Source organism: Klebsiella sp. 18074 (assembly GCF_902705905.1).
GTDB lineage: Bacteria > Pseudomonadota > Gammaproteobacteria > Enterobacterales > Enterobacteriaceae > Klebsiella > Klebsiella terrigena.
Genome location: NZ_CACSIS010000004.1, coordinates 1 through 52,923, shown reverse-complemented (window position 1 = coordinate 52,923; position 52,923 = coordinate 1). Strand labels below are relative to the sequence as shown.

The window sequence follows — 52,923 nt, the reverse complement described above, 5'->3', positions numbered from 1 at the left end:
GTCGGCGGCGGCCTGATCCTCAACGGCAAATCGATTACCGGACATAGCTATATCACCGGCGAATTTGGCCATATCCGCCTGCCGGTGGATGCGCTGGAGGTGGTGGGGCGTGATTTTCCGCTGACCCGCTGCGGCTGCGGCCAGCTGGGCTGCATCGAAAACTACCTTTCCGGCCGCGGCTTTGCCTGGCTATACCAGCACTTTTATCACCAATCCCTGACCTCACCCGAAATCGTCGCGCTGTGGCAGCAGGGCGATGAAAAAGCGCGCGCCCACGTCGAGCGCTATCTTGACCTGCTGGCGGTGTGTCTGGGTAATATTTTAACCATCGTTGACCCGGATCTGCTGGTAGTTGGCGGAGGATTGTCTAACTTTACTGCAATAACCGAAGGGCTGGCGCAGCGCCTGCCGCGTCACTTACTTCCCGTTGCCCGGGTGCCTCGGATTGAGCGGGCGCGCCACGGCGATGCGGGAGGAATGCGCGGTGCGGCCTTCCTTCATTTGACTGATTAATCACAGAGGTAGCTATGTTGTCGCGCCGCTTACATCGATTGAGCCGTTTTCGCCGCAATAAACGACGCCTGCGCGAGCGACTGCGTCAGCGAATTTTCTTTAAAGAGGATAAGGTGGCTCCGGAAACGATGGAAAAACCCAGGGTAGTGGTGCTCACCGGCGCAGGCATTTCCGCTGAGTCGGGGATTAAAACCTTCCGCGCGGCCGACGGCCTGTGGGAAGAACATCGGGTGGAAGACGTGGCGACGCCGGAAGGTTTTGCCCGCGATCCCGCGCTGGTGCAGGCGTTTTACAACGCCCGCCGTCGTCAGCTGCAGGGGCAGGATATCGCCCCTAACGCCGCGCATCTGGCGCTGGCGCGGCTGGAAGAGGCGCTGGGGGATCGTTTTGTGCTGGTGACGCAGAATATCGACAACCTGCACGAGCGTGCCGGCAACCGCCGGGTTATCCACATGCACGGCGAGCTGCTGAAAGTGCGCTGTTCGTGGAGCGGACAGGTGCTGGAGTGGACCGGGGACGTCACCGTGGACGACAAGTGCCACTGCTGTCAGTTCCCGGCGCCGCTGCGCCCGCACGTGGTCTGGTTTGGCGAGATGCCGCTGGGAATGGACGACATTTACAGCGCGCTGGCCGATGCCGATATTTTCATCGCCATCGGCACTTCCGGGCACGTCTATCCGGCGGCGGGCTTCGTTCATGAGGCCCGCCTGCAGGGGGCGCATACGGTTGAGCTCAACCTTGAGCCGAGCCAGGTGGGCAGCGAGTTTGCCGAAAAACGCTATGGCCTCGCAAGCCAGGTGGTACCGGAGTTTATCGACCAGCTGCTCAAAGATCTCTGATCGCGCGACGCGGATCTCAGGGCCGGAGGGCGTTATCGGATAGCGTCCTCCGGCGTATTGCCGGTCGGCGCTCCCGGCATTATCGTCTGAGGTTGTGGAATTGATGCGATGATGTGACAGGGAAAACAGTATTGCGTGCTCTTTTATGACATCTTCTTACATTCTTGCAACGGGAAGGGAGTGTAAGCATGCGCACAGAGTATTTTGACTACCTGATCCTCGGGGATGAGCATCACGGCGAGATCTACAGCGGCGTTAAAACCCACCGTCTTGAAGTTCGTTCGAAATACCCGCTGGCGAATCATGCCCATTCCCCTGCCGAAGAGGCCTCAGGCTCCCAGCCGCGCATGGTGAATTACAACGTCCACGAATATCCAGCCCAGGATGGCCGCTTCTATATGGTGGCGACGAACTATCCGCTGAGCGATTTTGACGTGGAAGATGCGCTGATTAAATCGCGGGCGCATCCCGTGCGCGCCTGATCTCTGGCCGCGAAACCGAATCCAGATAATTTGCATCATCCCCTAAGGCGCCCGTATCGGCGCTTTTTTTTGCCCGAAAAGCGCGCCGACGCCGCGGAGGACCTGCCATGCACCCATCGATGATGTATCAGGATTTAACCACCGGAACGTTAATCAATCACGCGGCGCGCTATCATGCCGATAGCGAAATCGTCTCCGTGTCCACGGGCGGGGAGACGGAGTACAGCAGCTGGGGAGCGGTGGCGGATAACGCGCGCCGCCTGGCGTTCGCCGTCGATCGGCTGGGCATCCCCGCCGGCGCCCGCTGCGCTACCCTGGCGTGGAATAATCGCCGTCATCTGGAGATCTATTTCGCCATCGGCTCGGGAGGTCGGGTTACCCATACCCTCAACCCGCGGCTGTCGATTGAGCACCTGACTTTTATCATCAACGACGCCGAGGACCAGGTGCTGTTTTTTGACGCCACCTTCCTGCCGCTGCTGCGCCAGCTGCGGCCCCATCTGCCCACCGTGCGCTACTTTGTGCTGATGGAAGCCCGCAGCGAAGAGGCGCTCAGCGAGCTCGATTCGCTGCTGTTTTACGATGAGCTGCTGGCCTCAGGGGATCCCGGCTATGACTGGCCGGCGCTGAGCGAAACCACCCCCGCATCGCTGTGCTACACCTCGGGCACCACGGGGAAACCCAAAGGGGTGCTCAATACCCATCGTTCGCTGGTGCTGCACGCGCTGAGCGGCAATCAGCCCGATGCCGCCGGGATCTCCGCCAGCGACTCCCTGCTGCCGGTGGTGCCGATGTTTCACGTCAACGCCTGGGGTACGCCGTTTATCGCCGCGATGGTCGGGGCGCGTCTGGTGCTGCCGGGGCCGCATCTCGACGGCGAGAGCCTGCTGCGGCTGCTGAGCGCTGAGCGGGTCAGCGTGGCCTTTGGCGTGCCGGTGATTTGGGCCGGTCTGCTGGCGGCGCTGCGCAAATCGGATATCCGCCTGCCCTGTTTTAAACGCTCGTTCGTCGGCGGTTCCGCGCTGCCTCCCTCGATGGCGGAGGCGTTTCGCCGCGACTACGGTATCGAGCTGATCCACGCCTGGGGGATGACCGAAACGTCGCCCATCGGCACCATCAATACGCCGCTGGGTAAACATCAGGCGCTGACCGAGGCGCAGCGCCAGCGGGTGGCCGAGGGGCAGGGAAGGGCTATCTTTGGCATCGATCTGCGGGTGGTGGACATCGACGGAGAGCCGCTGCCCGACGATGGTGAAAGCCGCGGATATCTGCAGGTCCGCGGGCACTGGGTGGTGGCCAGCTACTTTGGCCGCAGCGAAACGGCGCTTACCGACGACGGCTGGTTTGATACCGGCGATATCGGCACCGTCGATGAGAACGGCTATCTGGTCGTTCAGGATCGGGCTAAAGATATCATCAAGTCCGGCGGGGAGTGGATCTCAACGGTGGAGCTGGAAAATATTGCGCTTGCCCACCCGGCCATTCGCAGCGCGGCGGCGATTGCCGCGCAGCATCCGCGCTGGGATGAGCGTCCGGTGCTGCTGTGCGTCAGGGCGGAAGGGGGAGAGGTCGAGGAGCAGGCGCTGCTGGCGTGGTACCAGCAGCGGGTGCCGAAATGGCAGGTACCGGACCGCATCGTTTTCATAGATGCCCTGCCGGTGAGCGCCACCGGCAAGGTCCTGAAGAATCAGCTGCGGGCCGAATTCGGCCAGATACTGATGCGCGAGCCGCGGGATTAACGACCGGCCTTAAGCTTTTGATAATACTCTTCGTACAGGGTGCTGGCGCTGCCGACGTCGTTCTGCCATTCGCCTTTCTGGATCGTTTCCGCATCCGGGTAGAGTGACTTATCGTTGGCAACGCTCGGGCTGAGCATCCGGCGCGCGGCGAGGTTCGGCGTCGGATAGCCGATGGTCTCGGCAACCTGTTTGGCGACGTCCGGGCGCAGCAGGAAGTTGATAAGCTTCAGCGCGCCGTCGACGTTTTTGGCATTGGCCGGAATCGACAGGCTATCCATCCAGAAGATGCCGCCTTCTTTCGGCCATACCACCTCCAGCGGCGTCCCGGCCTGGCGAGCAACAAACGCCGAGCCGTTCCATACCATACCGAGATTCACTTCCCCTTCCATATACGGGTTCGCCGGGTTATCCGAATTGAACGCCGCAACGTTTGGCATCAGCTTTTTCAGTTCATTATACGCGGCGGCAATCTCTTTCGGATCGGTGGTGTTGCCGGAATAGCCCAGCTTGCGCAGCGCAATCTGGAACACCTCCCGGGCATCGTCGGTCAGCAGCAGGCTGCTTTTGTACTCGGGCTTCCACAGGTCGGCCCAGCTGGTCACGGTTTTAGGATCGATGGCGTCGCTGTTTACGCCGATCGCCGTTGCGCCCCAGATATAGGGAATGGAGTAGTCGTTATTCGGGTCGAACGGCTTATTCAGCATCTGCGGATCGAGGTTGCTTAAATTGGTCAGCTTGCTCTTATCGATCTTCTGCAGCATACCCTCTTTGCGCATCTTATCGACGAAATAGGTCGACGGCACCACCAGGTCGTAGGCGCCGTCTTTATAGGTTTTGAGCTTGGCGTACATGGTTTCATTCGACTCGTAGGTCGAATAGATAACCTTGATCCCGGTCTCTTTGGTGAACTGTTCCAGCAGCCCCGGCGGCACGTATTCGGTCCAGTTATAGAAATAGAGCGTTTTGCTATCGTCCGCGTGCGCGGCGCTCATCCCGACTGCCAGAGCACCCGCTGCGAGCAGGTGGCGTGACCATTTTTTCATTTAACGTCCCCTGGTTTAAGCCTGTTCAGCAGGCTATGGTAGTTGCCGGTCCGGGACGAGGCCCGAACCGGCTGCAGTAATCAGGCCCGTTTGGCTGAGCCTTTGGTGCCGTCGCGGGCAATGAGCTGGCTGGCGACAACCATCACCAGCGACAGAATCAGCAGGATGGTTGCCAGCGCGTTCACCTCCGGCGACACGCCCACTTTGACCATCGAGTAGATCTTCAGCGGCAGTATTTCGTAGCCCGGTCCGGTGACGAACGATGACACCACGACGTCATCCATCGATAGCGTAAAGCTCAGCAGCCATCCCGCCGCCACCGCCGGCAGCGCCAGCGGCAGGATTATCTTGCGCAAAATGGTTAACTCGCTGGCGCCGAGATCCTTCGCGGCTTCCAGCATCCGCACGTCGAACCCCTTGAGCCGCGAAAACACCGTCACCACCACGAAGGGCAGGCAGAAGGTGATATGCGAGAACAGCAGCGACCAGAAGCCCAGCTGAATGCCAATCAGCATAAACAGCACCAGCAGGGAGATTGCCATCACGATATCCGGCGACATCATCACCACAAACAGCATTCCGCTGACGAACGGCTTACCGCGAAAGCGGTAGCGGTAGAGCGCAACGGCGGTCAGCGAACCGATAAGGGTGGCAAAGGTCGCCGACAGCACCGCCATGGTGAGCGAGTGCTGCGCGGCCTGCAGCAGGCTGTCGTTGTTCATCAGCAGGCTATACCAATGGGTGGTAAACCCCTGCCAGCTGATGCCGAAGCGCGAACTGTTAAACGAGTTAACGATCAGAATAATAATGGGAATGTAGAGATACGCGTAAATGGCGGTCATAAAACCGCCGCGCAGCAGTCGACCGATCATTCCAGCTCCACCTTGTTGTTAAGCAGCCTTGCCGCGCGCCAGTAAATCAGCAGCATCAGGCCCATCACGAGGGTTAACGTAATGCTGGTGGCGGCGCCAAACGGCCAGTCGCGAATATTGAGGAATTGGCTCTTAATGACGTTGCCGATCAGCAGGTTCTTCGCGCCGCCCATCAGGTCGGAAACGTAGAACAGCCCCATCGCCGGCAGCATCACCAGCAGGCAGCCGGCGATAATCCCCGGCATGGTCAGCGGGATAATAATGCGGATAAAGGTTTGCAGCCGGCTGGCGCCGAGGTCCTTCGCCGCTTCCAGCAGCGGGCGATCCAGCTTCTCAATGCTGGAGTAGAGCGGCATCACCATAAACGGCAGCAGAATGTAGACCAGGCCGATAATCACCGCCGACGGGGTGTACATGATGCGCAGAGGCGTTTCAATAACCCCCAGCCACAGCAGAAACTCGTTGAGGTAGCCCTTGGTGCTGAGAAAGATTTTCAGCCCGTAGATGCGGATCAGCGAGTTGGTCCAGAACGGGACGATCAGCAGAAACAGCAGCAGCGGACGGACCTTTTCCGGCAGCCTGGCGAGAAACCAGGCAAAGGGGTAGCCGAGCAGCAGGCAGGCGAGCGTCGCCATCAGCGCCATATTCAGCGAGTGCAGCAGCACGGCGTAATAGAGCGGATCCAGCAGGCGCGCATAGTTATCCAGCGTAAAGACCAATTTGACGAAGTTAGCGTCGTCGCGGGTCAAAAAGCTGGTGCCGATAATCATCAGGTTGGGCAGGAAAACAAACAGCACCAGCCAGCCGACGATGGTGGCAATCACCACATTTTGGAATTTACTGGTGTTCTTCATTAGCCAGTACAACCTCCCAGCTCTCGACCCAGTTGATGGCCATTTTCTGGTCAAGCGGGTGGTCAAAGTCGGGATCGTCCTCGTTAAAGAATTCGCTGACCAGCACCATTTTGCCGTTTTCCAGTTCGACCACCGATTCCAGGGTCATGCCTTTGTAATTGCGCTCGCGGATGTAGCCTATCAGACCATCGGCTTCGCTGGCGTCGTGAACCTCATCGACGCGCAGATCCTCAGGACGCAGCATGACGTTCAGCGACTGCCCCTGCTCAACGGCAAAGTTAACGTAGATATTGCATTCGCGGCCTTCAACGCAGGCGCGGACGCGCTGCTCGTCGAGGCGTTCAATCACCGTTGCGCTAAAGATATTGATCTCGCCGATAAAGCTGGCAACAAACAGGTTCTTCGGCTCTTCGTAAATTTCGCGCGGGGTGCCGTCCTGCTCAATTTTGCCATCGCGCATCACCACGATGCGATCGGACATCGTCAGCGCCTCTTCCTGATCGTGGGTGACGAAGACGAAGGTGATGCCGAGCTTGCGCTGGAGCGCTTTGAGCTCGTTTTGCATCTGCTTGCGCAGCTTGTAGTCCAGCGCTGAGAGGGATTCATCGAGCAGCAGCAGGCGCGGCTTGTTGACCACCGCTCTGGCAATGGCTACGCGCTGCTGCTGGCCGCCGGAGAGCTGGTGCGGCTTGCGCTGGGCAAACTCCTCCAGCTGCACCATGCGCAGGGCGTCGACGACGCGGGGCGCTATCTGCGCCGCCGGCGTTTTTTGCATCCGCAGGCCGAAGGCGACGTTTTCGAACACCGTCATATGCGGGAACAGGGCGTAGCTTTGAAAGACGGTATTGACGTGACGGTGTTCCGCCGGAACGTGGGTGATATCGTGGTCTTCGAGATGAATGTGTCCGCTATCGACATTTTCCAGCCCGGCAATAAGACGGAGAACGGTTGTTTTACCGCAGCCAGAAGGGCCAAGCAGAGTGAGAAACTCACCGTTATTGATGGTCAGATTCAGATCGGCGATAACCGTTTTGCCATCAAAGCTTTTGCCAATTCCCGCCAGCTGAACCAGCGGAGAACGTGAACGCGGTTGTATATTCAATTTTTGACTCTGTCCCGTGTAGACGCAGCGGAAGGCTTACCGATGCGGGGTTTGTGGTTAACCACCTTTGGGGCTGCACATAATTAATAAGGGCAAGCATTCTACGGCAAAGGTTACCGATCGCCAATCCTTGTCGTCTGCAGATAGCTTACCTTTACAACATTACGCGAGTTAATGTATTAAATTCCTGTTTGCCGGGTTAAAAATGACCTGACGCAATATTTGTCTTTTCGGGCTTATCAATAATGTTGTCACAAAAGATGAGGGTGGCCACATGGATAAATTGCTTGAGCGTTTTTTACAGTACGTTTCTTTAGACACGCAGTCGAAGGCCGGCGTGCGTCAGGTTCCGAGCACGGAAGGGCAGTGGAAGTTGTTGCGCCTGCTGCAGGCGCAGCTGGAAGAAATGGGGCTGGTTAACGTGACGCTAAGCGAGAAAGGGACGGTGATGGGGACCCTGGCCGCGAACGTGGCGGGGGATATTCCGCCCATTGGCTTTATCTCCCACGTCGATACCGCGCCTGACTTCAGCGGCAAGCACGTCAGTCCGCAAATTGTCGAAAACTACCGCGGCGGTGATATTGCCCTCGGCATCGGCGACGAGGTGCTCTCGCCGGTGATGTTCCCCGTGCTGCATCAGCTGCTGGGGCAAACGCTGATCACCACCGATGGCAAAACGCTGCTCGGCGCGGACGATAAGGCCGGCATTGCCGAGATTATGACCGCGCTGGCGACGCTGAAGGCGAAAAATATTCCCCACGGCGATATCCGCGTGGCGTTTACCCCCGACGAAGAGGTGGGGAAAGGGGCGAAGCACTTCGACGTTGCCGCCTTCAACGCGCGCTGGGCCTACACCGTTGACGGCGGCGGCGTCGGCGAGCTGGAGTTTGAAAACTTCAACGCCGCCTCGGTGACCATTAAAATCGTCGGCAATAACGTTCACCCCGGCACCGCCAAAGGGGTGATGGTTAACGCCCTGTCGCTGGCGGCAAGAATTCATGCTGAAGTCCCGGCCGATGAGGCGCCGGAAACCACCGAAGGCTATGAAGGCTTTTACCACCTGTCGACTATCAAGGGCAGCGTTGACCGCGCCGAGATGCACTACATTATCCGCGATTTTGACCGCAAGCAGTTTGAAGCCCGCAAGCGCAGGATGATGGAGATCGCCAAAAAGGTCGGCAAAGGGCTGCATCCGGACTGCTATATCGAGCTGGTGATTGAAGACAGCTACTACAACATGCATGAAAAGGTGATCGCGCATCCGCACGTCGTGGAGATTGCCCGCCAGGCGATGGTCGATTGCCATATCGAACCGGAAATGAAGCCCATTCGCGGCGGCACCGACGGGGCGCAGCTCTCTTTTATGGGCTTGCCCTGCCCGAACCTGTTTACCGGCGGCTATAACTACCACGGCAAGCATGAGTTCGTGACGCTGGAAGGGATGGAGAAGGCGGTACAGGTTATCGTGCGTATAGCCGAGCTGACGGCAAAGCGGGGCGCGCAGTAGCGCCCGGCTGAACCGGGCTGCCGGCAGCGCGCTCGGAGCCCGTAGCCCGGCCCGCAGGCCGGGAAAGCTAGCTTAGTCTTCGAAGAACCAGTAGCCGCTGTTGACCAGCGCCGCCAGCATCGCGAGGAACGACGGATCTTCCAGCGCATCGCCGAAGTGCTCCGCGTTGAGCGCCAGGTGCATGGCCAGCGCGTCCAGCGCCGGACGATGCGGGGAGTTGATCCTCTCGCCGTTGACGAACACTTCGCCGTCAATGCGCACCACGCGCAGCCCGCCGAGCCTCACCAGCTTGTCGCCCTGCTGCAGCGCGTCGTAAATTTCATCCGGCTGATACGGCGGCTCCGCAGGGGCCACGTCCAGCTCGTGACGGGACTGGGTAATAAACTCGCCATACCACTGTTTGAAATGCTCCGGCTGGTTAATCAGCTCCAGCATCATCTCGCGCAGGCGATCCAGCTCGACGGGTAAAATATCCGCCGGATGGTCGCGCGACGGTACGTCAGGATCGGCGTAGCGCTGGCTGCCGAGCTCGCGCTGCAGGATATAGTCGGCAAAGCCGCTGAACAGCTCGCGGGCGTTCGGTGCGCGGTAGCCCACGGAATAGTTCAGCGAGTTTTCCAGCGAATAGCCCTCGTGCGGGAACCCCGGCGGAATATAAAGGATATCGCCCGGCTCCATCTCTTCATCGATAATCGCCTCGAACGGGTCAACCTGCAGCAGATCCGGATGCGGGCAGTGCTGCTTCATCGGCACCTTGTCGCCCACGCGCCAGCGGCGGCGTCCGGTCCCCTGAATAATAAACACGTCGTACTGATCGAGATGCGGGCCTACGCCGCCGCCGGGAACCGAGAAGGAGATCATCAGATCGTCGATACGCCAGTCCGGCAGAGCGCGGAAGGGGTGCATGAGCGCCGCCGTCGGCTCGTGCCAGTTGTTGACCGCCTGCACCAGCAGCGACCAGTTGTTCTCGCTCAGGTGATCGTAGCTTTCGAACGGGCCATGGCTGACCTGCCACTTTCCGTCCTGATGGCTGACCAGGCGGCTATCGACTTCGTTTTCCATCGCCAGTCCGGCCAGCTCATCCGGGCTAATGGGATCGACGAAATTGGCAAAGCCCCGCTTTAATACCACCGGGCGTTTTTGCCAGTAGCGTTCAATAAAGTCAGGCCAGTTAAGCGTTAATTGATAATCCATTTTTATATTCCACAGCAGGTGTCTGTTTGGGATTATACACGCCATCCCTCAAACTGCCTCTTTGTTGGCAGCGTTTGTTCGTCTGGTCACAGAGATCCGCGACGCCCGCAGGACGCAGGCGTCATTGGGGAAAAAGCGCGGTTAGCCTTCGTCCTCGTCGGGCAGCTGGCGGCCGAAAATCACCTCCATACAGGCGCCGCCGAGCAGGCTGTCGCCGGTAAGAATATCGCCATCGTACTGCTCGACGATATCGCGGGCGACGGCGAGGCCTACGCCCTGGCCGGGACGCAACGTATCGGCGCGCTGTCCGCGATCGAACACCATGCTTCGCTGGCCGTGGGGGATCCCCGGGCCGTCGTCTTCAACCAGAATATGCAGGTCGTTGTCGTTCGCCTGGCGGACGGAGACTTCAACAAACTCCAGGCAGTATTTACAGGCGTTATCCAGCACGTTACCCATCACCTCCATAAAGTCGTTCCGTTCGCCGACAAAGCTAATTTCGGGTGAGATATCGAGGGTGATGTTGACCCCTTTGCGCTGATAGACCTTATTCAGCGCCGAGGTGAGGCTGTCGAGCAGCGGGGCAATAGGATGCAGCTCACGGCTGAGCAGGGTTCCGCCGCTGCGCATGCTGGCGCGGTGCAGGTAGTAGCCAATCTGCTGCGAGATGCGGCTGATCTGCTCGAGCATGACCGGCTCGGCGGCGTTGACGTCGATCTTTTCGCTGCGCAGCGAGCGCAGGGTGCTCTGCATCACCGCCAGCGGCGTTTTCAGGCTATGGGTGAGATCGGTCAGCGTCGTGCGGTACTTGTCGTAGCGCTCGCGCTCGCTTTTCAGCAGGCGGTTCAGGTTGCTGACCAGCCGCGTCAGCTCCCGGGTGGTATTCGGGTTGAGCATTTCGCGGTGGTGCTCTTCCAGCTCGCGGACCTCTTTAGCCAGCGATTCGATGGGCCGCAGGCTCCACCACGCGGCGACCCACAGCAGCGGAATCACCAGCAGCAGGTTGGCGACCAGGACGTAGATAAACCAGCTCCACACCATATAGGAGCGTTTGAGCTCCACCGGGATGGTGTCGACCACCACGATGCTCAGCCGCGGCATTTTGTCGGTTGCCGGATAGATATTGATAGCCACCGAGTGGGTCATCTCGGAACCATCGTCCTGCTGGCGCAGCGCGTCCAGCTCCTCCTGCACCTCATGGTTATTGCGCAGCAGCATGCTGGTGCTGTCGACGTCGGATTCAATTTCGTGGAAGCCGTTGCTCTTCAGCCACTCCGGCTGAATGCGTTTGGTCAGCCACGGGACGTCGTGCTGGGTCCACAGCAGCTTGCCGTTAGCGTCGTAGATAAGGGTGACCGTCGGGCTTTGCATATTGAGGTTTTCGGGGATATCAACATCGATGCGGTTGTTTTCCCACTTCGCCAGCATATAGAACAAGTTGCTTTCGCCGCGCAGCAGGCGGAAGGTGGTTTTATCAAAGCTGACGCTATAGCCGACCAGCGCGACCATGCCGTAGGCCAGCGAGAGCACCAGCACCACGGCCGCCGTCGCCAGCAGAAAGCGGACGCGCAGGGAAAGCGGCAAAATATGCCGTAGCGGACCTTTCATCCGCGCAGTTCGAACAAATAGCCCTGGCCGCGCACCGTGGTAATCACGTCGTGCGGATGCTGAGCCTGGATTTTTTTGCGCAGACGCCCCATCAGCACGTCGATGGTGTGGCTTTCGCGCAGCTCGGCGTCAGGATAGAGCTGCAGCATCAGCGAATCTTTGCTGACCACTTTGCCGCGGTTGCGGATCAGCGTTTCCATAATGGTGTACTCAAACGCCGTCAGCTTAATCGGCTGCTCGTTGACCGACAGCTCGCGCCGCGACAGGTCGACCTGGAAAGGCGGCAGAGAAATAACCTGCGACGCCAGGCCGCTGTTGCGGCGCAGCAGGGCCTGCATGCGGGCGGCGACCTCTTCGATATGGAAGGGCTTGGTGACGTAGTCGTCCGCGCCGGCGCTCAGCACCTCGACCTTATCCTGCCAGCCTTCGCGGGCGGTGAGCACCAGCACCGGCACCGACACTTCGTGGCTGCGCCAGCGGCGGATCAGCGACAGGCCGTCTTCATCCGGCAGGCCGAGGTCGACAATGGCGATATCCGGCACGTGTTCGCCGAGATAGTAGTCGGCCTCTTTTGCATCTTCCGCCGCATCGACCTGGTGGCCTAACTCCTGAAGCTGAACTTTCAGGTGATGGCGCAGTAAAGCGTTATCTTCAACCACGAGTACGCGCATGCCGGTTCTCCATATTCATTATTTGATTTGAATAGTTTAGCGCTAATTATACACGTTGAATATAAACGGCTGTTAAATAACGAATTTCAATTATTTTTCGCGCGTTTTCTCGCTGGGCCGCTATTTTCGCAGCAGGTCATTGATAAGCGGGCGGAATATTTAAACGCGCGGCGCCGGCCGCTATCCGTCCGCCTGCACCTTGCGGACCTCGGTCGCCGAAGGCAACAGCGGGGCGCCGTCTTCGGCCGTCGGCGCCATGGGCGGAACCGCCTGCAGCGTACGTTTATCGATCAGGACGGAATGTGGCTCGCCGCTGGCGAAAAGATAGCGCTCTCCCCACTGACGCAGCGCGACCACGAGAGGAAACAGGCGCTCTCCCTTTTCCGTCAGGACATACTCCTGATACGCGGTGCCGTCCGAGGCAGGCTGGGTTCTGAGGATGCCGGCGGCAACCAGCTTTTGCAGGCGGTCGGAGAGAATATTGCGCGCCATTCCCAGGCTGCGCTGAAAGTCGCTAAACCGGCTCATGCCATCAAAGGCGTCGCGCACGATCAGCAGCGACCAGCGGTCGCCGATAATATCCACGCTGCGGGCGACGGGACAGGTTTCGTTTTTCATCATTTGTGCCGCGCGATGCGCGCTCCTCGGCGTGATGCGGTGTGGTTGCATTTTAAAACCACATGCTCTAGCCTTCAAGTGGTTTTATTTTAAAACCAGATTGCTGAGGCAGAGAATCATGAAAGCATCCATTGCATCCATTGCATCCCAGGCACCCGCCGACCCGGCCGCGGCTATGCCTGCAGGCCTGGTCTGGCTGTTCGCTATCGCCAGCGGCCTGAGCGTCGCAAACGTCTATTACGCCCAGCCGCTGCTCGATGCCCTGGGGCGGGAGTTTGCCATCAGCGACGCCTCCGTCGGCGGCGTGGTAACGGCGACCCAGATTGGCTGCGCGCTGGCGCTATTGCTGCTGGTGCCGCTTGGCGATCGGCTAAATCGCCGTCGGCTGATGGGCGCGCAGCTGATTCTGCTGATCGCCGCGCTGGCGGCGGTCAGCGCCGCAACGTCGGCGCTTATGCTGCTGGTCAGCATGCTGGCGGTGGGCCTGCTGGGCACCGCGATGACCCAGGGGCTGATTGCCTATGCCGCCAGCGCCGCCGGGACGCACGAGCAGGGGCGGGTGGTCGGCGCCGCCCAGAGTGGGGTGTTTATCGGCCTGCTGCTGGCGCGGGTATTCTCCGGCGGCATCAGCGACCTCGTCGGCTGGCGCGGGGTTTATCTCTTCGCCGCGCTGCTGATGCTGGGTATTGCTCTGCCGCTTTGGCGACGGCTGCCGGCGCTGGCGGCGGCAAAGAGTCCGCTGAGCTATCCCCAGCTGCTGGCATCGATGCTGACGCTGCTGCGTCAGGAGAAAATACTCCAGGTTCGCGGCGTGCTGGCGCTGCTGATGTTTGCTGCCTTCAATATCTTCTGGTGCGCGCTGGTGCTGCCGCTGAGCGCGCCGCCCTATAGCTATTCCCATACCGCTATCGGAGCCCTGGGGCTGGTGGGGGTTATCGGGGCGCTGGCCGCCGGACGTGCCGGGAAGTGGGCCGACAGGGGCTACGGGCAGCGCACCAGCGCCGCGGCGCTGGTGATCCTGCTGCTCGCCTGGTGGCCACTCGCGCTGATGGCCTGGTCGCCGGTGGCTCTGCTTCTTGGCATCGTGCTGCTGGATCTGGGCGGCCAGGCGCTGCACGTGACCAATCAGAGTATGATTTTTCGTACCCGGCCAGAAGCCCACGGCCGGCTGGTGGGCCTCTATATGCTGTTTTATGCTGCCGGCAGCGGCCTGGGCGCCGCCGCTACGACGGCGGTATACGCCACAGCCGGATGGCAGGGGGTGTGCCTGCTGGGGTCTGCCGTCAGCCTGTTGGCGCTCATGTTCTGGTTTGCGACCCGCCGCGCGGCGTCCGGCAAATAGACCGCCACGCGCGCCGTTTCCCGCGCGCTTAGCTTAGACGGTTGGGATGGTGCCGCCGTCAATAACGTACTCGGCGCCGGTGATGGCGCTGGCGCGCTCGGAGGCCAGGAAGGCGATCAGATTGGCTATCTCATCTGGCCGGCAGGGGCGGCCGAGCGGAATGCCGCCGAGGGCGTCCATGATGATTTTTTGTCCGCCGGCGTAGTCAGTACCCGCCTGCGCCGCCAGCCGGTTGGCTAAGCCGACGGCGGCTTCGGTTTCAATCCAGCCGGGGGATACGCTAAGCACGCGCACGCCTGCCGGCGAAACCTCTTTGGACAGGCTTTTGCTGTACACCGACAGCGCGGCCTTGGCGGCGGCGTAGGCGGTGGTCGCCTCCGGCAGCGGCAGGGTCCGCTGGATGGAGGAGACGTGAATAATCACCCCGGACCGCCTTTCGAGCATTTCAGGCAGCAGGAGCCGATCGAGGCGCACCGCCGGAAACAGATTAAGCGCCAGCTCCCGCTGCCACTGCGCGTCGTCGAGCGCGGCAAACCCGCCCGCCGGCGCGGAAGAGCCCCCCAGCATATGCACGATAATATCGACGCCGCCCAGCTGCTCCTGTAGGCGCTTTGCCAGCAGGGCGCAGCCCGCCTCGTCGCTCAGATCGGCTGTGACAAAGAGAGCCTCTGAGGGGACGGCGGGCGGATGGCGGGCGCAGGTGATCACCCGCGCGCCGAGCTGGCTGAACAGCGCGACGGTGGCGGCGCCGGCGCCTTTGGTTCCGGAGGTGATCAGCACGCGTTTGCCGCTGAAGGTCAGAAAGTCAGCCATTATTTAATCTCCAGGCGGGCGATGCGCGCATCCGCCAGCTGAAAGCGGTAGTCGAGCACCACCGGGCTGCCGGGGAAATTACCGCTCACCCTGGCGCGTACCGTAACGATATCGTCCTGGCTCAGGGCTTCGAAGGGCTCGGCAACGAACTGATATTGCGCTCTTGCTGCGATCCTCCATGCCTGAATGGCCTGACGCCCGCTGTAGGTATGACCCTCATCGCGGACCACGGCGTCGGCGGTGAACGCCTCGGCAATCGAATCTTCATCGTGGGCGGTAAAAAAAAGCTGGACGGCTGCGGGTATATTCATCGGTAAACTCCGGCAATTAAATGACCTGCTTACTGTAAGAACTCTTTATAATTTAAACAATTGGCTCCACCGGGATGCCACAATGAAGGAATCGGGATAATGTCGCGAATTGCGCTCACTGATTTAGATGCTGTGATGGCGATTGCTCGCCGGGGAACGTTTCGGGCGGCGGCCATTGAACTCGGGGTGTCCACGACCGCGCTGAGCCATGCCGTTGCCAAATTTGAGTCCAGCCTCGGCGTGCGGCTATTTAATCGCACCTCGCGCAGCGTGGCGTTAACCGATGCCGGGCAGCTGTTTATCGCGCGCATGGGCCCTTCGCTGCAGGGCGTTCACGACGCGCTGACGGAGGTGCGTTCGCGGCGGGAGACCCCGTCGGGCGTGCTGCGGATAAACGCGCCGCCGTTTGCCGGGCGCGCGATTCTGACGCCGCTGGTGCTGGAGTTCCTGCGGCGCTATCCGGAGATGCATGTCGATCTGGTGACGGAGGGGCGGCTGATAGATATCGTCGCCGAGGGTTTTGATATCGGGGTTCGCGTTGCTCATTTGATACCTAATGACATGATCGCGCTCTCCCTCGGGCAGCCGCAGCGCTATGCGGTGGTCGCCTCCCCGGGCTATCTGGCCAACCGCGAGGCGCCGCGCGAGCCGGCGGATCTGCAAAATCATCCGTGCATTCGCGTGCGGCTGCCGGACGGCTCTCTCTATCACTGGCATCTGGAAAAGCAGGGGGAAGTGGTCCATCCGCAGATCGATGGCCCGCTGACGCTGGATGAGGCCTCGCTGGCCCGCGCTGCGGTGCTTGAAAACGTCGGGATCGGTTTTTTTCTGGAGCAAAACGTGATGGATGACATTGCCGCCGGGCGGCTGGTTCGGCTGCTGTCGGACTGGACGCCGCCGTTTCCGGGGCTGTGTCTTTACTATCCCGGTCGGCGCAATCCGTCTGCCGGGCTGGCCGCTTTTCTGGCGCTGGCGCGCGAGGTGGCAAAACCCTCTTCCCCTGCGGGAAGAGGGTAGTGGGGCTTACTTCAGCTCGTCAACCATGGTAGTCGCGCGGCCGATATAGTTGGCCGGCGTCATGGCCTTGAGGCGCACTTTTTCGTCTTCCGGCAGCGGCAGGCTGTCGATGAACTGCTGCATGCCTTCGGCGTCCACGCGCTTGCCGCGGGTCAGCTCTTTCAGCTTTTCGTACGGCTTCTCGATCCCGTAGCGGCGCATCACGGTCTGAATCGGCTCGGCCAGCACTTCCCAGTTGTGATCCAGCTCGTCGAGCAGGCGATCGCCGTTGAGCTCCAGCTTGCTGATGCCTTTCAGAGTTGACTGATAGGCGATCAGGGAGTAGCCGATGCCGACGCCGAGGTTGCGCAGGACGGTGGAGTCGGTCAGGTCGCGCTGCCAGCGGGAGACCGGCAGCTTGCTTGCCAGGTGCTGCATCATGGCGTTAGCCAGGCCCAGGTTGCCTTCGGAGTTTTCGAAGTCGATAGGGTTGACCTTGTGCGGCATGGTGGAAGAGCCGATTTCACCGGCGATGGTTTTCTGCTTGAAGTGGTTGAGCGCGATGTAGCCCCACACGTCGCGATCGAAATCGATCAGGATGGTGTTGAAGCGCGCCATGCAGTCGAACAGCTCGGCGATATAGTCGTGCGGCTCGATCTGCGTGGTGTACGGGTTCCACTGAATACCCAGGGAGGTGACAAACTCTTCGCTGAACTGGTGCCAGTCAACTTCCGGATAGGCGACGATGTGGGCGTTATAGTTGCCGACCGCGCCGTTAATTTTGCCGAGGATCTCGACCTGGTTCAGCTGACGGTACTGACGCTCCATGCGGTAAGCGACGTTAGCCATCTCTTTACCCATGGTGGACGGCGTTGCCGGCTGGCCGTGAGTACGGGAGAGCAGCGGCACGTCGCGGTACTGCGTGGCGAGATTTTTTACCGCGTCAATCATCTGGCGCCAGTAGGGCAGGATAACTTCGTCGCGAGCGGTTTTCAGCATCAGCGCGTGGGACAGGTTGTTGATGTCCTCGGAGGTGCAGGCGAAGTGAATAAATTCGGAAACCGCGTGCAGCTCGGCAACGTCGGCCACTTTTTCCTTGAGGAAATACTCTACCGCTTTCACGTCGTGGTTAGTGGTGCGCTCGATGGTTTTGATACGCTGCGCATCTTCTACGCTGAAATCAGCAACGATTTTATCAAGGAAACCGATTGCGTCAGCGGCAAAAGCAGGAACTTCCTTGATCGCTGCGTGCGCGGCTAGTTTTTGCAGCCAGCGTACTTCTACCTGAACACGGAACTTCAGCAAACCGAATTCGCTGAAGATACCGCGCAGCGCGCTGACTTTATCGCCGTAGCGTCCATCGACAGGGGAAACGGCGGTCAGTGAGGATAATTCCATAGATCATAACTCCGGGGTTAAATGAGCAAGAATTTGTTTTGCCTGGTTAACCAGACGATTACGAGAAAACATGAGCTGCAGACGTCCGCCGCCAACCTGGTTCCACAGCACCGCCGCGCGGATGCCGGCCAGCAGCGAGGCGCGAACCTTCGCCTGCACCTGCGGGCTTTGCAGCACGGCGGGAGAACCGGTGACCTGGATGCGCGGCCCCAGCGGGCTGATAACGTCTACGTAGATGCCGGCCATGGCGCTGAGCAGGGTTTCAGACTGCAGATCGAAATGTTCCAGCTGGCGGTGCAGGCCGGCGATGCGGTTGCCGAGGGTATCCATGGCGCCTTTGCCTGCCGCAAGCTTACGTTCAAGCACCATCATGCTTAAGGTGTAGCGGGTCAGTTCGGCGTTCAGCCCCTGACGGCTGCCGGTGTTGAGGACGCCGAGCAGGGTTTCAAGCCCGAGGCGAAGATTGGCTTCACTGCCACCGAACACCGCCAGGGTTGAATCCGGGTTGCGGTCAATGATGCTGTTCAGCGAGACGTGCAGGGCGTCGCTATCGCAATGCCCCTGGTGCGCCAGTTGCTGAACCAGACGGGCTGCCTGGCAAACGCCAGCCAGCGCCAGCGTGATGTCATAGTAATTCTTCGCCACACGTGCTCCTTGTAAGCCACCGGTAGCGGATTTAGCTATCGGCGGTAAAAACTGTCTGTCAGGCCTGCAGCGGCAGGCGCTGTTCGATTACGCCGCCGCCGAGGCACACTTCACCGCAGTAGAAGACCGCTGACTGGCCCGGCGTCACCGCCGCAACCGGCTCATCAAAGATGACTTCGATGCGCTCGTCGTCCAGCGCCTTCACGGTGCAGGGGATATCGGTCTGGCGGTAGCGGGTTTTCACCGTACAGCGCAGGGTGCCTTGCACCGGCTGGCGATCGACCCAGTGCAGCTGCTGGGCAATCAGCCCTACCGACATCAGGCGCGGGTGATCGTGACCCTGAGCGACCACCAGAATATTATTCTCGACGTCTTTATCGACGACGTACCACGGATCTTCGCTGCCCTCTTTGGTGCCGCCGATGCCGAGGCCCTTACGCTGACCGAGGGTATGGTACATCAGCCCCTGATGCTCGCCGATCTCCTCGTCGTCGACGGTGAGGATTTTACCCGGCTGGGCGGGCAGGTAGCGGCCAAGGAATTCGCGGAACTTGCGTTCGCCGATAAAGCAGATGCCGGTGGAGTCTTTTTTCTTCGCGGTGATGAGGTCCAGCTCTTCGGCGATTTTACGTACCTGCGGCTTTTCCAGCTCGCCGACCGGGAACAGGCTCTGGGCGATCTGTTCGTGGCCGAGGGTGTAGAGGAAGTAGCTCTGGTCTTTGTTACCGTCGAGCCCGCGCAGCAGCTGGCTTTTGCCGTTAACGTCGGCGCGGCGCACGTAGTGGCCGGTGGCGATATAGTCGGCGCCAAGATCTTCTGCCGCGAACTCGAGGAAGGCTTTAAATTTGATCTCTTTGTTGCACAGAATATCCGGGTTCGGCGTGCGTCCGGCCTTATATTCAGCCAGAAACAGTTCAAACACGTTGTCCCAGTATTCGGCGGCAAAGTTGACAGTGTGAAGCTCAATGCCGAGCTTATCGCAGACGGCCTGCGCGTCAGCGAGATCGGCGGCTGCTGTACAGTATTCCTCACCATCGTCTTCTTCCCAGTTCTTCATGAACAGGCCTTCGACCTTGTAGCCTTGCTGGATCAGCAGCCAGGCGGAAACCGAGGAGTCGACGCCGCCGGACATGCCGACGATCACTTTTTTTGGATTTTCTGACATTGGAATACTCACCACATTGAACTTCAAGGCGGCATATTCTAGCACGCAGTCGCGGCTCAGGCACCCCCTCAAGGGGGCATACTTTGCGTGCCGCTGCGCTGACCGGCTTTATCTCTGCGGGGATAGCGCACGTGCGCGCCAAAAGTGCCGCCGCGTCCCGCCAGCGCCGGCTCCGGTTTTGCGTGTTAAAACGGCCAGTTAAAGGCGCCGATCAGCGACAGCGGGTGGCGCTGATCGCCCTGATAGCTGCGGATACTTTCCGCCACCAGCTGAGAGCGCAGGTTGGGCGCGTTGAGTATCTCCTCGGCGCTTAGCCACAGGCAGCGGTCGATATCGCTGTCGTGCGGTTCGGTCGTGCAGGGTTCGTCAAGCTCAATGGCGAACAGAAAGCGCAGAAACGGCGTGCGGTCCGGCGCGATCCACTGATGCATGCGGATAAAGTGCTGGGGCGTGGCGCGGATCCCGGTCTCTTCCCACAGCTCGCGTTCGGCCGCCTGCACCAGGGTTTCATCCGCCTCAAGATGACCGGCCGGCTGGTTCCACAGCGCTTTGCCGTTGATGGTCTCTTCGACCACTAAAAATTTATCTTTAGCGTGCACGATGCAGGCTACGGTGACGTGCGGTTTAAACATATTCCACTCCTGGGATGATTATTCGACCTGACGCCACTGGCCGTTGTCCAGACCGTCGAGAGTATAGCCGGCCATCGCGTAGCGAATCAGGCGCAGCGTGGGGTAGCCCACGTGCGCGGTCATGCGGCGTACCTGACGGTTGCGGCCTTCATAGAGGGTGATTTGCAGCCAGCTGGTGGGGATCGCCTTGCGTTCACGGATGGGGGGATTGCGCGGCCACAGCCATTCGGGCTGCGCGACGCGCTCAATTTCGGCGGGCAGGGTGGGGCCGTCGTTGAGCGTAATGCCGTTGCGCAGCGCCTCCAGCGCTTCTGGCGTCGGTTCGCCTTCCACCTGGACGTAGTAAATTTTACCGGTGCGCTTGCCCGGCTGGGTGAGCCGCGCCTGGAGCGCACCGTCGTTGGTTAACACCAGCAGCCCTTCGCTATCGCGGTCAAGACGGCCCGCCGCGTAGACGCCGGCGTGCGGAATAAAATCTTTTAGCGTGCTGCGTCCGGCTTCGTCGGTAAATTGCGGCAACACATCATAGGGTTTATTGAACAAGATCACGCTGGTTGGTTGGCGTTCTTTACGTTGTCTGGTGACTTGTTGTGAGCTGAATCGCTCAACGCGATGTTTTCTAAATGAAGTTTTCTGCATGGTATTTTCAGGCCCCGTCAATTGCCGCATTATAGCCTAATTACGAATGCCTTTCATGGACGCAAACATTCAGGTAGTATTGACATGCTCATCACAATTTTTTAACAAAAATATTGCTCAAACTGATTCGCGCTACTAGAAGGCGGCACGGACGCGAATCTCCGGTTAGCGGGATCACCCGGTAGCGGAGTGGGCGGATAAAGCCAACGCTCGGTTAGTGTGAAAAGGAAGAGCAGAACCAGAAGCGCTCGAAGGAGAGGTTAATGGAAAGCAAAGTAGTAGTTCCGGCGGAAGGTCAAAAAATCACCCTGAAAGATGGCAAACTGAACGTCCCTAATAACCCGATTATCCCGTTTATCGAGGGTGATGGTATCGGTGTTGATGTGACCCCAGCGATGCTGAAAGTGGTGGATGCCGCCGTGGAGAAAGCCTATAAAGGCGAGCGTAAAATTTCCTGGATGGAAGTTTACACCGGCGAAAAATCGACCCAGGTTTATGGCCAGGACGTCTGGCTGCCTACCGAAACTCTTGATCTGATTCGTGACTATCGTGTTGCTATCAAAGGCCCTCTGACGACGCCAGTTGGCGGCGGTATTCGTTCTCTGAACGTTGCCCTGCGCCAGGAGCTGGATCTGTACGTCTGCCTGCGCCCGGTACGCTACTACCAGGGTACGCCGAGCCCAGTTAAACATCCTGAACTGACCGATATGGTTATCTTCCGTGAAAACTCAGAAGATATCTATGCGGGCATCGAATGGAAAGCAGACTCTGCTGAAGCCGAAAAAGTCATCAAATTCCTGCGTGATGAGATGGGCGTGAAGAAAATTCGCTTCCCGGAACATTGCGGTATCGGCATCAAGCCGTGCTCCGAAGAAGGCACCAAACGCCTGGTTCGTGCTGCTATCGAATATGTCATCACCAACGACCGTGATTCGCTGACGCTGGTACACAAAGGCAACATCATGAAGTTCACCGAAGGCGCCTTTAAAGACTGGGGCTACGAGCTGATTCGCGAAGAATTCGGCGGCGAACTGATTGACGGCGGCCCGTGGCAGAAGGTTAAAAACCCGAACACCGGTAAAGAGATCATCATCAAAGACGTTATCGCTGACGCCTTCCTGCAGCAGATCCTGCTGCGTCCGGCCGAGTATGACGTTATTGCCTGTATGAACCTGAACGGCGACTACATCTCTGACGCCCTGGCGGCGCAGGTTGGCGGTATCGGTATTGCACCGGGCGCGAACATCGGTGATGAGTGTGCGCTGTTCGAAGCGACCCACGGTACTGCACCGAAATACGCCGGCCAGGACAAAGTGAACCCAGGTTCCATTATCCTCTCCGCTGAGATGATGCTGCGCCACCTGCAGTGGTTCGAAGCCGCAGACCTGATCGTTAAAGGCACCGAAGGCGCAATCGCCGCTAAGACCGTGACCTATGACTTTGAACGTCTGATGGAAGGCGCTAAGCTGCTGAAATGTAGCGAGTTTGGCGACGCGATTATCGCGAACATGTAATCAGCGATCGCTGATTAAAGACAGAAGGGAGCCTGGTGGCTCCCTTTTTTACGATCGTTCAAAATCTTTCCCCAAAACTTTCCCCAAAATTATTCCCCAAAACTGGCTTAAAATCATACTGCTTTTTGACCTACAACGAGCCAGTCTTTACCCCGGTCATCGTTGTATTTATCCGTCATTTTTTTCGATTTGTGGCCCAATAACTTCTGAGTATCTAAGCCTTGCTCCCGGTATAGCCGTTCTGAAAGAGATCTCTGTTCGTGGAAGGTTGGGGCGCTTCCTTCATCCCATGCAAGACAACTTTTGTCCCGAGCTTTTTTAAATGTAGAAGTCAGAGTTTTCGTGGATACCTGATCACCTCGGTTAGCCTGAGAGGTGGTATGTCTGAAATGGACCAGATATTTACTAACCACTGCATCTCTACATTTTGAAACAACATCGCGTAGTGAAATATCTAGTACTTCATTTCTTAGAGAGAGCGGAATGGCAAGCCGAGTACCTGTTTTTTCCTGCACAATATGTAACATGTCATCCCAGATATCTGAGAATTTCATATTACAAATATCACCTATGCGCTGGCCGGTTACTATTGCGAGTAACATTCCGCACTGCAAATATGGCTGTTGATGCTCCGCGAATTCATAAATAGTCTTCCATTCCTCCAGTGATAAACGTTGCCTAGTAATTTTGTTTCGAGGTTGTTTAGTGGCCTGGGCAGGGTTATAACCTGGCGGGACATGCCCAGCATGCTGCGCCTCTTTAAAAACATCAATTAATACCATACGAACAATTTGAGCCATTCTATTATGACCCTCAGCCTTAACAGCATCTGTTATTTCTGAAATATCTAGTGCAGAAATGTCTTTCAGGTATTGCATGCCGCAATGCTCACGAAACAGACGGATAGGTTTTTCTTTCTGCCGAAAAGAGTTTGGTCGAAGTTCGTTGTGTTTCAACCTTTCTTCCTGCACGGATTTATATTTATCAAGCCATGCTGAAACTGTTATGTCTGCGCGGTTTCCTTTCATACGTGCCAGACGTTCGTTAATACCAAGGATCTGCCTTGTACGCTGCTCTGCAATGATAGTATTAGCTTCGCTTGCCACCTGCTTTGCCTCAGCTTCATCCGTGCCGAGGCTATGAAAACGCCCCGAAATAGGGTGTTTGTATTGCCAGTAAACCTTTCCGGTGCGTTTATCAAGCTTGCAGTATAGGTTCGGGATAGAGATTTTATGAGTGCGTGGTCTAGCTGCCATCGTTAATTATCCGTCTCAATTTTGGGTTAACATTTTTTGGAAGTTGAGGTTCAGCAACTACACCTATAAAACGAGCTTCTCTGTCAACCATCCAGCGCCGACCGACTCGCATCGGTGGAGGCGCTATCATTTGACCTTTAGCGTATTTTTTTAATACTCGCTCGCTAGGGGCTTCACTACCGAATTCATCTTTCGCCCATTCGAGTAAAGAGACCATACGTGACATTTTTTCTCCATACACCGGCTGCACCCGGCTATCGAATATTATAAGCACATGACGAACAACCACCGCGCAGTCCGTCATTACAGGTTTTACATAACGGGTGATCTTTATGTTTACCTGCATTTAGCTGGTGGACAATCTCCACAGGAATAAGCACTGGTAACGGAATATGAAGCGAATGTCTGCGAAGGACTGACAGTTCGTTTGCATGTTCAAGGGCTATGGCTTTCCAGTCATTTGCTTCTGCTTTATACCAGGCTAAATCCTCACGTATACGGCGCCAACGCCGGCGTTTAAGTTTGCTGGGCATCAGTCTTCATCCCCAGTAGCGGATTCATTCGCCGCCCGACCTGGCTGGCGTAACCTTGCCGGCCGAGATTGTGCAGCACGCCGTAGATTTCGAACAATTCAGTGCGCTCATCGCCGATATCAAGCTCACAGGCCAGCGCGTGGCATTCAGTAGCGAGCGCCGATATCTTCTGAAGCAATTCGACCTTATTCACCTTTCACCTCCTGCGGGGCTGCTGCGAAATGCTCAACGCCTTTAGCCCAGATTTTTTTGATGGTTGTCCAATCAATCGGGATAGTGTTTGTCCATGTCCCCTCGCCGCTGCAGTCGTCGCACCCTTCACCAAAAAATTCATGGCAGGTCAGCGAGTATTCAAGGTTGAACTCCCCGAGAAGCGCTGCTTTCGCACCGTTCTCAGCGGTTAACCTCATAGGCACCATCACGTACCCCTCTGGAATTACCGGATAGTTGCCAACTTTGCGGCGTTCGCGATCCAGGTCAGTTTGCAGCTGAATCACCCAGCGAGCGAGTTCACCTTTTTCCCCAGATTCAAGCCGCAAATCATCCAAACGATATTTATCAATCATCGCTGTTATCCTCACAGCAGTAGTGCCGCCCCTCTGGGTCAGTGGATACATGTCCACAGATATCGCACTCTATTTCATCTGGTGGAAACCCATCGGGCGCTGGTTGCCCTTTGATGTGCAACCGCGGCTCACCGTCTTTTGGCGCCGGCCACTCGCGCTGTTTATTCACCGCCAGCTTCTCGATCATCGCCTGGGTAATCTGCTCGTCAGTGATACCGGCACGGCGTTGCGCATCCCATAGCAGGAATTGCATATCAGCCCATTCAATCAGATCTTGCGGCTTAGCGATGGCTTCCAGCGCTTCTTTTCTGAGGTGCTTCAGCGGGCCAATCGGGCCAACGTTGCCGAATGTGGCCTGCGACCACTCGGCGTGCTCGCGGCGTACCTGGTCACGGTCCGGAGCTGGCTGCGGTGAGGTGTATGGTTCTTCATCGAGATGAATTTGTGTGTCGCATTTTGGACAGCGCCCATCGCAATCACCAATGGCAGAAATCTCAACCTCATTTCGGCAAGACCAGCACGTCACCCTTGGCACTACCGGCTGCTGCGCGTGGCGATAGAGGTAATAAATGTCATCAGGCAATTTATGCGCCGCAGACGAATAGGCCAGCGCGAACTTATTGCCGTCAGGCCGCCCGCTTTGCACATCCAGCGTAGCCACCGGATCGCTGTCCATTGCGGCCAGCGCCATGCGGGCCATCTGACGAACTTCATACATGAACACACCGCCACCCTCGTCAAATGGCTGTGATGGAAGGGATGCGTAATGCTCAAGGCGTTCTCTGGTTAATTTGCTGGTCATTGGTTGGCTCCCCGCTTCAAATCGTTTAGTTGGCACTGTAAATCGGTGATCGCTGCAAGCGCGTGCTTAATCGTCTCGCTCGTTACCCTGCATGGGTAGGCGTGGTTCATCCCTTCTTTCATCAGCACCGCTTTGCCATCAGTCCTGTAGTGGTAGAGATTCGCGCCCAGCCAAATTTCGAAAGTGTCGCCAGATGGCCCAATGGCGATTCGTTCAGCTATAGCCATCTACTCAGCCTCCCGCTTGATGCCCATCTCATGCAGATATTCATCCGCATCCTTCACAAACTGACCGCCGGCGCCGTAGTAGCGGTTAGTTACTATGTCGATGGTTGCTAACGGGTCAGCCTTCAGAATCTGAAGGAGATAATCCTCAAGCTGACCCACCGGGTGCTTGATAACTGGCACCTTGCCAGGGTGACGGACCACTAAAAATTGGTTGCCTTCCTCCCGAACTCCATCAGCATCTTCAGGCTTCACGGTGACGGTGCGGGACTCCAGATGCTCGATATACGCCTTCAGGACATCAGCCATATGTTTCCCCAGCGGCCTCACAACGTCGAATCGCCTGTCCGTTCGCACCCAATCAGTTTTATCGCTCCATTCCATGTATGCGGTGCGGAAGGAATCCAGCTCGGCGATGCGCTGGCGAAGTGCTGCAATCTCCATTTCTGCCGCGTCGGCATAATGTACGTTCGCGTGCTCGGGTATATCGCATTTAGAGCAACGTCCAACGCCAGATGCATCCCAAAACATTGAATGCTCACATGATTTAGTAGGCTGCGTCTCCAGCAACGCCAGCAACTCCTGCAGGCACGACAGCTCGAATTGGTGGTTGATGCTCAGCGTAAAGCCACCGGGCATTGTGTTGATTGCGTGCCCGATCTGCTCGATGCGAGCACGTACCGTTTCAACGGTTACAGGTTTCATAAATCCGCCCCGCATCTTCCGCAGCGCTCACGGCCGCTCATGTCATAGTAGGTTGCCCCATCGTGCTTGCAGTCTGTCCATTCAGACAGATCAGACTCTAGCTCCTCGATGCGCTGCTGCGCCTTCTCCAGCGCCTCTACCAGCGCGAGGGCTTCACCCTCTTTCAGCACTACAGTGTCAAAGTTTTTGAGCTGCTTTTTGATTTTGGTAATCAGCGCCAGTTCGGTGATATCAGTCATTAGCCTTTCCCTCGCTGCGGTACATCATGATTGTCAGGTCGCCTTTAGTGGCCAAGCGAACGGTTGAACCAGGCTCCAGGCTGTTAAGTTCAAAGGCGTCATAAAACTCATTCACAGCCTTCTGCTGACGAGTCTGTTTGCGTCGCTTGTCCCACTGGCTGAGTACGTTTTTGATAATCCATTGGCCTGTTTTTAACATGATGTAAATCCAGCCCAGAAGCGCTAAACCCGTGTTGAGATAAGTGGCGATGCTCATTTGGCCCCCTCGCGCAGCAGCTTGATGAACACCGGACCGTATACAGTCTGTGTTGTCTCGATTGCCGCTTTGACTCCGTCGGCATACGTATCGACTTCGGTATCGCCATACGACGGCAGTGATGCAATGAACTCGCTTACCCCGTCAGCCTTAATCCCGGCATAGATGCGATCGGTGGCTGGCATGTTCCCTGTCGCACTCATGGCTGCCAGAATCGCTCTGACACCTTCGGGACCAACCTCTTCGCAAATGGCGTCAGTGTTTGCCCCAACCACATCGCAGAAAACCTGCACCGCATTGCGAGCGGTCACATTCTCCGCAGCCAGCTGCCGCAGATGGTCCTGCAGGTCTACGCCTTCGGGGCAACCTACAATCTCCCGGCACTTCTTGATAGTCGCCAGTGCAGCCGTTAGCTCGCCTTTCAATCCGCTTGCAACATTGAGTTTCCTCACCAGGTATTCAGCGTTTGATTCATTTACTTTGAGATCACCTGGTAAGCATTTACCACGGAGAAACCCTTCCATTTCGTATACGTTCATGCTGTCCACCACTCAATAATCATGCAGATGCCGCAGGTCGCTACGGCAATCAGCACCCAGTAGAACGCATCAAAAAGGGCGGCAAACCGACGTAGCGTATATTTGCTGTAATGGTCCGGATCAAATTTCATACCGCCTCCCCGAGGACCCAGCGCAGAGCCGCGGCATATTCACCACTGGCGTCGTCGAGGGCTTTGGTTATTTCTTTGCGGGTTTTAATGCGTGGTTTCTTATCGCCGAGCACCTGACGCTGCCGGCGCGCTTTTTCGTGGCCGGTAGTGCCGGCGGTTGCCGCTTCGATTTCTGCCACTTTCTTTCGCTGCTCTTCCGGCTTCAGCGATGCCAACTGGCGCGCCTGGGTGACAGTGACTGATCCGGCCTCTACGGCATCTTTCACGGCCTGGGTAGCATCGAGCAGGGACAGCGTTGCACGGACAGTTTGAACGCTACAGCCAAACAACACAGCAATGTCGTCCTCATCGAGACCGCGATCCAACGCGTCTGACATTTTTTTAGCCCGGCCCAGCGGTGTATCAGGTCGGCGAATTTCGTTTTCGCTGACCATGTATTTAGCCATCTGATTTGCTGACCCCCGCTTAACGACTCCAGGAACAAGCAGTGGGTCTTTGCCTTCTTTCAGAAGGAGTTTATTGGCCACCAATGTATGGCGAACGCGCTGACGGCCTACAACCACGCAGGTGAGCCCAGTTTCAGGGTCTTTCCAGACGATAATCGGCTCCAGCACACCCAACTCCTTGATGTTCAGCACCATCCCTTCGTCGATCGGCAGGTGTATACGCTCATCGTAGAGAAGATGGGTCTTATCGGTGACCAGGTGCAGATTTTCGGGCTCGAACATAAGCACATTGGTTTTTCCGCTGGCGCCGTATGCATCGATTGAGTTCTTAGCCATTCGCGTTAACCCCACTCTGGTTTGCGATTACCGCGGCCAAAGCAGTGTTCTGGTCCATAGCCTCGGTAAGGGCGACGAAAGTCACATCCAGCCTTGACGCTATATCGCGCATCAATTTGGCCGCTGCTGGTGGCAAGTCAGGTGCCGCAGCATTCGCCGCAGCAACTAGATCTTTTACTTTTAGATGAGCCATCAGCGCCGCTCCATCAACTGGTTAAAGCGGTTCATGAACATGCCGTAAGACTGGCCCGGGCGGACCGGGTTAATCACAAACTGGTCGGTAGGAATAACGCCGTCGAGCATCGGCCAGTGGGTGCCGTCGTCGATCTCAAAGTCGCGACGTTCGCTGGCCAGCATCACCAGGTCGGCATATTTAACGGTCGGGTGCTGTTCAGCCGGCAGGCCAAATTTTTGGCGAATAGCTGCATCAACCTGATCTTCAATGGCGCGGTAGTCAGGGAGCAGGCGTTTCAGTGGGGCAGGGATATCCTGCAGATAAGCCTCTGCGGCGTCATGCAACAATGCTTCAAGCGCAAATTCCTGGGGTACCAGTTGGCTCGTTAATACGCTGTGCTGTCCGACGCTATAGAACTCAGGCAGGTGACCGGCAAAGCGGCAGATATTCGATAGGGCATTCGCAATATCTTCAATATCGATAGCGTGTTGCTGAATATCGAGATAATTAAAATTCTTGCCTGAAAAGGTTTGAATAAAGCTCATTTTTTTCTCCATACTTTACGCCTGCACAGCGCTGATTTTTGGGTATAAAAATCCCTCGCCAGTTGGCGATAAATAAAGGGATTACGCTTCAATAAATCCCCGCCGCAGCGGAGATTTAAGGCTGAGTAATTCAGTTTTAAAATTAGGCTTTAAAATTACCGATAAAGGTATCTACCGGTTTTTTATCGAACTGAGCGACCAACAAATCGCGGAATTCGTTAGCCATTTCTTCTTCCTGCGCTTCGAGTTGAACGATCCGCAGCACAAATACTGGTTCGCCACTTTTAAGTAGGCTGTTACGAAGACTAAAGCGGCGTTCGCCCAGGCCTTCGTAAGGGATGCACTTAAATTCGAACGCGACCGGCATTACATCTTTGCTGCTCGCTTCAACACTTTGCATCAGAGATTTTCTACCTGCGAAATCACTATCTTCGTGGTCGGCCTGATTAGTCTGCTGGATAGTCACCCGACGAACAGCCTGTGCAGCTTTGGAGATATCCATAGTTGCCCCTTCGGCATCGAAAGCGAGCAAGAAATCGCTCCAGTCTTCGAGCCATTCGGCAATTTGTTTCTGGCTCAGGCGATCGCCATTGATAGCGAGCAACGCCCGGAAAGGTGCTGTTTTTTTGAGGCGGATAGACGCTACGTTGTCTGCATGTCCAGGTTCGTCCAGGGAACCGATGTTAAACACAGCACGGGCTGACATACTTTCTGCGTCGATGAAACAGCGGGCTGGGGTATCAGTAACTGCATAGCCAACTGAATAACGAACGAAATCGGCAATGCTGGTTGTTTCCAGGGCACCACGGAAGCGGAAGCGGTTGAGGTTAAAGCGCTCAAGGCTTTCGATACCGTACCCGGACGGCAACATAACCGTAGGGCATTGGGTAACTTGCAGCTCCTGGGTGTGGACAGCAGCAAGAGTTAGCTCCTGAATTTTCTCGATAGCGTCGCCGTTTAATTGTGACATAGGTTTTCCTTAAAGATTTACGGTTAAAGAACTGGTCGGTTGCGGCTTACTTAGCCGCCCGTAGCTTTCCATCAGGATCGCCAGCGAGGTTAAACAGGTTGCCCTGATCTTCCTGCAGGATCGTGAGCTTCCCGCCTTTGTTGACCCACATTGGTGTTTCGGTGGTGTCCTCTTCGGACGCTTTGCCGCGTGGGGTAGGGGTGCTGTAATTCAGGCGATGCTTAATCTTGACGCGCTTCTCTTCAACGGAGTTGCCCATACGCTCAAAATCAAAGGTGAGGACTACTTTGCCTTTATTGCCGTTGTTCAGAACGCCGAGCGCGGTGGTATTGAGCGCCGCCGCAATCTTATTCATGAACACGCCGGCATCGAGCTCGCCCAGGAAATCGGGCACGACTGTCATGCGATCATTACTCATGGTTTTTTACCCTCATGAAAGGCGGCTGCAACCGCCGGAATTTTCTCCATACACAACACAGAAGAGCATCTGCGGTTAGCAGCCGCCCGGGTGGATTGGGTTATGAGCCCGTCGCCCGGTGATGCTCTTTTGTCTTGTGTAAAAAGGGCGGTTACCCATCAGAACGTTATCCTCTTCCTCCTTTGGGTAGTGGAAAACTGGATAACCGCCAAGACTACACACAGCACAGTTAACTAGGTTGTGGCGGTGGTGCCTCCACCTGCCGGGTTAAGCCATAACCGGCGACGTACACTGCCCGGAAACGTACTCAAAGAACGGGTTGGCTCGTCACGTGCGCATAGCCGCAGTTACCACAACGAAGAGGACACTCTATGTGCAACAGGATCCGAAATTAGGAAGCGCTTAGTGAGATACGGTTCCCCAATCTCACGAACGGCGTCGGCCTTAAGTTGCCTTTCGTAGCCTTATTCTGTGCGGTTTTCGCGACCGACGCGGAGTGCCCTCATCGTTGTGCGCTATGGCGACGGGATTCGAACCCGCACATTTGAGCTACGCCACAACGGTAAGAGCACTGCCGCCACCCCTTGCGGGATAACCCGTCTGTCTGCCTGGCGGTAGGGCGTTTCCTGGCATCTTCAGTGCTCTTTCCTGTTGTGTCCCCGTCTCTTCCGGGGTGTCACACCGTATCGCCACGATGGTGGATCGCTGTCGTGCATACCGACACTGACTTGCACATTCCGGTTGTCCTGAGAGCGCATGGATCAAGGGACTCTCAGGCCGCTGACGCTGCATGTGCCATACAACGGTTGCGAATATTGCCGTTCACAACTGGAAGCGCACTCCTTCAGTAACAAACCAGTCCCCACGACCGATGGAAGATGGAGTGCGCTTTCATGTTGGGCCCTGAAAAAAACTGGCGGTTACCGCGGACAATAGGGAAAACACGGGCCGCCAGAACAGGGTTTACTACAGGCTTAGTTATCAACTACAGGTGGTTTCGGGCGGGGTGCTGGTGATGAGTCAGCAACCCTACGGTTTCCTTCCCCGGCACTGGGGGTTAGCCAGTTCCGCTTAGCCGGTGTGAGCTTTGGTTCTGGGCATCACCCCAGACTTAACCCCTCCCGAAACAACCTGTCAGCGAATCATCCGGTTATTCATACGCCACCGGCGGCTACTTCGTGGGCGTCCTGCCTGTTCGCTGTTGATGAATAAAATCTAACTTAACTTAGTATTATGGTCAAGAGAAAACACCAAACATTTCTTAGCTTGGTGTTGGGTGGGGTTAATTATGATTAGAGTTCGTACTGAACGCCTTTCACTACACCTATGATGATGCAGTTGCCATTAATAGCGATATTGGGGTAGCGAGGATTTAGTGGGACGAGGAATTTTTGTGAACCATCGATAACCAGTTTTTTTACTGTTGCTTCATTGGTGCCATCGATACGGGCAACAACAATCTTACCATGCCGGGGTTCGATGTCAGGGTCAACTATCACTGTCGCGCCCTCAGGTATGGTTGGTAAGCCATTGGGGTTAGTCATTGAGTCACCCTTAACTTCGAGCGCGAAGGAGTTATCACCTATCCGCAATGAGGTTTCGACCCATTTATCTGCATCATGAAGTACATCTTCAGCTTTAGATTCTGTAAATAATCCAGCCTGTACCCATGAAATTACAGGTACTCTTCGCATTTTAGTAATCAGATTACCTTCAAATTCTGTACCGTAGAGAATGTAATCTATTGATGTATTGAAAAATTTAGCAAGTTTCGATAATGACTCGCCGCCTGGAACGTTGACATCTTTTTCCCAATACCCCACCGCAACATCACTAACACCACAAAATTTACCGAGTTCCTTTTGTGAGGTTTTGGTGATCCGCCTTAGTGATTTTATTCGTTGTCCGACTGTTTCCATTAGCACACCAGTAGTCAATTAAGCTAAGCAATCTTAGTTTTTATTGACCTAAGATGGATTGGTAATTATTATCTAATTTAACTTAGTGAAAGGAGCCGTTATGACCACCGATGATGTTGAAAAGTACTTTGGAAACGCTGAGAAGGTAGCCGAGTTCTTCGGCATATCTAGCGAAGCTGTTTATCAGTGGCGGAACAGACCTGGACGCTTGATCCCAAAAGGGAGGGCTGCTGAAGCCGCTTACCGCACCGCTGGGAAACTAGTTTTCCAGCCAGAGCTATATCGCAAGCCTAAAGAACAAAGCGTTTGAAAGAAACCACAGAGATAGGGGGTAAGCCGTGGGTATAGAACCTGAATGGAAAGTTGATAAGCAGCCTGCCTGGCTGGTGGCTGCGATCAAAAAAACGATCACTGATTTGGACGGAGGCTATGTAGAAGCAGCTGAATGGCTTGGTGTTACTGAAAACGCATTGTTTAACCGCTTACGGACCGATGGTGATCAGATTTTCCCTCTCGGCTGGGCAATGGTCCTGCAGCGGGCTGGTGGGTCAAATCATATTGCCAATGCGATAGCGCGCCACTCGAGCGGGGTCTTTGTACCACTGGCAGATATTGATGATGTGGACAACGCCGATATTAACCAGCGCCTGATGGAGTCTATCGAGTGGATCGGAAAGCACTCGCAGTATCTCCGTAAAGCTACAGCTGACGGTGTTATTGACCAGGCCGAACGCGAGCAGATTGAGGAGAACAGCTATCAGGTGATGGCGAAATGGCAGGAACATCTGACGTTGCTTTTCCGCGTCTTCTGTCAGCCAGAAAAGAGTGACGCCCGCGAGTGTGCAGCTCCGGGCGTCGTGGCAGATAAATCAACGTGTATGGAGAAATGATCCGCATGAGCAATTTAATCGTAAATCTTCACTTACCGCAACTACGGATGTACCCGGTCCCGGGTGTTTCGTCGTTTCGGTATGAGCGCATGGTAGGCGGAAAGTGGGTCGAATGTAACCACAGTAGGGCGCGTGGAGTTGTGGGGGTCTTTAACCGGAGGGCTAGGGCGTTATGCGAGAAGTTAACCGGAAGTTCAAAGACCACTACGGTAAGCCCGTCAAGGTCATCCGCTGGGAGCCAGAAACGCAGCGTGTCATCTTCCTGCGAGAAGGGTATCCCCATGAGTGCTTTAGCCCACTCGATCAGTTCAAACGCAAGTTCAGGGAAGTAGAGGGCAGCCATGAGCAGTAAATTGCACGGTCTGGTCTGGGAAGCATGTGCTTTCAAGGGCCTGATCATATCCGAAATAGCGGTCATGGCCCGCCTGGCTGACTTCAGTAACGATGAAGGCGTGTCCTGGCCAGCGGTAACGACAATTCAGCGCCAGATCGGTGCTAAGAGTGAGAACACCGTACGCAGTGCTATTAAAAAACTGGAAGCAAAAGGGTGGCTGAAGAAACAAGAGCGCCGGGTTGGTGGGAAGAATAACTCGAACGTCTACAAACTCAACGTAGACATGCTGGAGCGTGCAGCTGCAGAGGCAAAAATTTTCTATTCGCCTCCTAAGGAACAATCAAAATTTGAGGCCTCAGAAATTGAGGGTTCAAAATTTGAAGGGTCAAAATCTGAGGCCTCAAATAATGGGTCTGCACCCCCTCAAATATTGCGGGGGGACCCCTCAATGGTTGAAGGCGATCCGTCATTAGATCCGTCATTAGATCCGTCATCTAAAAAACCTTCTTGTCGGGTTCCTGCGGATCCCGACGATAAGTCGGATCCTGAAGTGGTTATTACCGATCATGCGATCGAAGTTCTGGCCCACCTGAACCTAGTCAGCGGTTCCCGTTTCCAGAAATCAAAATCCTCCCTGGAAAACATCCGTGCCCGTCTACGCGATGGACATGCCGTCAGCGACCTGAAACTGGTAATCGACCTGAAGCATGAGCACTGGCATGAAAACGACGAGCAATACCAGTACATGCGACCTGAGACGCTCTTTGGCCCAAAAAAATTCGAAGGCTATCTGCAAAGCGCTATCCGCTGGGATGCTAAAGGCCGGCCGCCAAGAGAGGCATGGGACAAAAACAAGCCACGAGATATCAATTCAGTTAGTCCGGTACAAAACACAATTCCAGCGGGGTTCCGGGGATGATTATTGCGAAATCGGCATTTGAGTTTATCGAGAAAAACCCAGGGGTGATGATGCGGGATATCATTGCAGCATTCCCTCAGTGCAACCCCATGTCTGTGAAGAACGCGGTACACCGCCTGTATTACGAGGGCCGTCTGGCGAGCGCCCAAACGTCGAGTGTATTTCGTTATCGTGTCGCCGGTAACCCTGACGGAAATGATCAAAATCAGCCAGAGGATACCTCAGAAGCAATGCGCAATCTGGAACTGGTGGCGAGGAGCCTGGAAAGCCGGCGCTACTTCCGCCGGGCGGCAACGGTCTGGCAGCAGCTGTGCGATTCAAACTGCAGCGTTAAATCCAGAGAGCGTTATATGCGGATGAAAAATCAGTGTGTACGCAATGCCAAAAGTGGGATGAATTCCAGCGGAATTTCTATGCCGGCAGGTAATTACTGCGGAGGTGACCTGTGCTCCGATTGATTCGTGCTTTCCGGCGCTGGCACTGCCTGCACAATTGGCGCTGTTGGTGGCAAGACGATGCATTATTCCGGCGTAAACATGCACTTCTGACAGCTGATTTGTTCAATTTTGAGCAGCGTTATCATTTTTTACGGCTAATGGTCTCAGCCGAACAGCAGAGGGGGAAACTGTGAATCTTGATACTGAAGAAATGGTGACGACAGAAGAGCCATCAATCTCCCTATACTGCCAGGCGCTTAATGATCTGCGCAAAATGCCTTTCCACAAACTGAAATGGGTCGGTGACCAGTGGCGCTCGCCGGAGGAGCTGTACTTGGGTATAAACGCGCTGTTTGGGCCGTTTGTCCTGGATCTGTTTGCCGAGGATGACAACGCCAAGTGCCCGGCATGGTACACCTCTGAAATTAATGCGCTGACACAGGACTGGTCAGAGCGCCTGAAAGAACTCGGCGGCGCGGCCTTTGCAAATCCTCCCTATAGCCGATCTCAATACCATGAAAACCAGGCTGTTACCGGAATGAGAAACATCATGGCCCACACGTTAGCAATGCGTGAATTGGGCGGTCGGTATGTTTTCCTGATCAAGGCGGCGACTGGTGAAGTTTGGTGGCCCGAAGGCGCAGATCATATCGCGTTTATCCGTGGCCGGATCAGCTTCGATCTGCCTGACTGGTACAGGCCGGAAAAAGGTCAGCCGTCTGAATCATCTGCTGGGTTTGGGGCGGCGATCGCCGTGTTTGATAAAAACTGGAGCGGCAAGAAATTTAGTTATGTCAGTCGCTCAGATCTAGAGGCTAAGGGCCGGGCATTTATGGCGCTGGCTGAGTTTGCTTACGGGAAAAAACGTGTAGTGGCAGAAGCGCCAGTCGTTAAGACGGAGATCTGCGTTTTTCCGGAAACCGAATCCAGGACCTGGCCGCTGGAGGTGAATTTGATATTTCAACGAATTGCAGGGGCTGACGAGCTGACAGAGTCGCAGCAGAACAAACTGAAATCCCACGTCAACATCCTCTGGCTGGAACGAACTCCTGCAGACGAAATTATAGCTACTGCCGGCACCCTGATGGAAAGCATGCAGGGGGGTGAGCCATGCGTGAGCTGATTGTTGATAATTTTGCTGGCGGCGGCGGGGCATCAACCGGGATCGAAATGGCGATCGGGCGCAGCGTTGATATTGCCATTAACCACGACGAGAACGCCGTGGCCATGCACCGCACTAACCATCCTGACACATTGCACTATTGCGAAAGCGTGTTTGATGTTTCTCCTGCTGCTGCCACCACCGGTAAACCTGTAGGTCTCGCCTGGTTTTCGCCAGATTGCCGCCATTTCTCGAAGGCTAAAGGGGCTAAGCCTGTAGAAAAAGCCATCCGTGGGCTGGCGTGGATTGTCATTCGTTGGGCCATGGATGTTGGCCCGCGGGTTATGATGTTGGAGAACGTGGAGGAGTTCAAAACGTGGGGCCCGCTGCTGGCGGCGGAAATGCGCCCTGACCCTGCGCGCGTTGGCGAAACATTAAAGGCATTCGTCGGCATGCTGACAACCGGCATTCCTGCAGATCATCCCGCGCTGGTGGAGTGCTGCGAATTTCTGGAACTCTCGCCGGAAAGCAAACAGGCCCAGCGGCTGGTTGCCGGGCTTGGCTACGATCTGGATTGCCGTGAACTGCGCGCATCTGACCTCGGAACCCCAACTATCCGGAAACGATTCTTCATGGTGATGCGTCGTGATGACCAGCCTATTGTCTGGCCGGAGGCTACACACGGGGATCCGAAATCGCCGGCGGTGCAGGCAGGCAAGCTGGCGCCGTTTCGTACCGCGGCGGAATGCATCGACTGGACTATTTCCGCGCGGTCGATATTCGACCGCAAAAAGCCGTTGGCAGAGAATACGCTCAAACGCATAGCCCGCGGCATTCAGCGCTTCGTTATCGACAGCGCGGATCCATTCATTGTGAAATGCAACCACACAACCACCCGTGGCAAATACGACTGTTTTCGGGGGCAGGCACTGGCCGATCCTCTACAGACGATTACCAAAACTCATGGGTACGCAATCGCGGTACCTCACCTGACAAAATTCCGCACCGGTGCCACCGGGCAGCCAGTTACCGACCCGGTACCTACGGTGACCGCCGGCACGTCAAAACGCCCGGGTGGGAATGGTCATGCACTGGGTGTCGTTGAAGCTGAACTGGCGCCGTTCCTGGCCGGAAATGGTGGCAGCGAGTACCAGGCTAAGCCACGGCCACTGGATAAACCTGCTCACACCATCCTGAAAGAGTCCCGCGCCTGTATCGTTGCGCCGGTCATTGCGCGCCAGTTTGGCGCAAGCATCGGTCATCGCGCCGACGAGCCCAGTGCAACAATCACCGCCGGCGGCGGCGGTAAATCGCAACTGGTTGTGCCGACGTTGATTCAGATGGGATACGGAGAACGACCAGGGCAGGCACCTCGCGTGCCAGGGCTGGACAAACCGCTGGGTACCGTTGTTGCTGGTGGCGGAAAGCATGCTGTTGTCGGGGCGTTCCTGGCTAAACACTACGGCGGGAATTATCAGGGCGCCGGCGTAGGACTGGGTGAGCCCGCCCACTCGGTGACGACGATTGATCATCATGCACTGGTTACAGCCCAGGTTGTTGGCGTTGGTGGGCGAGCAGGGCAGAGCCGCCCGCGTGATGTTAGCGAGCCGCTGCAGACAATGACCACTAAAGCCGATGCCGCAATAGTCTCATCCCACCTGGTCAAACTGCGTGGGACCTGTCGTGATGGTCAGCGCGCTGACGAGCCGATGCCGACAATTACCGCCGGGGGCCAGCATGTTGGAGAGGTTAAAACGACACTGGCGGTCGAGGACTACGACGAAGAGCGCGCTCAGCAGGTGCTGGCATTTCTGCGGGAATACTGCGGGGAGGACAGCACCGGGCTGGTGGATATTGACGGCGTTACGTTCCGAATTGTTGATATCGGGATGCGCATGCTGCAACCGCATGAGCTCTATCGCGCGCAGGGCTTCCCTGAGTGGTACATCATCGACCGGGACTACCGCGGCGTGAAGTATTCGAAGGACAAGCAGGTTGCGCGCTGCGGAAACGCCGTGCCGCCGCCGTTCGCTGAGGCGCTGGTTAGGACCAATCTGCCAGAAATGTGCGTTAACAAACAGGAGCGGGCAGCATGATGAAGTTAACTCTCAGGCAACAGGAGGTTCTGAACCTCCTGATCGAGTACCAACGTAAGCATGGTTTCCCGCCTACCACCTACGAACTGACCGGCATGTTGGGGTGCCGGTCCCCCAATGCGGCGGCAACCCACCTCAAGGCACTGGAGAGAAAAGGGGCCATCAAGATTACCCGCGGGGTTTCCCGCGGTATCAGCATCACTACTTCGCTTTTAACCAGGGAGGTTTCAGTTAACCTCAACAGCATCGTAAAGGTGAAGTTGAATGATATCGCCCTGAGATTTATGCAAGTCCAACACGATGAAAATCGTGCTCGTGCGCCAGGAATATTTGGTGAATTTGAGCCGCCGGCGACTGACGAAAATGGCTATTCGTCAATGACCCTATGGAGCCTCATGTCAGACCTGGGGCAACTCTGCTATTGCGGTGGCGATGTGCCTTTCGAACTTAAAATGGTTCTGGAGGAACGATGAAATTTTTTCTTCCTTTTCCGCCCAGCGTCAATACCTACTGGAGATCCCCAAATAAGGGGGCTGCAAAAGGTAAGCATCTGGTCAGCGCCGCCGGGCGTAAATTCAAACATGCTGTACGTTCAGCGGTCATTGAGCAACTGCGTGCAATACCTAAACCATCAACCGTGCCAGCAGCTGTAGAAATTATTCTTTACCCACCGGATTACCGCCGGCGTGACCTGGATAATTACAACAAGGCCCTGCTTGATGCTTTGACCTATGCCGGTATCTGGGAGGATGACAACCAGGTAAAACGGATGGTTATTGAGTGGGGTGAAAATGTTAAGGGAGGGCGGGTAGAAATCACCATATCAGCGTATAAAAAAACGCTGGATGTTTGTTCAGTGGTAGGTTGAAGTCTATGCAACTTAGCATTAATCTCAAGGTGTGCAAACGAAACGGGCGTGCAGGCCCTTCGTCACATAAAAAATGTATGGAGAAAGCTATGACTAACCACGTCATGGGTGCTGCTGCATCCAATAATCACTCTTTTTTTGTCATTGATGGTATTTCTGTTCGTCGTGATGTCCTTGGTCGTTATTGCCTAAATGATCTCCATCGAGCATCCGGCTCCCTTGATCGCCACAAGCCCGCATTTTGGCTCCGCAACGAACAAACAGCTCAATTGATAGGCGAGTTGCAAAATAGCAACTCGGATATATCAGAACCAGTAAGCGTTATCCGTGGCGGAAATGAGCAAGGTACATATGTTTGCCGTGAGTTGGTGTATGCCTACGCGATGTGGATCAGCGCTGTTTTTAATCTGAAGGTCATCAGAACGTTTGATGCGCTCCACACTGTCGGGGCAGCAACCGTCAATGCCGATCGCATCCAGGCTGGCGTAATCCTTCTTGAGTCTGCAGCCAAAATGCTCAATCTCTCCAACTCGTCAAAGCTCGGTGCATATCAGAAGCTTCAGCAGGTGGCCGGGTTGCCTGATTTAATGCCTTCATATGCCATTGATGCGCCAGCTGGTGCGCAAGACGGTTCAAGCAGGCCAACACTTTCTCTCAGCGCTTTGCTTAAAGCTAACAACATCAGAATGACCGCGAACCAGGCTTATCACCTTATGGCAGGCCACGGCATAGTCGAGCAGAAGGAGCGTCGTAGCCGAACGGGTATCAATGGCGTGAAAAGATTCTGGTCTGTTACGGCAAAAGGTTGCCTGTACGGGAAAAACATCACCAGTCCGGCGAATCCCAGGGAGACCCAGCCACATTTTTTTGAATCGAAATTCCCTGAGCTGTTGAAGCTGCTCGGTATTGTTACTCAGTAAGGGGGTGAAGATGAGAATGACACCCCCACACCTGCAACCAGTTCTCTCCCGGGTTAAGCGTTTTGTTGAAAGGCAACAAGAAGGCGCAACGTTAACTCACCTGACGCACAAAGTGGCGGCATACAGTGGGCTCAATCGCAAGGACAAAGAGACCCTGATCGAAATAATCCGGGAAAGTGGGATGCTTTGCGTGGTTGACGACGGAAGGTCTACTACTTTGCACCACCCGAAATATGGTCACAAATCTGTGGCACCTGTTATGGCGACTCCTCAGCCGACGATGGAATGCAAAATGAATAAACAGCTTGAAGTAACTCCAGAAGCATTACGTAAACAGGCTGACGCCTTGATCAAAGCGGCAGAGGAAGCGGAGAAAAAAGCCGGGGATCGTGCAGAAATTAAGAAGCAACTCGATCCCTTGAAGTTGGAAATTCTGCAGGCGTATGGGATGGCCAGCAGGAAGTTTGACGAGTTCGTTGATGCGATGGCTGAAGTTGGAAAAGCCGTGCAAAAGCTTAAAGATCTGACTGTTTAGGGGGTATTGTGCGAGCGTTACTTACTCCTGAAATTGTGCCACGCCTCGGCGTGGTTCTATTCAAGCCAGGGCGCGAGCTTATGCCTCTTTTTGCTGGCGGCCGCGTGTTGATTGAACGTCAGCCAGAAAACATGAAAGGCTTGCATACAGGCCGGATCCCTGATGCACGTCAGCCTCTTGCGCAGCTTGATATTCTTCGCTTTTTCATGAGGGATGAAAGGGTCATTAATGCTGCTGGTGGCATTAACGCGCTTGAGGCGTGGCTGATGCGTAATGTTAAACAATGCCAGTACCCGCATTCACATTATCATCACCATGAATTCGTCACTATGCGCCATCCTCCGGGCGCACTGGTTGTTTGCTGGCATTGCGATAATGAATTACGTGAACAAACGACGGAGACGCTGTCTGAGTTGGCCTACCAGAATGTAGTCCAGTGGGTAATAGATACCGTGCTGGTCGGTCTGGGATACAACAAAGAGCGCGAGTTATCTATGGCTGAGCTTTGCTGGTGGGCAGTCAAATCCGGTATTGCAGATGCGATTACAGAGACGATGGCTCAACATGCCTTAAGGCTACCCGTAGAGCCTTTTCTCCCGGTCTACAAAGAAAGCGACATCGTACCGTCATTTCCCGCGGCCGATATGCTCATGAGGCTTGTTGAACGCACCGGGTCTACAGACAACATCAGGTGCATCGATCCCCAGCTCCCGCAGGAGGTTCACAAGCCGATTCTTAGTCTTCGAATTGATCCCGAAAGCCCTGAGTCGTTTATGCTCCGCCCTAAGCGCCGGCGTTGGGAATGTCCGCAATATACCCGGTGGGTAAAAACTCAGCCATGTGAATGCTGCAGGCAACCCGCAGACGATCCACACCATATAATAGGGCATGGTCTGGGAGGTACCGCAACAAAGGCCCATGATCTCTTCGTGATACCGCTGTGCAGAGTGCATCACGATGAATTACATGCCGACGTCTCAGCATTCGAACAGAAATACGGCACTCAGTTAGAGCTGTGGGCTCGTTTTCTGGATCGGGTTATGGGTATCGGCGTCATTTTAAAAGCATGAGTGTATGGAGAATGTAAATGCGTGATATGCAACAGGTTTTAGATTTGTGGGGCGGATGGGCGGCAGCTGACAGCTCTGGTATTGATTATTCCCACATTGCAGCAGGTTTTAAGGGACTTCTTCCGCAGGGCGGCAAAACACGTTTATGCTGCACCGATGATGATGCACTAATCATAGAAGGCTGCTTGGCAAGACTTCGCGAAAAGAAACCATATGAACATAATTTGCTCGTAGCTCATTATCTGTACGGTATCTCGAAACGAAAAATAGCTAAGGCACAAAAGAAAGATGAGAAGTTGATTCGAATAGAGATACAGATGGCTGAAGGTTTTATCGATGGGTGCTTATCTATGTTAGATGTAAGACTAGATATGGACCAATAAATTAGGTAGAAAAATGAAAATCACGGCGAATTCGCCGTGATTTTATTATAATCATTCAGTTTGAAATTCAAGTCCAACAATGGATACGTTACACTTTGCTGCTAACTCATCAAATTTATCTGGATCAATTGACAATCGACTTTTTATTTTTATATTGGTTATGTCATCTATTAGGGGGTCGTTAGAAGATAATTCCATATAGTCAATGGGTAAAAAAGTGCTCAATGATTCATAAAATAATTTTATATTACTTGGATTGCCTTTTATTTTTATGCAATGGACGCCTACGATATGGTTTTTATTCCCCCTTGAATTAAGGGTATTGTTAAGGATTAGTCTTTTTTCAATATCGTCCAGTCTGTCCATTATGTACTTCTCAGCGCTCGGGGCATTAACAGATTCTTTTATTAATAATGAATCTGATACCCTATATATTGGATTGTCTGGTTCGTTATCTTCTATAGCTGAGTTGATTGCTTTGATAAATAATGGTTTGAACTCGTGTGCTCCCAGCATATCGTTTTTATAGAAAATCGTTCGTTCATCAGCAATATCAAATGGGAGGTTTGTCCCATCCTCGGCTATCGCAATAACAGGTAACCTGACCGCATGACGAACAGCAAGCTCATACATCACGTTGGGATTTAATTCTGTTAAATTAGCAATGACTAATTCATCTTTTAAAAGGTGTTCAATAACCTGTTTGGTTATTGAACCAAGAGAGGATATCTCATGGGCAACAAATACCTCGAATCCTTTCTCTTCCAGTACAGGTCTTATTACTGCATCGAGGATACCTTGGGCTTTTCTGCGTGTCGGAGAGTCCGAATTCCCTATAGGTGTAACAATAAAACATCTCGATCGGTTGAGCATGAAAATATTTTCCTTAGGATCAGCTACGTTTCAAGTATGTTATACCCCAACATAATAAAAAAAACATTACTGCGGTCCGCAATTTATGTTGTACTGTGTTAAGAGTGGTCACTTAGACACACAGCTTAATCATAAAAACCTCGCATCTGCGGGGTTTTGTCGTTTCAGGAGCCTGAAATGTGCCAGCAGATAACCGAAACATTGAGTTTCCGACCAGCAAGCGAAAAGCTAACCAAAGAACTTGATGGGCGCTGGGTCATTCTTCTGAACCCCTGTGATGGCTGGCATGTTGCCCATGTTATTGCGCTTGAGGAAGATGGCGAGGTCTATCATGTTGGCGCATATCAGTTTGCTGGGGATGAGTTTGAGCCTCACGAATTCTATATTGCATGGGCCTTATTACCGGATTCTCTGTCCCTGGCTAACAATTTTGAAGATCAGCGCCTGAGCCCTGAGATTAGGGAGGCGCGCTGGCGAGAATGGGTGGCGAAAATGAAGCAGTAAAGCGGCCAGACCGCAGCAGTCGATAGGCGGCAATAGCAGGGTAATGACTTGCTCCCGAGTCTCCGAGTAGAGAGCCAGCTTTGCATCTGGAGAGGGTTAATAAGAAAAGAAGCACCGGCGTCGCCGCGCGACAGCCAATCGCGCACTGGTTAGGGCCAACGGGGAACAGAGATGAACTGGGGTGACTGACTCAAGGGCATGAGCGCTGACCACTGCGAGAGTGTGGCAAGAATTTGCTGGTTTAGCTCAGCAGGTAGAGCGCCTGCCTTGTAAGCAGGATGTCGGCGGTTCAATTCCGTCAACCAGCACCATATACCAATGTGATGATTCTGCCGGTGTAATTCCGGCGGCGTCGGCTCCACGAAACGGAGCGCACAACAGGTAATGGCGCTTTCCCTTTTGGGGCCTGGCTTAAATGCACTGAGCGTCATTATCGTTGTGGCGAGCGAACATATCGGTTGATCCCGGCCCATAACGTAGCGATGTGCAAGCGTTGATTGACGTTAAGCAGGAGATGGGCGCCTGCCACCACAACCCAATCCCTTACCTTAGGGCTTAACCGGGCGAAAGCCGCCGGATAAACGTAACCGGCACATATAGGCAGCGGGGCCAGCGTCTGAAGCGAATCCCGATCGCGATGCGAAACCTACACGTCCCAGTTGACCGCAAAGCGACTCCAAAACAGGGCCACAATTTGAATCTGCGGCAGCTTAGGCTGGTCGCTCCGTATCAGTAAGCGGAACTAACAGGCTCGCGTTCGCGGGCCTTTTTCATATCTGCGTCCCGCCCGGCGCATAAACCTGCAGAGCTTTTCGGGGTGAGCCTTTGGAATGGTCGTGTGACTGTTCTGCAGGGCGGCCACTCCGGGCGAAGGCTCACCTCAAAAGGAAAGTCACATGAAAAAGTTAATCATGGCCGCCATCGCGGTCGCTTCGCTATGCCTGAGTAATGTTGTAGCAGCTGCGGATGTCGTTATCACCACCGGTCAACAGGGCTTAACCTACAACGCGGTTTACGGTGTAAATCTGGCCGGCGCCCTGACCGAATATGGCTACAGATCGACGGTGATCCCCAGCAAAGGCTCACTGGACAACCTCGATAAGGTCGCCAGTGGTACTGCTCAGATTGGTTTTACCCAGGCCGACGCTTACCAGTTCTGGCGCAGCCGTCACGGCAATGAAGCCCAGAAGGTGGACATTATCGGTGAGCTCGCTGATGAATGTGTTTTCGTAGCTGCTAAGAAGGGCGGCAAAGTCAGCGATGAGGGGGATTTAAAAGCTGGGGTGAAAATTGCGGTCGGCGAGCCCACCAGCGGATCGTATGCGTCCTGGCAATACCTGCAAAGCCTGGAAAAAAACTACGCGAAGGTCGAAACCTATGCGAAAGGCGGTGTGCGCTCGCTGGCGAAAGTGACTACCGGCGAATATGACGCTTTCCTCTGGGTATCCGCACCGGACAGATCGAATAAGTTTCTGGAAGCAGTTAACCAGGAGAGCAGTGGACTGATCATGATCGACATGAACGGTTGGCACGTCGACGATAAGCTGCCGAACGGTAAACCGGTCTATGAGCTCAAAAAAGCGGTAACTCAATCCGGCTGGTTGAGCGATTCGAAGGTGAAGGTACCCTGCACTAAAACGCTGGTAGTCGCCAACACAGACGCAGGTGATGAGCTGCTGGAAACCGCGTCAACCGTACTGCTAAAAAATCTCAGCCGTGTGCTGGGTGCTGATGGTAAGTGATCATGATGCGCCGGTTATGCTACTGGGCGCTGTTTGTCGTCCTATTGCTCGTTGCCTGGAGGCTGGCAGGCGTGCTGGTAGATATGGTGCTGCTAGTCATCATCATTGTGGCGCTGGTGGCCTGCCGACGCTGGCCTTTTAAAAGAAAAACCTGACAATTTGCAAAAGGCATCTGCGGGTGCCTTTGACAAAGTAAGTGTTTAACTTCCTTTGATATATAATCTCCAGAATCAAAAGAGGGGATTTTTCATGTCAAACTGGAACATTGCAGCAAAATCAAAAGAAGAGCAGGACAAAGTTAACGTCGACCTGGCCGCATCCGGCGTCGCCTACAAAGAGCGCCTGAATATGCCGGTTATAGCCGAACAGGTAGCGAGAGAGCAGCCTGAGCACCTCCGCGAGTATTTCATGGAGCGCGTGCGCTACTATCGTGAACAGAGCATTCAGCTCCCGCGGGCATCCGATCCGCGTTACATCGAGATGGCAGAGCAGAACACCAAAAAATAGGTAGTAGACCAGCCCTGCTTATTGGTTTTTCAAATCCCAGAGTTCCGTCGCTGCATATTCCTCAATTAATTTAGGGCCTGCCATTGTGCAGGCTTTTTTATTCCCCTCGCTTATGAGAGGACTCACAGCAATAAGAGGGGGCTAAATGTCCGATCCTTTAACTGGTACTGGCCTGATTTTTGGAGGTGGGTTAATTGGTTCCATCGTGTATGGCGTTATCACTCACACTGATTTTGGTGTGGTATTTGGTGCCTTCGGCGGCGCGGTGTTTTATGTGGCAACGACCGCAAACCTGACGCGAGGGAGGCAGATAGCCTACTTCATGACATCGTTTATTGTCGGTGTCCTGGCCGCTGGACTATTAGGCTCAAAATTTACTACCTGGACAGGCTATACAGACCGACCGCTAGATGCGCTCGGTGCGGTGGTGGCATCGGCTATCACCATTAAGGTCCTGACTTTCATCAACAGCCAAGACCTGAGCAGCCTGTTCGGATTACTTTCCCGATTAAGGGGAGGAGGTTCGAGTGGTAATAAATGACCCGGCTGCGCTGACCAATGCTGTGATATGTGCCGTTATTGTCTGTGCATTGATGTTTTATCAACGTCGCGGCGCCCGACATCGGCCTGGTATTTCCATTCTTGCTTACTTGCTGGTGTTGATCTACGCGAGCATCCCTTTCCAATTTATCTTCGGTCTTTACGTTCAGTCCCACTGGCTGGTGGTTCTGGCAAACATCCTTATTTGCGCCGCTGTGCTGTGGGCACGGGGTAACGTGGCGCGCCTGGTCGATACACTGAGGCACTAATGAATCAATCACAATTTCAGCAGGCGGCTGGTATCAGCGCCGGGTTAGCTGCGCGTTGGTATCCGCATATCACAGCCGCGATGAAAGAATTCGGCATTACGGCACCGGTCGACCAGGCGATGTTTATTGCTCAATGTGGGCACGAAAGCACTGGGTTCACCCAACTGGTAGAAAGCTTCAATTATAGCGTTGGTGGCCTGGCATATTTCGTAAAAGTAAAGCGGCTCACGCAAGACCAAGCCAATATGCTCGGGCGAAAATCTTACGAGAAGTCGCTACCGATCGAGCGTCAACGTGCTATCGCAAATCTCGTGTACAGCAAGCGGTTCGGCAATAAGACAGCTGGCGATGGATGGAAGTACCGGGGGCGCGGAATTATCGGGATCACCTTCCTGGATAACTACAGGAAATGCGGCACTGCGCTGAAACTGGATTTAGTCAGCAACCCTGAGCTGCTGGAGAAGGATATTAACGCAGCTCGCAGCGCAGCCTGGTTCTACGTGTCTGGCGGATGTCTCAAGTATCCCGGCGACCTGGTTCGCGTCACCCTGATTATCAACGGTGGGCAGAACGGCATTGATGACCGTAACGCCCGCTTCCTGAAAGCAAAATCGGTACTGGTGGTGTGATATGCAATTAATCGAAAACTGGCAGTCAGCCTGGAAGATGTGGTCCGTTCGCATTCTGGCTGTTCTGGCCATCGTCGCTACGTCGTGGGCCGCGGTACCGGATAGCGTAAAAGCGCTCATTCCCGATCAGTATCTGGGTTATGTCATTGGTTTCGTCTCTGTCTGCGCTGCTATCGCCCGCATCATTAAGCAGTTCAGCCTGACAGACAGTGGCACCAATACGGATCAGCAGCCATGACCACGATGGAAATCATTGTAGGTGCGATTGCTACGGTGCTGGCTCTGATATTCGGTGCATTCCATCTCGGTAAAAGCCAGGGTAAAGGTATCGCTACTGCTGAGGCCGAGAAACAGAGTGCAGAAAATATCGCCGCCGGTAATGCAGCCGTGGCAGAACGCCGGGTGGAGGCAACGAAAGGGGCCAGCGATGTACAGCAGACTGTTAATCACATGCCTGATGACGATGTTGATCGGGAGCTGCGCGAAAGCTTTACCCGCAAAACCTGAAGTCATCGACACCGCTTGTGACTGGGTGCGGATCATCTACCTGACCGACCACGATATCGATGTGCTGGATAAGCAGACCAAGCGCGACATTCTGGCGCACAACAAATCAGTGCTGGCGAACTGCCCATAACCAACCGAAAAGGCTAAGAAATGATTGCAACCATAGGAACCATTATCGTTTGGGCGCTCATTGTTGTGGGTGGCGCTGTAGGGTTGTTGTGCGCATTAATCGGGCTTATGTTCATCATCAACTTTCCCATGCGCTAACCCCACGAAGGGATAACCCAACAGCTATCCCCACCCGAGGATACAGCCATGAAGAATTAAAGCGGATAGACCGCAGTCGAAAGGCAGAGCAGCAGTAATGATGCTGCCCCGAGTCGCGTAATGGCGAGCAGGTATAGCAGACCGTTGTGAGGGTAAATAAGGGAACATGCTCCGGTAAAGAAGCGCGAATGCCAGACGCGCACTAGTTATAAGCGGCGATGATGTGGCAGCTACTCAAGGGCATGAGCGTGGCCACTCCGGGAAGTGGCAAAGCATTGCAGGAGCCATTCACCAGGTGGCGGCCCTAATATATTTTGTTAGAATAACCTCATAACTAATGTGAGGTGGATATGGATGCTAGTTATATAGCTTATGAAACGCTCGTGGCTAATCGCAATGCAGCTGAGTGGGCGTTTTGGTCAATGATTGCTGCATTTATTAGTGGCACTGCAAGCGTAGTCACTTTGATTTTTGCTTATAGAGCCCTGACAACCTGGCGAGAGCAAGAAAAAACAAAAGTAAAAATGGAGTTTAGATTTGCGATCAAACAATTAAGAGTCGCCTTGTTAAATATGCCACTAAACCTTGACCGAGATGAACTTGAGGAAGAGAGGGAGCAGGTTATTGTGAGGTGGCTTTTTAAAGATGTCGATCTCATAAGTCAGCAGATAGATGCTGGAGAGCAGAATGTGCAGAGATTTGATAACCTTCTTAGCATCTTTGACGCCTGCCAATCGTCTTGGCTTGCTACTGAGCACTTATTTGATGGGACTCAACTTGCTAGAGACTGGATAATACTCGAAGACGACTTTGAACATTATATCAATGGAGAAGGGACTAAGGCACCATTAGTGCAGTTGCTTAATAAAATAACATCTTCACGATTTGTCTTTGATTCAAAATAATCACTGCCCTGCAATTTATTTAGATATTAAAAAGGCCACCCACAGGTGGTTTTTTTAATGGCACTTCAGAAACCATTCCGAATAGTGATTTTGATAATGCTCCCCACATCGCATAGAGGTAAGACAGACATGGCAGACATCACACCAGCAGAACAAATACGCCTGAACTTGCTTTCAATCCTGAACTACGATACAGCAGCAGCTGCTAAGGCTATTGCATTCGTACAGGACAGTCAGTTGAAATATCAGATTTTCATCCAGCAGTACAACCGGGTTGTAACCGAATCGGAAGTGGTAGCTAAGACCATTAAAGCGATTCAGGAAGCAACTGAAGCGCTGGCGCTGTTTGATACCGCTGCTGAGCAGTCCAGCTAAGGCATTACAACAGGTATTCACTGAGTGCCTGTGATAATGTCAAATTGTGGTGAATGCGCAGGCTGATGCGCGCCCGCTGCGGGGTTCCCAAGAGGCCATTAAACGCAGACATAACTTGCAGCAATCCGAAAGGACTGAATGCCGGAGATCAGCACCGGTCACCACACCTAATTGAATTGTCAGTGGCTAGGGTCGCTCCCGAAAAGCGGAATCGTCACCGCCTGCCACTGATAACCTGACGAGCAACTTAGACGAGGTTGTCATGACAACGCAGCCATTCACTCACGTGAATGAAGTCCTTGCTTTTGCACCGTTGGAAGAAGGTGAACGAAGCCTCTTCTCTAAGCAAAACGTTTATCTAATTGGTAATGGTTTTGCTGAAAATAGCGAAATTCAGTGGGATTTCGTTTTGCCATGTGGAAAGGATTGGCACTTCCGACAGAAGGTTTGCCTACTCAGTGATGAATCAAGGCTAAGCGCATTTAAAGATTATATTCGGCGGATCCTGATGGATGCTTCTCGTGAAACCATGCTGGTCATGATAGATGGGAAAGCGGTTTCTGTACCTTTCCATTATGAAGCTGAAACAGGAGGAAGGATGATTAAGGTTCCTGAATTAGTGGGCGATTTTCACGATTCCACACAACTCGGTGAATCTATACCGTCATTTATCAGCGCCCGACGCTAAGTAAACATCCAAAAATCATCAAGGTCGCTAAGGCGGCCTTTTTTATTGCGCATCGCACGCGCACATCTAAGAAAGTCTTTCAGCTGTGAGCCTGGGTAAACCGTTAACTTTCGGCGGCTTTTCCGTGCGACAGGTTCACGCCTAAAAGGAAACGCACATGAAACGTGTAACGCTAAAAGAAGCCAACAAATCGCTTTGCATTGTTGTGAAAGAGACCGGATATGAACTCCATAGCGGAGCCGGATTCGCCGAATACGATGCATTTGGATGTCGTGGAAAGGTTAATGGAATCCCTGAATTCTTTCCGGATCGAATTGCAATTGATGGTGCTGCTAACCTGAGCTCTCCCGAATGCGATACAAGCGGACAAGAGTTGGTTATCAAGCTTTACCTCAATGCAACGCCTTGTCTTGAACAAATCGAAGCTATCAAAAAAGCTGTTACTGACGCTGCTGCTCGGAATTACCGAGAGGTGGCTAAGTCTGTTACCAAAAGGCCGATTTGAATTATGAGGGTCATTATCGATGGCGTTGAGTTTGTTCCAGCTTTTAATAGCTGCGCAAAAGTTGGAATTGCAATAACCACGCATCAGCGTCCCGAGGTACTGAAGAGAGCCATTGATCAGCACATGAAGCATCTACCAACTGGTGCGCTGGTGGTTGTGGTCGATGATGGTTCGAATCCTGCAGTTGATGTTCCATGCAACGTGCAACTGCTGCGGCAGAATACATCGCTCGGTATCGTTGCATCGAAGAACGCCAGCCTTAACGCGCTGATGGATGCCGGGTGCGAGCATCTTTTCCTGTGGGACGATGACGCCTGGCCCGTTGCTGATAACTGGCACATTCCGTATATCGAGTCAGCGGAGTCACATCTCGCTTATCAGTTTCTCGATCTTGCCGGCCGCAATAAGCTGAATGACCTTGCGGTGCTTTATTGTGACGATAAGCATATTGCGTATACCGGGCAGCGTGGTGTCATGTTGTATTACCACCGCAGTGCCATTGAGCGAGTGGGTGGTTTTGACCCGGTATACGGTCGTGGGATGTACGAGCATAGCGATCTGGCGCTGCGTATCCACAACGCAGGGATGACAACCTGGGCATTTGCCGATGTGGCCGGGTCAGAAAAGCTGATCCACTCTCTGGATGAACATGAAGCGGTAGAACGCTCTGTGCCAAAGCCAGAACGAGAGCAGCAGGTAAAACGAAACGTCACAATACACAATGCCCGCCGAGATGCCGGGTACACTGGATACGCTGAATATCGGCGGCAGCGTGATGCTGTAATTACCACGCTACTCACCAGCCAGCCAGACCCACAGCGCGGCACCAGAATGACTTCGACCCCTGACGTATTATCCGCTTGGGCGAACTCAATAACTGGCGCTGATGCTGTCGTGTTGGCGGACGAGTTAGCAATCCCGCCCGCTGGTGCAAAACTCGTCACCGTTCCTGACGTGCAAATGAATGTCTACTTCCGCCGCTGGCTGCACATTTACCAGCACCTGCGCGACCACCCTGAATATCGGTTTGTGTGGTGTACCGATGGAACTGATGTCGAAATGCTGCGTGCGCCGTGGGATGAAATGGAGCCGGGAAGGGTTTATGTCGGTTCAGAACCGAAGACATACGCCGACACCTGGGCAAAGCAGAATCATCCGGAGAGTATCTATCAGGAATTCATCGAACAGCACCGCAATGATGTGATGCTTAACGCTGGGCTACTGGGTGGTACCCGCGCCGATGTAATGGCGTTCGCGCATGGCATCATTCGGCTGTATTACCGCCTCGAAAGCTACCGGTTTTGGAAGAAAGAACAGGCGAATGCCGCTGTAGGGGACATGATTGCCTTTGGCGTCGTCGCTAAATCTTTTGGCGATCGGATAGTAACCGGCCCGCGCATCCACACGGTGTTTAAGTCGGATGGTGTCGGTAAGGAGTATGCCTTTTGGAAGCACAAATAAAATTTGCGGTGGTCGGGCATCACTCAAGAGAACCTCAGGCGCGAGCACTGGCCTACCAAATTGGACCGAGTGCCCACGCGATGATCGACCCTGGCAATCATGGGGCAGCATGGAATCACCGGCGTGCGCTGGAGTGGGCTGCTGAACAGGATTGCCGGGTGGTAATCATTGAGGATGACGCGATACCAGTACCGCGCTTTGTGGCCCTGATTGCTGGATGGTTAGAGCGTTTCCCTGACGCTTTATGCTCTTTCTATCTTGGCACTGGACGCCCGCCGCAGTACCAGTTGCAGATTGTTGAGCGGTTGATAGTGGCTGACAAGACCCGCGCCGATTACATCACGCTGCCGCGACTGATTCACGGCGTCTGTTATGCCGTGCCGCCGCAGCATATCGCTCGGGTGCTATCCCGCTGGGACAGCAGTAAGCCTGCTGATTATGCAGTGGGCGATGCATACGGAGGTAGCGTCCTCTATCCATGCTACTCGTTGGTTGACCATGCCGATGATGAACCGGTAGAGCGACACCCTGATGGTTCATCCCGGACTGAACGCCGTAGGGCCTGGAGGTTACATGGCTAGATTGAAGACATTACCGCCTAGGCTGAAAGCCATCGACACCCGCAGGATAAGGCCGGCATTTGGCGAGCAGAGACGTGTAAGCGGCAGCGCAAGGGTAAGCCTGAAGCGGCGCATTTATGCGCGTGACGGCGGACACTGCTGCATGTGTGTCCGTGTCGTTGACCTTCATGATAGCGAACTGGATCACCGGGTCGCCCTTCAGTTCGGCGGCGATAACGGAGAGCACAACCTCTGGACGCTCTGCATTGAATGTCATTCAGGTAAGTCAGCGCGTGAAGCCTCGACGGGCCAGCCAGATGGAGAGGCCCTGAACCATTCCATCAACGATGACGACCAGGAGCCTGGCATCGTGGTGATCTGACGTCAATTGATAATGGCTCTCAATATCATTCAAAATTGATTGAATTTGAAATCATTTCACTTGAAATGATATTGATTATCATTTGCATGGGGGGGGAG

General features: G+C 54.6%; 69 protein-coding genes, 1 tRNA gene and 1 pseudogene (1 of these 71 only partly in view). 38 read left to right on the top strand and 33 right to left on the bottom strand.

Annotation, left to right across the window (positions count from 1 at the left end; translation table 11 throughout):
• The 4 genes from nagK to GVK32_RS05170 form a co-directional block, all read left to right on the top strand.
• Positions 1–513, top strand: partial view of an N-acetylglucosamine kinase gene (gene nagK, locus GVK32_RS05185; RefSeq protein ID WP_159872803.1) — the 3' portion only. It extends 399 nt beyond the left edge of the window; the window shows 513 of its 912 coding nt (coding positions 400–912); the start codon falls outside the window, past its left edge; it ends in the stop codon at positions 511–513.
• Between the two features lie 14 nt (positions 514–527).
• Entirely contained in the window at positions 528–1,352 is an 825-nt protein-coding gene (cobB, locus tag GVK32_RS05180; RefSeq protein ID WP_041144992.1) for a Sir2 family NAD+-dependent deacetylase, read from the top strand.
• Positions 1,353–1,540: 188 nt separating this feature from the next.
• Positions 1,541–1,834 (top strand): hypothetical protein, encoded by a 294-nt coding sequence (locus tag GVK32_RS05175; RefSeq protein WP_123707445.1) that lies wholly within the window; start codon positions 1,541–1,543, stop codon positions 1,832–1,834.
• A 107-nt stretch (positions 1,835–1,941) separates the two neighbouring features.
• Entirely contained in the window at positions 1,942–3,573 is a 1,632-nt protein-coding gene (locus GVK32_RS05170) for a long-chain fatty acid--CoA ligase (protein WP_159872805.1), read from the top strand.
• Here the strand turns inward: GVK32_RS05170 and potD are convergent.
• From potD to potA, 4 genes are all read right to left on the bottom strand, one after another.
• Positions 3,570–4,616: a spermidine/putrescine ABC transporter substrate-binding protein PotD gene (potD, locus tag GVK32_RS05165; protein ID WP_159872807.1), complete on the bottom strand. Its 1,047-nt coding sequence runs from the start codon at positions 4,614–4,616 to the stop codon at positions 3,570–3,572. The genes GVK32_RS05170 and potD overlap by 4 nt on opposite strands.
• 80 nt (positions 4,617–4,696) lie before the next feature.
• Positions 4,697–5,488, bottom strand: coding sequence for a spermidine/putrescine ABC transporter permease PotC (potC, locus tag GVK32_RS05160; protein WP_159872809.1), 792 nt, complete (start codon positions 5,486–5,488; stop codon positions 4,697–4,699).
• Entirely contained in the window at positions 5,485–6,342 is an 858-nt protein-coding gene (gene potB / locus GVK32_RS05155) for a spermidine/putrescine ABC transporter permease PotB (RefSeq protein WP_123551227.1), read from the bottom strand. Before potB ends, potC begins: the two co-directional genes overlap by 4 nt.
• Positions 6,326–7,444 (bottom strand): spermidine/putrescine ABC transporter ATP-binding protein PotA, encoded by a 1,119-nt coding sequence (gene potA, locus GVK32_RS05150; RefSeq protein ID WP_132510963.1) that lies wholly within the window; start codon positions 7,442–7,444, stop codon positions 6,326–6,328. Before potA ends, potB begins: the two co-directional genes overlap by 17 nt.
• Before the next feature lie 274 nt (positions 7,445–7,718).
• On the opposite strand from potA, the gene pepT reads away from it, so the two are divergent.
• Positions 7,719–8,951, top strand: coding sequence for a peptidase T (pepT, locus tag GVK32_RS05145; RefSeq protein ID WP_159872811.1), 1,233 nt, complete (start codon positions 7,719–7,721; stop codon positions 8,949–8,951).
• Between the two features lie 72 nt (positions 8,952–9,023).
• Here pepT and GVK32_RS05140 read toward each other — a convergent pair whose 3' ends face one another.
• From GVK32_RS05140 to GVK32_RS05125, 4 genes are all read right to left on the bottom strand, one after another.
• Positions 9,024–10,145 (bottom strand): cupin domain-containing protein, encoded by a 1,122-nt coding sequence (locus GVK32_RS05140; protein WP_159872813.1) that lies wholly within the window; start codon positions 10,143–10,145, stop codon positions 9,024–9,026.
• A gap of 141 nt (positions 10,146–10,286) precedes the next feature.
• Positions 10,287–11,753 carry a two-component system sensor histidine kinase PhoQ gene (gene phoQ / locus GVK32_RS05135; protein WP_159872815.1) on the bottom strand — a complete coding sequence of 489 codons (1,467 nt, stop codon included), beginning with the start codon at positions 11,751–11,753 and terminating at the stop codon, positions 10,287–10,289.
• Positions 11,750–12,424, bottom strand: a complete 675-nt coding sequence (gene phoP, locus GVK32_RS05130) for a two-component system response regulator PhoP (RefSeq protein ID WP_041145006.1) — start codon at positions 12,422–12,424, stop codon at positions 11,750–11,752. The genes phoQ and phoP overlap by 4 nt, the downstream gene beginning before the upstream one ends.
• Before the next feature lie 180 nt (positions 12,425–12,604).
• A complete protein-coding gene (locus GVK32_RS05125) occupies positions 12,605–13,045 on the bottom strand; it encodes a helix-turn-helix domain-containing protein (protein WP_133597526.1) in 441 nt (146 codons plus the stop codon).
• A 172-nt stretch (positions 13,046–13,217) separates the two neighbouring features.
• On the opposite strand from GVK32_RS05125, the gene GVK32_RS05120 reads away from it, so the two are divergent.
• Entirely contained in the window at positions 13,218–14,384 is a 1,167-nt protein-coding gene (locus tag GVK32_RS05120; protein WP_370461183.1) for an MFS transporter, read from the top strand.
• 33 nt (positions 14,385–14,417) lie between these two features.
• Here GVK32_RS05120 and GVK32_RS05115 read toward each other — a convergent pair whose 3' ends face one another.
• On the bottom strand, positions 14,418–15,197 hold the full coding sequence (locus tag GVK32_RS05115; protein ID WP_159872819.1) for an SDR family oxidoreductase: 780 nt from the start codon (positions 15,195–15,197) through the stop codon (positions 14,418–14,420).
• Complete coding sequence (locus tag GVK32_RS05110) at positions 15,197–15,508, bottom strand: nuclear transport factor 2 family protein (RefSeq protein ID WP_159872821.1); 312 nt, start codon at positions 15,506–15,508, stop codon at positions 15,197–15,199. Before GVK32_RS05110 ends, GVK32_RS05115 begins: the two co-directional genes overlap by 1 nt.
• A 99-nt stretch (positions 15,509–15,607) precedes the next feature.
• On the opposite strand from GVK32_RS05110, the gene GVK32_RS05105 reads away from it, so the two are divergent.
• Positions 15,608–16,525: a LysR family transcriptional regulator gene (locus GVK32_RS05105; RefSeq protein WP_159872823.1), complete on the top strand. Its 918-nt coding sequence runs from the start codon at positions 15,608–15,610 to the stop codon at positions 16,523–16,525.
• 6 nt (positions 16,526–16,531) lie between these two features.
• On the opposite strand, the gene purB is transcribed toward GVK32_RS05105, so the two are convergent.
• From purB to rluE, 5 genes are all read right to left on the bottom strand, one after another.
• A complete protein-coding gene (gene purB, locus GVK32_RS05100; protein ID WP_041145012.1) occupies positions 16,532–17,902 on the bottom strand; it encodes an adenylosuccinate lyase in 1,371 nt (456 codons plus the stop codon).
• A 3-nt stretch (positions 17,903–17,905) separates the two neighbouring features.
• The gene (hflD, locus tag GVK32_RS05095) at positions 17,906–18,547 is read right to left on the bottom strand and encodes a high frequency lysogenization protein HflD (RefSeq protein ID WP_123707460.1); all 642 of its coding nucleotides are present in this window, start codon (positions 18,545–18,547) and stop codon (positions 17,906–17,908) included.
• 58 nt (positions 18,548–18,605) lie between these two features.
• Positions 18,606–19,712, bottom strand: coding sequence for a tRNA 2-thiouridine(34) synthase MnmA (mnmA, locus tag GVK32_RS05090; protein ID WP_159872825.1), 1,107 nt, complete (start codon positions 19,710–19,712; stop codon positions 18,606–18,608).
• 185 nt (positions 19,713–19,897) lie between these two features.
• A complete protein-coding gene (locus GVK32_RS05085) occupies positions 19,898–20,344 on the bottom strand; it encodes an NUDIX hydrolase (RefSeq protein WP_159872827.1) in 447 nt (148 codons plus the stop codon).
• 18 nt (positions 20,345–20,362) lie between these two features.
• Entirely contained in the window at positions 20,363–21,013 is a 651-nt protein-coding gene (gene rluE / locus GVK32_RS05080; RefSeq protein ID WP_159872829.1) for a 23S rRNA pseudouridine(2457) synthase RluE, read from the bottom strand.
• 233 nt (positions 21,014–21,246) lie between these two features.
• On the opposite strand from rluE, the gene icd reads away from it, so the two are divergent.
• Entirely contained in the window at positions 21,247–22,497 is a 1,251-nt protein-coding gene (gene icd / locus GVK32_RS05075) for an NADP-dependent isocitrate dehydrogenase (protein WP_159872831.1), read from the top strand.
• A 113-nt stretch (positions 22,498–22,610) separates the two neighbouring features.
• Here the strand turns inward: icd and GVK32_RS05070 are convergent, their stop codons facing one another.
• The 17 genes and pseudogenes from GVK32_RS05070 to GVK32_RS04995 all read right to left on the bottom strand — a co-directional run bounded on the left by GVK32_RS05070 (position 22,611) and on the right by GVK32_RS04995 (position 32,557).
• Positions 22,611–23,753 carry a site-specific integrase gene (locus tag GVK32_RS05070; protein WP_159872833.1) on the bottom strand — a complete coding sequence of 381 codons (1,143 nt, stop codon included), beginning with the start codon at positions 23,751–23,753 and terminating at the stop codon, positions 22,611–22,613.
• On the bottom strand, positions 23,743–23,979 hold the full coding sequence (locus tag GVK32_RS05065) for an excisionase (protein ID WP_159872835.1): 237 nt from the start codon (positions 23,977–23,979) through the stop codon (positions 23,743–23,745). The genes GVK32_RS05070 and GVK32_RS05065 overlap by 11 nt, the downstream gene beginning before the upstream one ends.
• A gap of 290 nt (positions 23,980–24,269) precedes the next feature.
• Positions 24,270–24,479, bottom strand: coding sequence for a hypothetical protein (locus GVK32_RS05060; protein ID WP_110242816.1), 210 nt, complete (start codon positions 24,477–24,479; stop codon positions 24,270–24,272).
• Positions 24,472–24,852, bottom strand: coding sequence for a hypothetical protein (locus GVK32_RS05055; protein ID WP_159872837.1), 381 nt, complete (start codon positions 24,850–24,852; stop codon positions 24,472–24,474). Before GVK32_RS05055 ends, GVK32_RS05060 begins: the two co-directional genes overlap by 8 nt.
• Positions 24,845–25,267, bottom strand: a pseudogene (locus tag GVK32_RS29050) (DUF550 domain-containing protein); the annotation flags it as partial. The pseudogene GVK32_RS29050 and the gene GVK32_RS05055, both read right to left, overlap by 8 nt.
• Positions 25,268–25,650: 383 nt before the next feature.
• On the bottom strand, positions 25,651–25,881 hold the full coding sequence (locus tag GVK32_RS05045; protein WP_227697890.1) for a hypothetical protein: 231 nt from the start codon (positions 25,879–25,881) through the stop codon (positions 25,651–25,653).
• On the bottom strand, positions 25,882–26,583 hold the full coding sequence (locus GVK32_RS29485; RefSeq protein ID WP_368667444.1) for a hypothetical protein: 702 nt from the start codon (positions 26,581–26,583) through the stop codon (positions 25,882–25,884).
• Positions 26,580–26,822 carry a hypothetical protein gene (locus GVK32_RS05035; RefSeq protein WP_159872839.1) on the bottom strand — a complete coding sequence of 81 codons (243 nt, stop codon included), beginning with the start codon at positions 26,820–26,822 and terminating at the stop codon, positions 26,580–26,582. The genes GVK32_RS29485 and GVK32_RS05035 overlap by 4 nt, the downstream gene beginning before the upstream one ends.
• The gene (locus tag GVK32_RS05030) at positions 26,815–27,078 is read right to left on the bottom strand and encodes a DUF4752 family protein (RefSeq protein ID WP_159872841.1); all 264 of its coding nucleotides are present in this window, start codon (positions 27,076–27,078) and stop codon (positions 26,815–26,817) included. The genes GVK32_RS05035 and GVK32_RS05030 overlap by 8 nt, the downstream gene beginning before the upstream one ends.
• Complete coding sequence (locus GVK32_RS05025) at positions 27,075–27,617, bottom strand: ead/Ea22-like family protein (RefSeq protein WP_159872843.1); 543 nt, start codon at positions 27,615–27,617, stop codon at positions 27,075–27,077. The genes GVK32_RS05030 and GVK32_RS05025 overlap by 4 nt, the downstream gene beginning before the upstream one ends.
• On the bottom strand, positions 27,614–27,748 hold the full coding sequence (locus tag GVK32_RS29425; RefSeq protein ID WP_255429638.1) for a hypothetical protein: 135 nt from the start codon (positions 27,746–27,748) through the stop codon (positions 27,614–27,616). Before GVK32_RS29425 ends, GVK32_RS05025 begins: the two co-directional genes overlap by 4 nt.
• Entirely contained in the window at positions 27,745–28,530 is a 786-nt protein-coding gene (locus tag GVK32_RS05020; RefSeq protein WP_152308955.1) for a ParB/RepB/Spo0J family partition protein, read from the bottom strand. The genes GVK32_RS29425 and GVK32_RS05020 overlap by 4 nt, the downstream gene beginning before the upstream one ends.
• Positions 28,523–28,723 carry a hypothetical protein gene (locus GVK32_RS05015; protein ID WP_152308956.1) on the bottom strand — a complete coding sequence of 67 codons (201 nt, stop codon included), beginning with the start codon at positions 28,721–28,723 and terminating at the stop codon, positions 28,523–28,525. Before GVK32_RS05015 ends, GVK32_RS05020 begins: the two co-directional genes overlap by 8 nt.
• On the bottom strand, positions 28,723–29,250 hold the full coding sequence (locus GVK32_RS05010; protein ID WP_152308957.1) for an HD family hydrolase: 528 nt from the start codon (positions 29,248–29,250) through the stop codon (positions 28,723–28,725). The genes GVK32_RS05015 and GVK32_RS05010 overlap by 1 nt, the downstream gene beginning before the upstream one ends.
• A gap of 142 nt (positions 29,251–29,392) precedes the next feature.
• Positions 29,393–30,220 carry a YfdQ family protein gene (locus GVK32_RS05005; protein WP_159872845.1) on the bottom strand — a complete coding sequence of 276 codons (828 nt, stop codon included), beginning with the start codon at positions 30,218–30,220 and terminating at the stop codon, positions 29,393–29,395.
• A 46-nt stretch (positions 30,221–30,266) separates the two neighbouring features.
• Positions 30,267–30,638: a hypothetical protein gene (locus tag GVK32_RS05000; protein ID WP_041937773.1), complete on the bottom strand. Its 372-nt coding sequence runs from the start codon at positions 30,636–30,638 to the stop codon at positions 30,267–30,269.
• A gap of 1,292 nt (positions 30,639–31,930) precedes the next feature.
• Positions 31,931–32,557 carry a LexA family transcriptional regulator gene (locus tag GVK32_RS04995; protein WP_134905138.1) on the bottom strand — a complete coding sequence of 209 codons (627 nt, stop codon included), beginning with the start codon at positions 32,555–32,557 and terminating at the stop codon, positions 31,931–31,933.
• 100 nt (positions 32,558–32,657) lie between these two features.
• Here GVK32_RS04995 and GVK32_RS04990 point away from each other — a divergent pair, with 100 nt between their 5' ends.
• From GVK32_RS04990 to GVK32_RS04930, 13 genes are all read left to right on the top strand, one after another.
• Positions 32,658–32,867 (top strand): Cro/CI family transcriptional regulator, encoded by a 210-nt coding sequence (locus GVK32_RS04990; RefSeq protein WP_087730922.1) that lies wholly within the window; start codon positions 32,658–32,660, stop codon positions 32,865–32,867.
• 28 nt (positions 32,868–32,895) lie between these two features.
• Positions 32,896–33,447, top strand: a complete 552-nt coding sequence (locus GVK32_RS04985; RefSeq protein ID WP_159872847.1) for a YmfL family putative regulatory protein — start codon at positions 32,896–32,898, stop codon at positions 33,445–33,447.
• Positions 33,448–33,619: 172 nt separating this feature from the next.
• Positions 33,620–33,799, top strand: a complete 180-nt coding sequence (locus tag GVK32_RS04980; protein ID WP_087730925.1) for a DUF4222 domain-containing protein — start codon at positions 33,620–33,622, stop codon at positions 33,797–33,799.
• On the top strand, positions 33,789–34,700 hold the full coding sequence (locus GVK32_RS04975; RefSeq protein WP_159872849.1) for a conserved phage C-terminal domain-containing protein: 912 nt from the start codon (positions 33,789–33,791) through the stop codon (positions 34,698–34,700). The genes GVK32_RS04980 and GVK32_RS04975 overlap by 11 nt, the downstream gene beginning before the upstream one ends.
• Positions 34,697–35,158, top strand: a complete 462-nt coding sequence (locus GVK32_RS04970) for a hypothetical protein (protein ID WP_143967412.1) — start codon at positions 34,697–34,699, stop codon at positions 35,156–35,158. The genes GVK32_RS04975 and GVK32_RS04970 overlap by 4 nt, the downstream gene beginning before the upstream one ends.
• 190 nt (positions 35,159–35,348) lie before the next feature.
• On the top strand, positions 35,349–36,260 hold the full coding sequence (locus tag GVK32_RS04965) for a phage N-6-adenine-methyltransferase (RefSeq protein WP_159872892.1): 912 nt from the start codon (positions 35,349–35,351) through the stop codon (positions 36,258–36,260).
• The gene (locus tag GVK32_RS04960) at positions 36,248–38,335 is read left to right on the top strand and encodes a DNA cytosine methyltransferase (RefSeq protein ID WP_159872851.1); all 2,088 of its coding nucleotides are present in this window, start codon (positions 36,248–36,250) and stop codon (positions 38,333–38,335) included. The genes GVK32_RS04965 and GVK32_RS04960 overlap by 13 nt, the downstream gene beginning before the upstream one ends.
• Positions 38,332–38,808 (top strand): SOS-response repressor and protease LexA, encoded by a 477-nt coding sequence (locus GVK32_RS04955; protein WP_159872853.1) that lies wholly within the window; start codon positions 38,332–38,334, stop codon positions 38,806–38,808. The genes GVK32_RS04960 and GVK32_RS04955 overlap by 4 nt, the downstream gene beginning before the upstream one ends.
• Entirely contained in the window at positions 38,805–39,203 is a 399-nt protein-coding gene (locus tag GVK32_RS04950; protein ID WP_159872855.1) for a RusA family crossover junction endodeoxyribonuclease, read from the top strand. The genes GVK32_RS04955 and GVK32_RS04950 overlap by 4 nt, the downstream gene beginning before the upstream one ends.
• A gap of 89 nt (positions 39,204–39,292) precedes the next feature.
• The gene (locus GVK32_RS04945; protein ID WP_087730931.1) at positions 39,293–40,123 is read left to right on the top strand and encodes a KilA-N domain-containing protein; all 831 of its coding nucleotides are present in this window, start codon (positions 39,293–39,295) and stop codon (positions 40,121–40,123) included.
• A gap of 10 nt (positions 40,124–40,133) precedes the next feature.
• The gene (locus tag GVK32_RS04940) at positions 40,134–40,658 is read left to right on the top strand and encodes a hypothetical protein (RefSeq protein ID WP_159872858.1); all 525 of its coding nucleotides are present in this window, start codon (positions 40,134–40,136) and stop codon (positions 40,656–40,658) included.
• Positions 40,659–40,666: 8 nt separating this feature from the next.
• Positions 40,667–41,728, top strand: a complete 1,062-nt coding sequence (locus GVK32_RS04935) for a DUF968 domain-containing protein (protein WP_159872860.1) — start codon at positions 40,667–40,669, stop codon at positions 41,726–41,728.
• Positions 41,729–41,745: 17 nt separating this feature from the next.
• On the top strand, positions 41,746–42,111 hold the full coding sequence (locus tag GVK32_RS04930; RefSeq protein WP_159872862.1) for an antiterminator Q family protein: 366 nt from the start codon (positions 41,746–41,748) through the stop codon (positions 42,109–42,111).
• A gap of 51 nt (positions 42,112–42,162) precedes the next feature.
• On the opposite strand, the gene GVK32_RS04925 is transcribed toward GVK32_RS04930, so the two are convergent.
• Entirely contained in the window at positions 42,163–42,984 is an 822-nt protein-coding gene (locus GVK32_RS04925; RefSeq protein WP_159872864.1) for a hypothetical protein, read from the bottom strand.
• 177 nt (positions 42,985–43,161) lie between these two features.
• Between GVK32_RS04925 and GVK32_RS04920 the strand changes: the two genes are divergently transcribed.
• From GVK32_RS04920 to GVK32_RS04845, 17 genes are all read left to right on the top strand, one after another.
• On the top strand, positions 43,162–43,488 hold the full coding sequence (locus GVK32_RS04920; protein ID WP_159872866.1) for a hypothetical protein: 327 nt from the start codon (positions 43,162–43,164) through the stop codon (positions 43,486–43,488).
• Between the two features lie 235 nt (positions 43,489–43,723).
• Positions 43,724–43,799: transfer RNA gene (locus GVK32_RS04915), tRNA-Thr, on the top strand.
• A 585-nt stretch (positions 43,800–44,384) separates the two neighbouring features.
• Positions 44,385–45,230 carry a TAXI family TRAP transporter solute-binding subunit gene (locus tag GVK32_RS04910; protein WP_200842832.1) on the top strand — a complete coding sequence of 282 codons (846 nt, stop codon included), beginning with the start codon at positions 44,385–44,387 and terminating at the stop codon, positions 45,228–45,230.
• 2 nt (positions 45,231–45,232) lie between these two features.
• Positions 45,233–45,385, top strand: coding sequence for a hypothetical protein (locus tag GVK32_RS28835; RefSeq protein WP_200842831.1), 153 nt, complete (start codon positions 45,233–45,235; stop codon positions 45,383–45,385).
• A 94-nt stretch (positions 45,386–45,479) separates the two neighbouring features.
• Positions 45,480–45,737, top strand: coding sequence for a DNA polymerase III subunit theta (locus GVK32_RS04905; RefSeq protein WP_159872868.1), 258 nt, complete (start codon positions 45,480–45,482; stop codon positions 45,735–45,737).
• Between the two features lie 145 nt (positions 45,738–45,882).
• Positions 45,883–46,278: a phage holin family protein gene (locus GVK32_RS04900; protein WP_085332263.1), complete on the top strand. Its 396-nt coding sequence runs from the start codon at positions 45,883–45,885 to the stop codon at positions 46,276–46,278.
• Complete coding sequence (locus GVK32_RS04895) at positions 46,265–46,546, top strand: phage holin family protein (protein WP_159872870.1); 282 nt, start codon at positions 46,265–46,267, stop codon at positions 46,544–46,546. Before GVK32_RS04900 ends, GVK32_RS04895 begins: the two co-directional genes overlap by 14 nt.
• Positions 46,546–47,175, top strand: coding sequence for a glycoside hydrolase family 19 protein (locus tag GVK32_RS04890; protein WP_159872872.1), 630 nt, complete (start codon positions 46,546–46,548; stop codon positions 47,173–47,175). Before GVK32_RS04895 ends, GVK32_RS04890 begins: the two co-directional genes overlap by 1 nt.
• A gap of 1 nt (position 47,176) precedes the next feature.
• On the top strand, positions 47,177–47,413 hold the full coding sequence (locus GVK32_RS04885; protein WP_159872874.1) for a hypothetical protein: 237 nt from the start codon (positions 47,177–47,179) through the stop codon (positions 47,411–47,413).
• Positions 47,410–47,682, top strand: a complete 273-nt coding sequence (locus GVK32_RS04880; protein ID WP_159872876.1) for a hypothetical protein — start codon at positions 47,410–47,412, stop codon at positions 47,680–47,682. Before GVK32_RS04885 ends, GVK32_RS04880 begins: the two co-directional genes overlap by 4 nt.
• Positions 47,683–48,299: 617 nt before the next feature.
• On the top strand, positions 48,300–48,854 hold the full coding sequence (locus tag GVK32_RS29045) for a hypothetical protein (protein WP_227697889.1): 555 nt from the start codon (positions 48,300–48,302) through the stop codon (positions 48,852–48,854).
• 129 nt (positions 48,855–48,983) lie between these two features.
• On the top strand, positions 48,984–49,229 hold the full coding sequence (locus GVK32_RS04870; protein ID WP_159872878.1) for a DUF2560 family protein: 246 nt from the start codon (positions 48,984–48,986) through the stop codon (positions 49,227–49,229).
• A 262-nt stretch (positions 49,230–49,491) separates the two neighbouring features.
• Entirely contained in the window at positions 49,492–49,917 is a 426-nt protein-coding gene (locus tag GVK32_RS04865; RefSeq protein WP_159872880.1) for a hypothetical protein, read from the top strand.
• A gap of 157 nt (positions 49,918–50,074) precedes the next feature.
• Complete coding sequence (locus tag GVK32_RS04860; RefSeq protein WP_159872882.1) at positions 50,075–50,422, top strand: hypothetical protein; 348 nt, start codon at positions 50,075–50,077, stop codon at positions 50,420–50,422.
• A gap of 3 nt (positions 50,423–50,425) precedes the next feature.
• On the top strand, positions 50,426–51,883 hold the full coding sequence (locus GVK32_RS04855; protein WP_159872884.1) for a glycosyltransferase family 2 protein: 1,458 nt from the start codon (positions 50,426–50,428) through the stop codon (positions 51,881–51,883).
• Positions 51,868–52,464: a hypothetical protein gene (locus GVK32_RS04850; RefSeq protein ID WP_159872886.1), complete on the top strand. Its 597-nt coding sequence runs from the start codon at positions 51,868–51,870 to the stop codon at positions 52,462–52,464. The genes GVK32_RS04855 and GVK32_RS04850 overlap by 16 nt, the downstream gene beginning before the upstream one ends.
• Entirely contained in the window at positions 52,457–52,825 is a 369-nt protein-coding gene (locus GVK32_RS04845; protein WP_159872888.1) for an HNH endonuclease, read from the top strand. The genes GVK32_RS04850 and GVK32_RS04845 overlap by 8 nt, the downstream gene beginning before the upstream one ends.
• Positions 52,826–52,923: the final 98 nt, after the last annotated feature.

Excerpts from the sequence above, each read along its gene's own strand:
- cobB (WP_041144992.1), top strand. The coding sequence starts at position 528 with ATGTTGTCGCGCCGCTTACATCGATTGAGCCGTTTTCGCCGCAATAAA.
- GVK32_RS05175 (WP_123707445.1), top strand. The coding sequence starts at position 1,541 with ATGCGCACAGAGTATTTTGACTACCTGATCCTCGGGGATGAGCATCAC.
- GVK32_RS05170 (WP_159872805.1), top strand. The coding sequence starts at position 1,942 with ATGCACCCATCGATGATGTATCAGGATTTAACCACCGGAACGTTAATC.
- potD (WP_159872807.1), bottom strand. The coding sequence starts at position 4,616 with ATGAAAAAATGGTCACGCCACCTGCTCGCAGCGGGTGCTCTGGCAGTC.
- potC (WP_159872809.1), bottom strand. The coding sequence starts at position 5,488 with ATGATCGGTCGACTGCTGCGCGGCGGTTTTATGACCGCCATTTACGCG.
- potB (WP_123551227.1), bottom strand. The coding sequence starts at position 6,342 with ATGAAGAACACCAGTAAATTCCAAAATGTGGTGATTGCCACCATCGTC.
- pepT (WP_159872811.1), top strand. The coding sequence starts at position 7,719 with ATGGATAAATTGCTTGAGCGTTTTTTACAGTACGTTTCTTTAGACACG.
- GVK32_RS05140 (WP_159872813.1), bottom strand. The coding sequence starts at position 10,145 with ATGGATTATCAATTAACGCTTAACTGGCCTGACTTTATTGAACGCTAC.
- phoQ (WP_159872815.1), bottom strand. The coding sequence starts at position 11,753 with ATGAAAGGTCCGCTACGGCATATTTTGCCGCTTTCCCTGCGCGTCCGC.
- phoP (WP_041145006.1), bottom strand. The coding sequence starts at position 12,424 with ATGCGCGTACTCGTGGTTGAAGATAACGCTTTACTGCGCCATCACCTG.
- GVK32_RS05125 (WP_133597526.1), bottom strand. The coding sequence starts at position 13,045 with ATGATGAAAAACGAAACCTGTCCCGTCGCCCGCAGCGTGGATATTATC.
- GVK32_RS05120 (WP_370461183.1), top strand. The coding sequence starts at position 13,218 with ATGCCTGCAGGCCTGGTCTGGCTGTTCGCTATCGCCAGCGGCCTGAGC.
- GVK32_RS05115 (WP_159872819.1), bottom strand. The coding sequence starts at position 15,197 with ATGGCTGACTTTCTGACCTTCAGCGGCAAACGCGTGCTGATCACCTCC.
- GVK32_RS05110 (WP_159872821.1), bottom strand. The coding sequence starts at position 15,508 with ATGAATATACCCGCAGCCGTCCAGCTTTTTTTTACCGCCCACGATGAA.
- GVK32_RS05105 (WP_159872823.1), top strand. The coding sequence starts at position 15,608 with ATGTCGCGAATTGCGCTCACTGATTTAGATGCTGTGATGGCGATTGCT.
- purB (WP_041145012.1), bottom strand. The coding sequence starts at position 17,902 with ATGGAATTATCCTCACTGACCGCCGTTTCCCCTGTCGATGGACGCTAC.
- mnmA (WP_159872825.1), bottom strand. The coding sequence starts at position 19,712 with ATGTCAGAAAATCCAAAAAAAGTGATCGTCGGCATGTCCGGCGGCGTC.
- GVK32_RS05085 (WP_159872827.1), bottom strand. The coding sequence starts at position 20,344 with ATGTTTAAACCGCACGTCACCGTAGCCTGCATCGTGCACGCTAAAGAT.
- rluE (WP_159872829.1), bottom strand. The coding sequence starts at position 21,013 with ATGCGGCAATTGACGGGGCCTGAAAATACCATGCAGAAAACTTCATTT.
- icd (WP_159872831.1), top strand. The coding sequence starts at position 21,247 with ATGGAAAGCAAAGTAGTAGTTCCGGCGGAAGGTCAAAAAATCACCCTG.
- GVK32_RS05070 (WP_159872833.1), bottom strand. The coding sequence starts at position 23,753 with ATGGCAGCTAGACCACGCACTCATAAAATCTCTATCCCGAACCTATAC.
- GVK32_RS05065 (WP_159872835.1), bottom strand. The coding sequence starts at position 23,979 with ATGTCACGTATGGTCTCTTTACTCGAATGGGCGAAAGATGAATTCGGT.
- GVK32_RS05055 (WP_159872837.1), bottom strand. The coding sequence starts at position 24,852 with ATGATTGATAAATATCGTTTGGATGATTTGCGGCTTGAATCTGGGGAA.
- GVK32_RS05045 (WP_227697890.1), bottom strand. The coding sequence starts at position 25,881 with ATGGCTATAGCTGAACGAATCGCCATTGGGCCATCTGGCGACACTTTC.
- GVK32_RS29485 (WP_368667444.1), bottom strand. The coding sequence starts at position 26,583 with ATGAAACCTGTAACCGTTGAAACGGTACGTGCTCGCATCGAGCAGATC.
- GVK32_RS05035 (WP_159872839.1), bottom strand. The coding sequence starts at position 26,822 with ATGACTGATATCACCGAACTGGCGCTGATTACCAAAATCAAAAAGCAG.
- GVK32_RS05030 (WP_159872841.1), bottom strand. The coding sequence starts at position 27,078 with ATGAGCATCGCCACTTATCTCAACACGGGTTTAGCGCTTCTGGGCTGG.
- GVK32_RS05025 (WP_159872843.1), bottom strand. The coding sequence starts at position 27,617 with ATGAACGTATACGAAATGGAAGGGTTTCTCCGTGGTAAATGCTTACCA.
- GVK32_RS29425 (WP_255429638.1), bottom strand. The coding sequence starts at position 27,748 with ATGAAATTTGATCCGGACCATTACAGCAAATATACGCTACGTCGGTTT.
- GVK32_RS05020 (WP_152308955.1), bottom strand. The coding sequence starts at position 28,530 with ATGGCTAAGAACTCAATCGATGCATACGGCGCCAGCGGAAAAACCAAT.
- GVK32_RS05015 (WP_152308956.1), bottom strand. The coding sequence starts at position 28,723 with ATGGCTCATCTAAAAGTAAAAGATCTAGTTGCTGCGGCGAATGCTGCG.
- GVK32_RS05010 (WP_152308957.1), bottom strand. The coding sequence starts at position 29,250 with ATGAGCTTTATTCAAACCTTTTCAGGCAAGAATTTTAATTATCTCGAT.
- GVK32_RS05005 (WP_159872845.1), bottom strand. The coding sequence starts at position 30,220 with ATGTCACAATTAAACGGCGACGCTATCGAGAAAATTCAGGAGCTAACT.
- GVK32_RS05000 (WP_041937773.1), bottom strand. The coding sequence starts at position 30,638 with ATGAGTAATGATCGCATGACAGTCGTGCCCGATTTCCTGGGCGAGCTC.
- GVK32_RS04995 (WP_134905138.1), bottom strand. The coding sequence starts at position 32,557 with ATGGAAACAGTCGGACAACGAATAAAATCACTAAGGCGGATCACCAAA.
- GVK32_RS04990 (WP_087730922.1), top strand. The coding sequence starts at position 32,658 with ATGACCACCGATGATGTTGAAAAGTACTTTGGAAACGCTGAGAAGGTA.
- GVK32_RS04980 (WP_087730925.1), top strand. The coding sequence starts at position 33,620 with ATGCGAGAAGTTAACCGGAAGTTCAAAGACCACTACGGTAAGCCCGTC.
- GVK32_RS04975 (WP_159872849.1), top strand. The coding sequence starts at position 33,789 with ATGAGCAGTAAATTGCACGGTCTGGTCTGGGAAGCATGTGCTTTCAAG.
- GVK32_RS04970 (WP_143967412.1), top strand. The coding sequence starts at position 34,697 with ATGATTATTGCGAAATCGGCATTTGAGTTTATCGAGAAAAACCCAGGG.
- GVK32_RS04965 (WP_159872892.1), top strand. The coding sequence starts at position 35,349 with ATGGTGACGACAGAAGAGCCATCAATCTCCCTATACTGCCAGGCGCTT.
- GVK32_RS04960 (WP_159872851.1), top strand. The coding sequence starts at position 36,248 with ATGCGTGAGCTGATTGTTGATAATTTTGCTGGCGGCGGCGGGGCATCA.
- GVK32_RS04955 (WP_159872853.1), top strand. The coding sequence starts at position 38,332 with ATGATGAAGTTAACTCTCAGGCAACAGGAGGTTCTGAACCTCCTGATC.
- GVK32_RS04950 (WP_159872855.1), top strand. The coding sequence starts at position 38,805 with ATGAAATTTTTTCTTCCTTTTCCGCCCAGCGTCAATACCTACTGGAGA.
- GVK32_RS04945 (WP_087730931.1), top strand. The coding sequence starts at position 39,293 with ATGACTAACCACGTCATGGGTGCTGCTGCATCCAATAATCACTCTTTT.
- GVK32_RS04940 (WP_159872858.1), top strand. The coding sequence starts at position 40,134 with ATGAGAATGACACCCCCACACCTGCAACCAGTTCTCTCCCGGGTTAAG.
- GVK32_RS04930 (WP_159872862.1), top strand. The coding sequence starts at position 41,746 with ATGCGTGATATGCAACAGGTTTTAGATTTGTGGGGCGGATGGGCGGCA.
- GVK32_RS04925 (WP_159872864.1), bottom strand. The coding sequence starts at position 42,984 with ATGCTCAACCGATCGAGATGTTTTATTGTTACACCTATAGGGAATTCG.
- GVK32_RS04920 (WP_159872866.1), top strand. The coding sequence starts at position 43,162 with ATGTGCCAGCAGATAACCGAAACATTGAGTTTCCGACCAGCAAGCGAA.
- GVK32_RS04910 (WP_200842832.1), top strand. The coding sequence starts at position 44,385 with ATGAAAAAGTTAATCATGGCCGCCATCGCGGTCGCTTCGCTATGCCTG.
- GVK32_RS28835 (WP_200842831.1), top strand. The coding sequence starts at position 45,233 with ATGATGCGCCGGTTATGCTACTGGGCGCTGTTTGTCGTCCTATTGCTC.
- GVK32_RS04905 (WP_159872868.1), top strand. The coding sequence starts at position 45,480 with ATGTCAAACTGGAACATTGCAGCAAAATCAAAAGAAGAGCAGGACAAA.
- GVK32_RS04900 (WP_085332263.1), top strand. The coding sequence starts at position 45,883 with ATGTCCGATCCTTTAACTGGTACTGGCCTGATTTTTGGAGGTGGGTTA.
- GVK32_RS04890 (WP_159872872.1), top strand. The coding sequence starts at position 46,546 with ATGAATCAATCACAATTTCAGCAGGCGGCTGGTATCAGCGCCGGGTTA.
- GVK32_RS04885 (WP_159872874.1), top strand. The coding sequence starts at position 47,177 with ATGCAATTAATCGAAAACTGGCAGTCAGCCTGGAAGATGTGGTCCGTT.
- GVK32_RS04880 (WP_159872876.1), top strand. The coding sequence starts at position 47,410 with ATGACCACGATGGAAATCATTGTAGGTGCGATTGCTACGGTGCTGGCT.
- GVK32_RS29045 (WP_227697889.1), top strand. The coding sequence starts at position 48,300 with ATGGATGCTAGTTATATAGCTTATGAAACGCTCGTGGCTAATCGCAAT.
- GVK32_RS04870 (WP_159872878.1), top strand. The coding sequence starts at position 48,984 with ATGGCAGACATCACACCAGCAGAACAAATACGCCTGAACTTGCTTTCA.
- GVK32_RS04865 (WP_159872880.1), top strand. The coding sequence starts at position 49,492 with ATGACAACGCAGCCATTCACTCACGTGAATGAAGTCCTTGCTTTTGCA.
- GVK32_RS04860 (WP_159872882.1), top strand. The coding sequence starts at position 50,075 with ATGAAACGTGTAACGCTAAAAGAAGCCAACAAATCGCTTTGCATTGTT.
- GVK32_RS04855 (WP_159872884.1), top strand. The coding sequence starts at position 50,426 with ATGAGGGTCATTATCGATGGCGTTGAGTTTGTTCCAGCTTTTAATAGC.
- GVK32_RS04845 (WP_159872888.1), top strand. The coding sequence starts at position 52,457 with ATGGCTAGATTGAAGACATTACCGCCTAGGCTGAAAGCCATCGACACC.